Here is a 56839-nt window from a genome sequence, read left to right on the forward strand (position 1 = left end):
AAATTTACACTTAGATCATTTACCATTGTGCGTGGCGAAAACGCCAATGTCGATCAGTGCTGATCCGGCATTAAAAAATGTACCGACTAATTTTGAAATTGATATTAGTCATTTGGCCATTTCTGCTGGAGCCGGTTTTATTCGGGTTTATGCTGGTAATATCATGACGATGCCTGGATTAGGAACCAATCCAGCTTACCGCCAAATTGATATTGATGAAAATGGTAATATAGTTGGTTTAAGTTAATGACAACCGTTTTAACCGCTTACATTGATGAACACAATTGTATTGGTTGTGGTAAATGCGTACGTGTTTGCCCAACTGACGCAATTGTTGGCGCTAGACACTTGCTACATACCGTTATTCCGCAATATTGTACGTCGTGTGAGGAATGTATTAATGCTTGCCCCACTAATTGCATAAACTTACAGACACCTCAGATAGCAATGTCGAAGTATGCTGAAAATCAGTTAAAAATGAAGAAACAACGCCGATTAATGACTAAATCGTCAATCTTAGCAAGTTCTGCAACTTCTTCGGTAAGTAGTATACCCGTCGCACGTAAGCAATTGGTTGCAGATGCCATTGCGCGTGTTAAAGCGCGGCGAAGTCAGTCCTAATTCAAGTAGTTTATAAAAAAAGACCTGCCTAATGGCAGGTCTTTTCGTATACAGAATTAAAATAACTTATTATTTAATCCTATTATTTAACTGCGTCTTTAAGACCTTTACCTGCTACGAATGCTGGAACAGTGGTAGCAGCAATTTTGATTTCTTTACCGGTTTTAGGGTTACGACCAGTGCGTGCTTTACGGCTGTTTACTTTAAAAGTACCGAAACCAACTAATTGAACCGAATCACCTTTTTCAAGGCTTTCTGTGATCGCAGTTAAAGTCGCTTCAAGCGCATTTTTAGCTGCAACTTTTGTAATGTTTGCTTTAGCTGCAATAGCGTCGACAAGTTCTGTTTTGTTCATGGACATATCCTTACACAATAATTTATAGTTGAAAAGAGAAGTTAAACACAACATAATGCATAACTTCAAGTAAAGCACATATTGATAATCCTATTCAATTTAGACTATATTTAAATAAGATTAAAGTAGAATTTATCAAAATCGTTGAAAATGATTGCATCTTTACAGTTAATCGCCTAAAAAAACACCGATATTACTTATTTGTTCTTCGCGTAAATCTTCTTTCAATCCTTTTATTAACGTTATATTTTTATTAATTTCGCTTTTTTTTATGATTCGAAAGATTTCCCATTGGATATCTAATTCATCTAGGATGGCCGGCAATGTTTTTATTTCATCCATAGATAATTGTTTATCGATTTTAATCATTTCTAATTCTGCAATCGTTTTAAGTGATAATTGGCTAACTGATACCGCACATTCTGCAAAATCACTACTTAAATAAGCATGAATTAATTCGCTTAATGCTTGGCATGCATCAATAGCTGGATAAATACTATAAATATTTTCATCTTCAATCGTTGGAATAATATGTTCTAATTTTTCTAATTGATTATCGAAATTAATTTTAGCATTTTTAACTATTAGTGATTCCCAAACTAAATCGAGTATATTTTTGTAGATTTTATGATCGCCACTGCCCGTTTGTTGACAATAAAAAGCAAAATTAGGATACATTCTTTCGCACAGACATACCATAAATAAGGAAAGTTGTGGTTGTGATAATTTTTCTAAACGTAAGTGAATAGGATTTTCAATCATGTTATAAACCTTTAAATCAATAGTTATTTGGCAGATTTTTGATGAACGGCATTAATGAGTATTTCAACGCTTTCCGTTGGGGTATCTTGATTAATGCCATGACCAAGATTGAAGATATGACCGTTATACGGCCCATATTCTTTAAGTACCAAATCGACATTTTTCTCAATGGTATGACGATTACCATATAACACGGTTGGATCCAGATTACCTTGTATTGCAATTTTTTCTTTTGGTAGGGTACTTAAATCTACCGTCCAATCCACACCTATCGCATCACAACCGGATTGGCTTATAAGGTCAAACCATAGCCCTCCTCCTTTTGTAAATAACGTGACAGGGACATAATCAGTCGAGAAGGTATGCTGACGTTGACCACGTTGCAATTGAGAAATGATTTTACTCATATAATGCAGTGAAAATTCACGATAGCTGGAATGACTTAATACTCCACCCCAAGAATCAAAAATCATAATGGACTGGGCTCCGGCCTTAATCTGAGCATTTAGATAAAGGGCTATACTGTCACTGAGTTTATCAAGCAACTGATGTAATGACGATGGATCGCTATATAACATTTTTTTGATTTTGGTAAACGTCTTACTACTCCCTCCTTCAACCATGTAAGTTGCTAAAGTCCAAGGGCTACCAGCAAAGCCAATCAACGGAATTTTACGTTTTAATTCATACTTAGCTTGCCGAATCGCTGCCATAACATAACCTAATTCTATCTCAGGATCTGGAATGGCTAACTGTTTGATGTCATTAGATGTATTAATCGTTGTTTTGAATTTTGGTCCTTCGCCATGTTGAAAATATAATCCCAATCCCATAGCATCAGGAATGGTTAAAATATCAGAAAAGATAATCGCAGCGTCAAGATCATAACGACGTATTGGTTGTAAGGTTGCTTCGCAAGCTAGTTCTGGTGTTTTACATAGGGTCATAAAATCGCCGGCTTGGGCTCGTAATTGTCGATATTCTGGTAGATAACGTCCAGCCTGACGCATCATCCAAAGCGGTGTGTAATCGACAGGTTGACACTGCAAAGCACGAAGGTAGCGATCATTTTGTAATGGCATGATATTTCCTAAAATACCGATAATTAACAATTGAGATTTATTATAGCATTAATCATCGCGGTTGTAGTTGGGATCGTAATTTATCACGATTTATCTTTTAAACGCATAATCAAATGCAAAGGTAAACTTATTTCACAATAAAAATTAAATTTTAACATGCCGATTAAGATTGTTAACGACAATATCTTTTATTATAGTAATCACAATTTTTTTAGCTTGGTTATCATTATGTCTCATTTAAGTTCTGTTATTTTAGCAGCGGGTAAAGGAACCCGTATGTATTCTAACCTACCTAAAGTTTTACATAGAATTGGTCATAAAACCATGTTACAGCATGTTATTGATACGGTGCTCCAGTTAGGTTCAGATCGTCTCTATGTGGTTTATGGTCATGGTAAAACACAATTAGAGCAAGCCCTACAGCATCAACCAGTACAATTAGTTTTACAAGAACAGCAATTAGGCACCGGCCATGCTGTACAGCAAACGATACCTTATATTAACGATGATGAAGACATTCTAATCTTATATGCTGATACACCGTTAATATCGAAACAAACTTTAGAAGCTTTAATTGCTAATAAACCTCAAGATGGTATTTCGTTACTGACCGTTGTATTAGATGACCCAACTGGTTATGGTCGAATCGTTCGCGAAAAGGGCGAGGTTGTTGCCATTGTTGAGCAAAAAGATGCAACAAAACAGCAGCAGTCCATTAAGGAAGTGAATACCGGTATTATGTTAGTGCCTGGAAAGCTATTAAAACACTGGCTAGCTAAAATCAATAATCATAATGCACAACAAGAATTTTATCTTACCGATATTATTGGGATGGCTCATCAAGAAGGGCGACCAATTGTTGCAACGCATCCACAATACATATATGAAGTAGCGGGTGTAAATAACCGATTACAACTAGCGGAATTAGAACGAACTCATCAACAGCATAGGGCTAATCAACTGCTGTTAGCCGGTGTAACATTGCTTGATCCTAGTCGTTTTGATTTACGCGGCGAGCTCATTCATGGAAAGGATGTAACGATTGATTGCAATGTAATCATTGAAGGGAAAGTGGAACTGGGTAATCAAGTTTATATTGGCGCTGGATGTATATTAAAAGATTGTGTGATTGGCGATAACAGCATTATTAGTCCGTATACAGTGATTGAGGGCAGTTCACTAGCCAGCCATTGTACTGTTGGTCCTTTTGCAAGATTGCGACCAGGTAGCCAATTAGAGAATCAAGCCCACGTCGGTAATTTTGTTGAATTAAAAAAAGCACATTTGGGACAAAATAGTAAGGTCGGTCATTTATCATATTTAGGAGATAGTGAAATAGGTTCAACAGTAAATATTGGTGCCGGAACCATTACCTGTAATTATGATGGTGCTAATAAATTCCAAACCATTATTGGTAATGATGTGTTTGTTGGCTCTGATACTCAACTTATTGCACCCGTTACGGTAGGCAATGGAGCAACGATTGCTGCTGGTACAACGGTGACCAGTAATGTTGGTGAAAATGAATTGGTCGTCAGTCGAGTTAAACAAAAACATATTACTAATTGGAAACGACCAACAAAAAATGCCAAATAGATAAATTTTGAGGAACGGTTATGTGTGGTATTGTCGGTGCGATTGCACAACAAGATGTAGTTAATATTCTATTAGCAGGATTAAAACGGCTAGAGTATCGTGGCTATGATTCAGCAGGTTTAGCGATTATCACCTCTCATGGGTCACAACCATTGTCACTACAAAGATTAAGGCGCGTTGGTAAAGTCAAGGCTTTAGAAGATGCGATAGAACATAATCCGATTGAGGGAAGTATTGGTATTGCCCACACACGTTGGGCTACTCATGGTCAACCAAGTGAATATAACGCCCATCCACATGTTTCAGGTTTTATTAGCATTGTTCATAATGGTATAATTGAAAACTATCAATCTTTGCGAACTCAATTGATTGAAAAGGGATATCAATTTTGTTCAGAAACCGATTCTGAAGTTATCGCTCATCTTATTCATGATATTATTCTGCAAACAAATTGTTCGTTATTTGAGGCAGTAAAAAAAGCATTACCGCAATTGCGTGGTGCCTATGGCATTGTGATTATGGATAGTCGTGCTCCTAATCGGTTAGTGGCAGCACGTTGCGGCAGTCCATTAGTCATTGGTTTAGGTCATGGTGAAAATTTTATCGCGTCTGATCAATTAGCATTATTGCCTCTTACTCAACAATTTATCTTTCTTGAAGACGGTGATATTGCTGAAATTGGTTGTGATACGATTGATATTGTCGATAAAGCAGGCCAACGGGTGCAGCGTACGGTATTAGAATCGAATATGCAGTATGATGCGGGTGATAAAGGCGGTTATCAACATTATATGGAAAAAGAGATTTTTGAACAGCCAATCGCCATTAAAAATACCTTAACAGGCCGTATTCAAAATGGCTCAATTCATTTTGATGAACTTGGTGAATATGCTGATACGATTTTTAATCAGTTAGAACATATTCAAATTGTTGCTTGTGGTACGGCTTATCATGCAGGACTTGTAGCACGTTACTGGTTTGAATCGTTGGCAAAGATACCTTGTGATGTTGAAATTGCATCGGAATATCGTTATCGAAATCCAGCAAAACGATCTAATAGCCTCTTCATTACGTTATCACAATCGGGTGAAACTGCGGATACTTTAGCGGCACTGCGCTTAGCAAAGCAGATTGGTTATATTAATACATTGGCTATCTGTAACGTTGCAGCATCGACATTAGTAAGAGAGGCTGATTTAGTCTTATTAACTAAAGCCGGAACAGAAATTGGTGTAGCGTCTACAAAAGCATTTACCACCCAATTGACTGTATTATTAATGCTAGTTGCCAAAGTTTGCCAAGTAAAAAAGAGATTAGCGACAATTGAACAATCAATTGTGCAAGCATTACAAATCCTCCCAAATCGAATTGAACAAGTATTAATGTTCGCTCATCAGATAAAGAAATTAGCTGAACAATTTGCTGATAAACATCATGCGTTATTTTTAGGGCGTGGTGATGAATATCCGATTGCGTTAGAAGGAGCCTTAAAGTTAAAAGAAACTTCCTATATTCATGCTGAAGCGTATGCAGCAGGTGAATTAAAACATGGTCCTCTGGCATTGATCGATAACCAAATGCCGATTATTGTTGTGGCTCCATTTAACGATTTATTAGCAAAACTCAAGTCAAATATCGAAGAAGTTAAAGCCAGAAACGGACAGTTATATATATTTACGACAGATGCTGCTGATTTTGTTAGCGAAGCAAACTTTGAGGTTATGGTATTACCACCGGTTGAAACACTGACGGCGGCAATTTATTATACTGTTCCGATGCAGTTACTGGCTTATTACGTAGCTGTAAATAAAGGTACTGATGTTGATCGGCCACGTAATTTGGCTAAATCAGTCACTGTTGAGTAACTTTATTTGCTTAATTTAGGATTTTAAAATCCATGAACTACCTATGAATAAAATGCAAGATGTTATCGTTTTAGATATTATTTGATTAATCGCTTAAAGTACTTGCGAATTTTATCAAAATAAATAAAAATACAAAATTATTGCATAATTATTCATATTGGTGGCTGAAATGAAAGAACGAACAACTGAACTTGTCCAGGGTTTGCGGCACTCTGTTCCTTATATTAATGCGCATCAGGGCAAAACGTTCGTGATTTTGCTAACTGGCGCAACATTAAAAAGTCATACTTATGCTAGTATCATTAATGATATTGGATTATTGCATAGTTTGGGCATTAAATTAGTGATTGTTAATGGTGCACGTAATCAAATTGATGAAGCCTTAAAAATTCAAAATATTGTCCCTAGGTATCACAAATATACACGTATTACTGATGCTAAAACCCTTGATATAATTAAACAAGTTACCGGTTTATTGCAGCTGAATATAATTGGTAGTTTATCAATGTGTTTGAATAATACCCCTTTACAAGGGGCACATATTAACGTTATAAGTGGTAATTTTGTAATTGCTCAACCATTAGGGGTTGATGATGGTATTGATTATTGTCATACCGGTCGTATTCGGCGAATTAACAGTGACGGTATCAATAACCAATTAAATGCTGGATCCATTGTTTTATTAGGACCTGTTGGGGTTTCGGTCACTGGCGAGAGTTTTAATTTAGCGTCAGAAGATGTTGCTGCAGAAGTGGCTATTAAGCTTAAAGCCGATAAGCTGATCAGTTTTTGTAGTGAGCAAGGTGTGCTTAATGAATCCGGACAAGTGATTACGGATCTCTACCCTGCGGATGCTGAACGCTATGTAAATGATAAAGAGCAACAAGGCAAACATCTTTCCAGTGATGCTCGCTTCTTACAGGCAGCAGCAAGGGCATGTCGCAATGGTGTGCATCGTAGTCATTTAGTGAGTTATTTGGTTGACGGTTCCATTTTGCAAGAACTTTTTTCACGCGACGGCATTGGTACCCAAGTGGCAATGGAACGTTCTGAAAAGGCCCGCAATGCTAATATTAATGATATCGGTGGGATTTTGGAACTGATTCGTCCTTTAGAAGAGCAAGGGATTTTAGTTCGTCGTTCCCGCGAACAACTTGAAATTGAGATTGACAAGTTTACTATTATTGAACGCGACAATATGACAATCGGTTGTGCTGCGCTGTATCCTTATTTTGATGAAGGTATGGCAGAAATGGCTTGTGTAGCGATTCATCCTGAGTATCGTAATTCTGCGCGTGGCGATATGTTATTAGCTATGTTGGTTGAAAAAGCCCAAAAAATGGGATTAAAAAAATTATTTGTATTAACTACGCGTAGTATTCACTGGTTTAGAGAGAAAGGCTTTGTTCCGGCAGAAGTTGATGATTTACCGATAAAAAAGAAACAGTTGTACAATTTTCAACGTAACTCAAAAATCCTTATTTTAGATTTGGATGGGGATGAGTAGCCATCCACCTTTAAGGTGATGGCTAACGGGGGTTATTTGGTTGGACGCATCGCTGGGAATAAAATGACATCACGAATAGTATGACTATTCGTAAATAACATTACGGTTCGGTCAATACCAATACCTAATCCGGCAGTTGGTGGCAAGCCATGTTCTAATGCGGTCACGTAATCTTCATCGAAGAACATCGCTTCATCATCGCCAGCATCTTTTTGGCGAACTTGTTCAGCAAAACGTTCGGCTTGATCTTCGGCATCGTTGAGTTCTGAAAAACCGTTACCGATTTCACGACCACCGATAAAGAATTCAAATCGATCTGTGACTTCAGAATTTATGTCATTACGACGAGCAAGTGGCGAAACTTCGGCTGGATATTCAGTGATAAATGTTGGCTGAATTAAGTTAGCCTCTGCCACTTCTTCAAAAATTTCTGTTACAACTCGGCCTAATCCCCAACCTTTTTCGACTTCAATACCTACAGCTTTAGCAATCGTACATGCTTTATCAAAATCATCTAAATCAGCGTTATTGGTTTCTGGACGATAATGACAAATAGCTTCACGCATCGTCATTTTGATAAATGGTTGCCCAAAGTCAAAGGTGTATTCACCATATTGCACAACAGCAGAACCGGTTACAGCAATGGCTAAACGACGAAATAGTGATTCAGTGATAGTAATTAAATCTTTATAATCGGCATAAGCCATATAAAGTTCCATCATAGTGAATTCAGGATTATGGCGTGGTGATACTCCTTCATTACGGAAATTACGGTTAATTTCATAAACCCGTTCAAATCCACCAACGACTAAACGCTTTAGGTAAAGCTCTGGTGCGATCCGTAGATACATATCTAAATCCAGGGCATTGTGGTGAGTAATGAATGGTTTTGCTGATGCGCCACCAGGAATCACTTGCATCATCGGTGTTTCTACTTCCATAAACTGCATTTCATTCATAAATTGACGAATTTCAGAAACAATTTGTGACCGAGCCCTAAAGGTTTTACGTGATTCTTCATTGGTGATTAAATCTAAATAACGTTGACGATAACGGGTTTCTTGATCGGCTAGCCCGTGGAATTTATCGGGTAGTGGGCGCAATGCTTTAGTTAATAAACGGATTTCTTCACAGTGAATAGATAATTCACCTGTCTTGGTTTTAAACAGGTATCCTTTAGCTGCGATAATATCGCCTAAATCCCATTTTTTAAATTGTTCATTATAAAGCCCTTCTGGTAAATCATCGCGAGTTACATATAACTGGATTTGACCTCCAACATCTTGTAATGAGACAAATGATGCTTTACCCATGATTCGGCGCATCATCATACGCCCGGCAACGGCAACTTGAATTTTATTTTCAATTAGTGCTTCGTTAGTCTTTTCGTCATATTTTTGATGTAGTTCATTTGAAATCGCATCTCGACGAAAATCATTTGGGAATGCGATACCATTTTCACGAATTTGCACTAATTTTTCACGACGAGCGACTAATTCGTTATTGAGATCTTCCATACTAGTATTAACTTGATCTTGTTGCTGTGTTGACATGCTTGTTACCTTATAAACTGTTTATAGTCCCGCTTTTAAGCTTTTTTCAATAAATTGATCTAAATCGCCATCGAGAACGGCCTGAGTGTTACGTGTTTCAACGCCCGTACGCAAATCTTTAATTCGTGAATCATCAAGTACATACGAACGAATTTGGCTACCCCAGCCAATATCAGATTTGTTTTCTTCCATTTGCTGCCTTTCAGCATTTTTCTTTTGCATTTCCAGTTCATACAATTTTGCTTTTAACTGCTTCATTGCTTGATCTTTATTGCTGTGTTGCGAACGGTTATTTTGGCATTGCGTCACAATTCCTGTTGGAATATGCGTAATACGTACCGCAGATTCGGTACGGTTAATATGCTGACCACCTGCTCCCGATGCTCGGTAAACATCGATACGTAAATCGGCAGGATTGATTTCAATATCAATATTATCATCCACTTCTGGGTAAACAAATACCGATGCAAATGAAGTATGCCGACGATTGCCAGAATCAAATGGACTTTTACGTACTAAACGATGGACCCCTGTTTCGGTTCGTAACCAGCCAAATGCATAATCCCCGGCTACGCGGATCGTGGCAGATTTTATCCCGGCAACATCGCCATCTGAAACTTCCATTACTTCAGTAGTAAAGCCTTTTGCCTCAGCCCAACGTAAATACATCCGTAATAGCATTTCAGCCCAATCTTGCGCTTCGGTGCCACCTGAGCCCGATTGAATATCTAAATAACAATCGGCACTGTCATAATCACCAGAGAACATCCGATGAAATTCCAATTTATCTAGTTTGCTTTCTAGTTGTTGCAACTCAGATTGCGTTTCATTGAAGGTATCAAGATCATCGGCTTCAACGGCTAATTCTAATAACCCTTCAACATCATCTAGACCTTGCATTAAGGTATCGATGGTATTAATAATGGTTTCTAATGCGACCCGTTCTTTGCCAAGCGATTGAGCTTTTTCTGGATTAGTCCAAACGTCCGCCTGTTCGAGTTCGCCATTAACTTCTTCAAGACGCTCTTTCTTCGTTTCATAGTCAAAGATACCCCCGTATAGCGGCGGTTCTCTCAATAAGTTCTGCGATTTTATTCCTGACTGGGTTTATTTCAAACATGATTTTTAAGTTAAAATCTGATAATTAAATAATAGCGAAACATTTTAGCGGAATAATGCCTAAATTAGCAATAAAATTAAAACGGTTAAATGAAATTTAATGATATGGATTATAAAACGCTATCTAGATCCAACAAAAGATAAAGATAATAGTCTTCTTACAATGAAAATGGTGGCAAAATGCCACCATTTTTAACCGATTACAAAAAATTAATGGTTATTTCTTATAGGCATCATTATGTACACCTACAGCCGCACGACCCGATGGGTCGTTTAGATTTTTAAATGACTCATCCCATTCAATAGCTTTAGCGGTCGAACAAGCAACAGTTGGACCACCTGGTACACAGTGTGCGGCACTTTCAACTGGGAATAATTCATCGAAAATCTCCCGATACATATACGCTTCTTTGCTAGCTGGCGTATTATATGGGAAACGGAATTTAGCATTTTCTAATTGCTGATCAGTAATCTTAGTTTCGGCAATCTCTTTTAACGTATCAATCCAACTGTAACCAACACCATCCGAGAATTGCTCCTTCTGACGCCAAATAACAGAAGCCGGTAAGTAAGATTCAAATGCTTCACGTACGATATGCTTTTCCATTTTACCATTGCTACCGCACATTTTATCCTGTGGATTGATGCGCATTGCTACATCGAGGAATTTTTTATCTAAGAATGGTACACGTGCTTCCACGCCCCAAGCCGCCATAGCTTTATTTGCCCGAGCACAATCATACATATGTAGCGCAGCTAATTTACGTACGGTTTCTTCATGAAATTCTTTTGCATTTGGCGCTTTATGAAAATACAAATAACCGCCAAATACTTCGTCAGCACCTTCACCAGACAACACCATTTTGATGCCCATTGCTTTGATTTTTCTTGCCATTAAATACATCGGCGTAGAAGCTCGGATCGTTGTGACGTCATAGGTTTCAATGAAATAAATTACGTCGCGTATCGCATCAATACCTTCTTGAATAGTGAAGTTAATTTCATGATGAACCGTACCTAAATGATCAGCAACGGCTTGTGCCGCTTTAAGATCTGGCGCACCTTTCAAACCAACAGCAAAAGAATGTAGTTGCGGCCACCATGCTTCTGTTTTTTCATGATCTTCAACACGACGCGCAGAGAATTTTTTGGTAATCGCCGAAATTACCGAAGAATCTAATCCGCCTGATAATAACACACCATAAGGTACATCAGACATAAGGTGGCTTTTGACAGACTCTTCTAAAGCAATACGTAGTGCATTAATATCCGTTTTATTATCTTTTACATTTTCGTAATCCATCCAATCGCGCTGATAATACGTTTTGATTTCCCCTTCAGTACTTGATAGATAACATCCTGGTGGGAAGGCTTCGATTGTTTTACAAACAGGCACTAACGCTTTCATTTCTGAAGCAACATAAAAAGTACCATTTTCATCATAGCCCATATACATTGGGATAATACCGATATGATCACGACCAATAAAATAACTGTTGTTATTAATATCGTAAAGGATAAAGGCGAACATACCTTGTAATTCATCAAGACCATGGATCCCTTTTTCTTGGTAAAGGGCTAAAATTACTTCACAGTCAGAACCAGTTTGAAACTCGTAACGATCTTTGTACTGATTTCGGAGTTCTTGATGATTATAAATTTCGCCATTAACCGCTAATACTAAGGTTTTGTCTTTATTATAAAGGGGTTGCGCACCTGTATTCACATCGACAATTGATAGACGTTCATGAGCAAGGATAGCTTTATCTGAGGCAAAAATACCAGACCAATCTGGACCACGATGACGCATTAAGCTTGAAAGTTCGAGTGCTTTCGTTCGTAGTGCTTGTGGATCTGATTTTATATCAAGGATACCAAGAATCGAACACATTGAGTTTCTCCATTTAAAATCGCATAAGCGATACTATTTTTATATAAAAAACGATATGAAAAATTAATCTTATTTTAATTAGTCTTACCACTTATCATTTTAATGAGTAAATACCAAAATAAACAGCATACACATTATTTATAAACAATTAAAGTATAAAGTCATGATACTTTTACTTTTGTTACAAAAATTACATACTTACTTATTACAATATTACTTTTTTTCCCATTGACCTTGTTGTTTTATATATTGTCCTACTGGGGTTTTTTCTTGCGCTTTACTACCCGCTCTATTTTCAACTTCATTTAGGGGAACATTCGTTTCGGCAGAAACTTTTTGGTATTCTTGTTTACGAGCTTGATTGATTAACTGCACAATTTCACTGGCGTTAGCTTCATCTCTCACTACGCCTAAGTAGCCATCAGCTTGTTCACCAACTAATCCATTTACTTTAGCTTGACCAAGTACGTTAATCGCTTGCTCTAAATTTAATGCAAACACCGGAAAAGATAAAGCAGCTGTTAAAAATACGATAGTAAATTTTTTATAGATAGTCATAATAACCTCTTTAATAAATACTTTATATTGAATTAACATTAAAGTGAGCTAAAAATTTTATTTAATTGTTAATGTTCATTACATCTAGGTTTATCAATTTATTTTTTAATCAGTCAATTGATGTTAGTTAGATTATTTTATTCATTAATATAAACCTGATTTATTAATTATATTATCCAATGCTTTATCTACTTTTATGTTAATTTCATGATCGATTTTGACATTTAAATTAATATTAATCGGTTCACTCGGTGCCTGAACTTTTACTGTTGGTGAGCAGCCGATTAATATGCTACTCATTACTATGACAGCAATCACATTCCGTATCATAAAAGAGCCTCTGGTTATTTTAAACGTGACTCAATTCGTTTTCGAATTGGTTCACTAATTTGGTCTGATAATAATAAACTGGTCATTAGTTTAGCAATATTCTCTTCTAGCGTAATATTAAAATTGACTGCTTTACCATTTTCTACGTCAGAATTACTGCCTTGAATGTTAAGACCTAATTTGGCAATATCATTTGCATAATCCACTTTACTGGTTAACTTAGTATAATGAAAATTTTTAAGAATATCAGTGAGTATTTTCATCTTTGGATTATTTTTTACATAATCTTTTAAAGCTGGATTTTCGAACTGTAAATAACCTTGATTAGTGGAAGTTAATTGGCCATTTTTGATTAAAAGATGAAAAGTGGTTTTCCCTTTGTTTTTAACTTCACTTAATGTGATGGGTAATGTGCCATCTATTGCACCATTACCTACCAGACCTTCAACAGGATATTTAGCTAAAATATCTTTTAATTGTATCTGGGTTAGATTTAGATTAACTTGTTGAGGTAATTTAGCTAAATCCAATTTGCCTTTATCAAGAAATATCTTGCCAGAAAAAATGGTTGCTTGTGCGTTTTTCCATACAACTATGCCTTTTTCAGGCGCCGTTAAAATTGAAGAATAAGCGCCTGCAAATTTTATTTTTTCAAAAATAACTCCAACATTCATTTCTTGAATATTGATACTCGGGGTCGAAATAGATAATTGATTGTTCTTGACCGACAGATTCATGTTACCTGTAACTGATTTAATTTCACTGTTTTTATATATCGCATTTAGTTTATTTATTGCTAGTTGTGCCGTCGCTGACAGTTGATTATTTTTAAATGGAATTGATGATTCAATCTGAAAGCTTAACTTACTGATTAAATTACTAAGAATAACGTCGTCAGAAATATTGACTTTTGCTAGATTAATTGCTGCAGTATCTAAGTTGGTTAAGATGATTCGATTGCCCGTAATTGAACCGGTAAACGGTAAATTTAAATGACCATTTTGTATGCCAAATTGATTGATCGTGGTTGTTAAAATACCATTATGAATCTCTAAGCGTGAATCCATCTCATTAAAAGCGATTATCGCTGATAGGTTAGCCGAATATTGCGTATTAGTTGATACATTGAGTAGTATTGATTCTAGTTGTTTTTCTAGAGTAACTTTTATATCCAATAATGGTTTATCTTGTTGATAAAATCGTAAAGAATGAATATTTATGGTGTTAGGTAACCAGTGAAGTATTGATGAAACAAGTTGGGTATCAAATGTAAATTGATTAGGATTTTTATCTTCACGTCTAAGTTCTTTTTCTGCCGTATTGGCTATTTTATGCGTTTCATCAGATAGCCAGTGGATATCAATATTTTCTGCTGATAAATTCGACCAAGAAATGTGTAACTCTTTGACGGTTAACGATAACATTGAAGACTGAGATACGGTCAGATCTGTAAAGGATAAACCGTTAAAACCTACACTGATGCCCTGCCAATTAATCGTTAGTTGATATTTTTGCTTAAAAGACAACCAGTACTGCCAGCCAAATAAGCTCAACAATATGATGATAAGTAAAAGACTCAGTGAAATCCAATAACGTTTTTTTAAACGAGTCATATCAGCTTTCAAAATTGTAAAGTTTATTGCCGAAAATGACCCGGCAATAAAATTATATTACGCTTGTGCCTGCTCTCGCGCTGCAATGTAAGCCAATGCTTTATCAATTCTTGCTAATGTGCGTTTTTTACCTATGGCAAAAACTGTGGCATCAACAGATGGCGATTGACCCAGTCCCGTTACGGCAACACGTAATGGCATGCCAACTTTCCCCATGCCGACACCCAGTTCATCAGCAGTTGTTTGAATAACTTGGTGAATTTTTTGAATTTCCCAATCGAAATCAGCAATTGCTGTGACTTTAGCTTTAATAACTTCTAACGGTTCTTTTGCCACTGGGCGAAGATGCTTTTTCGCTGCATCGGCATCAAAATCCCTAAAATCTTGATAACAATAGTGACATGATTCGGCCATCTCTTTCAGGGTTTTACAGCGTTCACCAAATAATTTAATAATCGTAATGAGATCAGGTCCTTGATTTAAATCATAGCCGTGTTTGTCCATATGCCATACTAAATGTTGTGCAACATAATCAGCATCTAAGTGGTTAATATAATGATGATTTAACCATAATAATTTTTCAGTATTAAAGGCACTTGCTGAACGGCTAACCGCATCAAGCGTGAAATATTCGATCATTTCAGGAATGTTAAAGATTTCTTGATCGCCATGTGACCACCCCAAGCGTACTAAATAATTAAGTAGTGCTTCGGGTAAGTAACCATCATCACGATATTGCATTACGCTCACTGCACCATGACGTTTAGATAATTTTTGCCCATCATCACCTAAAATCATTGAGACGTGCCCATATTGTGGTAATGGGGCACCAAGAGCTTTAAGAATGTTAATTTGACGTGGGGTATTGTTGATATGATCTTCACCCCGAATGACATGAGTGATTTCCATATCCCAATCATCTACGACAACACAAAAATTGTAGGTTGGTGAACCATCAGTGCGACGAATAATTAAATCATCTAATTCTTTATTGGCGATTTCGATTGGACCACGAATGAGATCGTTAAATATTACTACGCCATCAATTGGATTGGCAAAACGTACTACATGTGGTTCATTGCTGGAATGATTTTTTTGGACGCTATCACAACGGCAACGACCATCATAGCGAGCTTTTTCGCCATGAGCCATTTGTTCTTCGCGTAATTTTTCTAAGCGTTCTTTTGAACAATAGCAACGGTATGCACTGCCGTCGACTAACATTTGGTCAATGACTTGATTGTAGCGATCGAAACGTTTTGTTTGATAATAAGGACCTTCATCCCAAGACAGTTGTAACCAATTCATACCTTCCATAATGGCTTCAATAGCTTCAGGCGTAGAGCGTTCCAAATCTGTGTCTTCAATGCGTAATACGAAAGTACCGTTAGCATGACGGGAATAGAGCCAAGAATAAAGTGCCGTGCGCGCACCGCCAACATGTAAATAGCCAGTTGGGCTTGGGGCAAAGCGAGTTTTTACTTTCATGAAATAGTTCCTGCTACTTAATAAAGCGATAATGGGCTATTTTAGCATGCTCAAGTAATTGAGCAATAAAAGACGGTAAAGAAAAATTAGCCGTCTTAAGGAAATGATTTAAGACCTAAATTAGGCTTTGATTGTTTGGAGCTGCGCGTCGCGCTCAAACTTTTTCACTGCATAAGAACAAACGGGTACAACTTTACGTTTTTGTTTACGCATCTCTTCAATCACTAAGTCGAACAGTCGATCCGCAATACCTTGCCCACGATAGTTGACATTAACAAAAGTATGATCGATTGATGCTTTATCATGGCCGATTAATGTATATGTAATTTCGGCAATATCTTCACCACCATCAGGATTAGGGACATAGAAACGATTTTCGCCAGCTAAGAATTGCATAATGCTTTCTCCTTGTTTGATCATAATGGATAACATTATTTAAAAGTGGATTAAAAACCCACTTTTTAAAATAAGGTGAAGAGTCAAGTAGCCATTTATTTACAATGAATACTTAGAATAAACGTTTCGCTGTATTGAATAGATCCATATCAAATGGGCGTTTCATATTGTTAATGGCATCGATAATATCATGATGAACTAATTTACCATGTTGAATACCGATACAACGTCCACCGTGTCCTTGTTGTAATAATTCTACTGCATAAGCCCCCATTCTGGAGCCTAAAATACGGTCATAAGGTACTGGTGAACCGCCACGTTGAACGTGACCTAGTACAGTTGCTCGAGTTTCATGACCGACTGCTGCTTCAATATCTTTAGCTAATTGGTTAACATCCAGCATCAATTCAGTGACTGCTACGATGGCATGTTTTTTACCTTTAGCAAAACCAAGTTTAATCTCTTCAATTAAATCGTCTTTAGTACACGTTACTTCAGGGATAATCATGAACTCACAACCACCCGCAACAGCCGCATTTAAGGTCAAGTCACCACAATCGCGTCCCATAATTTCAATTACAGAAATACGATGATGCGATGAACACGTATCACGCAGGCGATCGATAGCTTCTACTGCAGTCTGTAGAGCAGTGAAATAACCGATAGTATAGTCAGTACCACGAATATCGTTGTCAATGGTGCCTGGTAGTCCGATACAAGGGAAGCCTTCTTCTGTCAAACGCATCGCTCCCATATATGAACCATCACCGCCGATTACAACTAAGGCGTCAATCCCATTTTTCTTAAGATTTTCGATGGCGACTTGACGAGTTTCTTTTTCTTTAAAAGCAGGGAATCGGGCTGATCCTAAGAATGTTCCACCACGATTAATGACATCTGATACGCTATAGCGTTCAAGCCGTTTAATTCTGTTTTCGTATAAACCTAGATAACCGTCCTCAATGCCATACACTTCTAATCCTTCGGATAATGCTGTTCGTACAACCCCACGAATCGCTGCATTCATACCTGGAGCATCACCACCACTTGTTAGTACACCTATTTTTTTTATCATACTTAAGTACCTTTAATGTTTCGATTAGTAAATATTATAGAAGTATAAACACTCACTCACAATAGAAAAAAATGTCAGTTAATTAAATTTTCGAATGTCGCTTTCTCTTTTGATATGACTGAAAGTGGATCTTGATGAACAATGACCTCAGCTGGTGCAAATTTATTTGCAATCATTTTTTCGAGTTTATCGGCAATTGCATGTGCTTTGACTAATGGCATTAAATCATCTAATTCAATATGTAATTGAACAAATGTTATTGGACCTGAGCGACGAGTTTTAATTTCATGTACGCCGTGAATCTCTTTTAAGGACAAGGCTAATTCAACGATGGCTTGATTATCGGCTTGCGGTAGTGCTTTATCAAGTAGATCTTGCAGTGCATGGATGGTAATTTTTATAGCGTGCAAGAAAATATAACAGCCAATGATTAATGCTAAAACGCCATCAGCATAATCAATACCCAACCAAGTTAAGCATAAAGCAAAAATGACAGCAATATTAATGAGTAAATCGGCAGAATAATGGAGCATATCGGCTTTAATCGCATTACTGTTAGTTAGTTTAATGACATAACGTTGATAAATTACCAGCATTAAGGTTAATATGGCAGAAACCGCTGAAATAATAATACCTACCATAGGGGAGTTAACAGTAGCGGGATGGATTAATAATTTAACACTATTTATCAAAAGAAAAATTACTGAGCCTATAATAAAAGCACTTTGTGCCAATGCAGCTAGTGATTCTGCTTTACCATGACCAAAGCAATGATCATGATCAGGTGGTTTCAAAGCGTAACGAATTAAGATAAAATTTAATCCAGATGCCAAAAAATCCATTGTAGAATCAAATAATGAAACTAATAAGCTAAATGAGCCCGTTATCCACCAAGTAGCAGATTTAATTGCAATTAAAAATAGCGCGAAGAATAATGAAAAGGTTGTGGATCGTTTAACAAGTTTATCATAGGTAGAATTCATTAATTTCTCTTTGAATTTTATTTGGCATTTTGAACGCTTTCATATTAGCATAAAACTATGGTTTATTTATAAAAAATCGATCATTTGATTTCTAATCAAGGATTAAATCTATATAATACCGCACATTGTTAATACACTATTAAATATAACTAGCATATTCAATATAAAGGATATTTTTGCAGGAGATAATAATGAATAAAAAATTACTGCTAGTCGATGATGATATTGAAATTGTAACTTTATTAAAGGAATTATTGGAATTAGAAGGATTTATAATTGAAATTGCCCATTCAGGAAAAGAAGCACTAGAAAAATTTAATAATTCGATCGAACTTATTTTACTGGATGTCATGATGCCTGATATCAATGGTTTTAGTGTGTTGACTGAATTAAGAAGAAAACATACTGTTCCCATTATCCTGCTAACGGCAAAAGATAATGAGTTGGATAAAATTATTGGTCTGGAATTAGGGGCTGATGATTACATTATTAAACCATTTAATGATCGGGAATTGATAGCGCGTATTCGTGCTACCTTAAGACGAAAATTATGGGATAGTTCGCTTGCCGAGCTGAGTGATTATAGTCAACTAAATTATGATATTGATGGGCTGGAAATCAATATTCGCCGGCAACTTGTATTTTATCGTAAAAAACAAATTGAATTAACCAGCACTGAATTTCAAATATTACTTAAATTGCTAGAGCAACAAGGTAATATTATTTCACGGGAAGTGCTTAGTAAATCAGTTTTAGGGAAAGAATTTTTACCTTTTGCTCGATCAATTGATGTTCATGTATCGAATTTAAGAAAAAAATTACCTGAACGCAAAGGCGGATTACCTTGGATTAAAACATTACGCTCTAGAGGATATCAGTTTGTGATTAATCCTGAACAAAATGCAAAATACTAATTATTCCCCCATAGGGAAAAGTGGATTATGTTGATATTTGATAGGCTTACCATAAGAATCTTTGCGATTTTCTTGTTAACTATCGTTTTTTTTCTGGTCCTAATCATTACGATTCCTAGCCTAGATTCACGAAATTTGACTTATTTATCAAGTAAAGAAAAAGCTATGGGAACGGCTTTGGCTGATTCAATTAAAAATGAATTACCCAATGTTCCCAATAATAGTTTTCGCTGGTGGATGCGATTTATTATTATAATGGATAAGTTACATTATCCAGGACAATTTCTTTATATTGTAACGCCGAATGATCAAATTATTACCTCAAATACTAGCAATATTGATATTGTTCGAAATTTTAGTGGACATACTAAACAATTAGAGCGTCCAGCTAAAAAAATATATGATTTACAAGAGATAATCGGTCCTTTTCCATTAAAATATGGTGATAAAATTTATCAGCTATATATAATCCAAACTGCTGTTAATGTTCAGTCACCATGGGTAAATTTTATTTTTGATCATCCCTTTTTATTATTGACTTTAACGATGTTAATTAGTGCACCTTTCTTATTATGGTTATCATGGAGTTTGGCTCGGCCTGCTAGGCAATTAAAAATTGCGGCTGATCAAGTTGCTTGTGGCAATATTCATGAATGGCCAGAGCTTGAAACAATCGGTTCATCTGAATTTAAATCTACCGGTGCAAGTTTTAATCATATGCTGCGTGAGTTAAAGCGAATGCAGGATTTACAACAACGTTTACTATCCGATATATCGCATGAACTGAGAACACCTTTAACTCGTCTAAAACTCGCAGCTTCGTTATCGCGACGTAAATATGGTGAAACGACCGAGATGCAACGCATTGAATTAGAAGCCAATAAACTTGATTTCATGATTGGTGATTTACTTTCTTTGGCTAGACAGCAATATTCTGATAATCAGACCCAAGCTCCGTGCCAGATTAATAAATTATGGCAAACCGTTATAAATAATGCACGTTTTGAATCAGAGCAATTGCATAAGACATTGACGATTTCTCCGCTACCTGTTGATTGGATTTTATGTTATCCCAAATCGTTATGTAGTGCTCTGGAAAACGTCATCCGTAACGCATTTCGTTACTCAAACCAAAATATTGCCGTAAATTTTATTGTTGATAAGCATCAACTACAGATAACAATCGATGATGATGGTTCTGGTGTTGCTGAGCATGAGTTAAAACAGATATTTCGACCTTTTTATCGTACCAGTGAAGCTAGAGATCGTGAGTCGGGTGGTGCCGGTTTAGGGCTAGCGATTGTGGCTAATGCTATTACGCAAAATAAAGGAGAGGTATATGCTGAGAAAAGTCATCTTGGGGGATTACGAATTGTGATAAAATTACCGTTATATAAAAGAAATTGATAGAAGAGAATAATTTTGTTAAATATTGTACTTTTTGAACCAGAAATTCCAGCTAATACTGGGAATATTATTCGGCTTTGTGCTAATACCGGATATCATTTACATATCATTGAACCAATGGGTTTTTTCTGGGATAACAAAAAACTTCGTCGAGCTGGTCTCGATTATCACGAATTTGTTGAAGTAAAACGGTATAAAAATTTTGCGCAATTTCTTTACGACAATCAGTTAGTATTGACGGAAACGTGTCGAATTTTTGCAATGACTACCAAAGGATCCAAGCCTCATAGTGAAGTTAATTATCAGGTGGGAGATTTTTTACTCTTTGGTCCAGAAACGCGTGGTTTACCCGCAACGATTTTAGAACAGTTATCCAGTAATCAACGCATACGAATACCGATGTTAGCTGAAAGCCGCAGTATGAATTTATCGAATTCAGTGGCGGTTGCTATTTATGAATCTTGGCGACAACTTGGTTATCAGGGTGCAAATCTTTAATTGAATAATCATCTATAATGGTATGGTTTGGCCTTGCTGACAAAAACCGCAGTTACATGCGGTTTTTTGCGAAGTTATTAGACATAGCGAATTATTTTACTCGCGAAACGTACTCACCGCTACGGGTATCAACTTTTAATATTTCACCAATTTGTACGAATAATGGTACGCGCACCACAGCACCAGTTGATAATGTTGCAGGTTTACCTCCGGTACCGGCGGTATCGCCTTTTAGACCTGGATCAGTTTCTACCACTTCTAATTCAACAAAATTGGGTGGGGTAACCGCGATAGGTTGACCATTCCATAAAGTCAAAATACACTCAGCTTGTTCGACTAACCATTTTGCATTGTCACCAACGGCTTTTGCATCGGCAGAGAGCTGTTCAAAAGTTTCGTTGTTCATGAAGTGCCAAAATTCACCGTCAGTATAAAGATAAGTTAAATTCATATCCATTACATCAGCGGCTTCAACGGATTCACCAGATTTAAAAGTTTTATCTACGGTTTTGCCGGATAATAATTTTTTTATTTTAACACGATTAAGTGCTTGACCTTTACCGGGTTTATAAAACTCGTTTTCAACGATGACACAGGGTTCACCATCTTGCATTATTTTAAGACCCGCTTTAAACTCACTGGTACTATAAGATGCCATAAAAAGCTCCAAAAAATTCTGAATACTGAACAAAATGAGCCATATTATACAGCAAAATGCAAAGCAAACAATCAGAGATACTTGGATTTCCGATCTCAACAATGTAGTGACGGATTTACCTATTCTTTTTAAATTATTGGATCTGGATGATGCAAAGATCTCTGATGCCATGTTGCAGGCGAAAAAGCAATTTGCTTTACGCGTACCATTAAATTTTATTAGTCGTATCAAAAAAGGCGATCCAAATGATCCGTTATTGCGACAAATATTATGTCATGATAATGAGATGATTATTACTGATGGCTACAGTACTGATCCTTTGGCTGAACAGAATAATGCGATTCCTGGTTTATTGCATAAATATCATAATCGTGCTCTACTCATGTTAAAGACGAATTGTGCGATTAATTGTCGTTACTGTTTTCGACGACATTTTCCTTATCAGCAAAATCAAGGCAGTAAAACTAATCTCACCCATGCATTAACCTATATTGCCGCACATCCTGAGCTCAATGAGATTATTTTGTCGGGGGGGGATCCGCTTATGGCTAAAGATCACGAATTAGACTGGTTAATTGAGCAATTAGAAAGGATCCCTCATATTGAACGATTGCGCATTCATAGCCGTTTAGCGGTGGTGATCCCTAATCGAATAACTGCAAAGCTATGTCAACGATTAGCAAATAGTCGTTTAGGTATGATCTTGGTGACTCATATTAATCATCCGAATGAAATTGATCAATCGGTTGAAGATGCAATGAAGAAACTGAAGCTACACGGTGTAACACTCCTCAATCAAAGTGTATTGTTAAAGGATATTAATGATAATGATCAGGTATTAGTCGCTTTAAGTCATCGTCTATTTCAAGCTGGTATACTACCTTATTACCTTCATGTATTAGATAAGGTACAAGGCGCGGCCCATTTTTATGTTGATGATTCAACCGCTCAACAGTTAATGCGTCAACTTGCGGCACAAGTTTCGGGCTATTTAGTACCAAAGTTGGCGCGTGAGATAGGCGGCGAACGTAATAAACGTGTATTGCCTTATTAAAAACAGATCATTTTATTATGCTGTTCGATATAATCCTATTATAAGCTAAATCCTGATATGCACCATTAATCAATGGTTAAATCACGTGTATTAAGATCATATGGCGTTAATTGATAAACATAATAATTAAGCCAATTACTGAATAATAGATAAGCATGACTACGCCATTTAGCTTTAGGTTCAAATTCAGGATTATTCTCAGGGAAATAATTTTCTGGCAGGGTCGGATTGATACCAGCATGTATATCGCGGAAATATTCGTTTGCTAATGTATACGAGTCATATTCTGGATGACCGGTTACAAATGCCATACGTTTATCTTTGGTTGCCATTAAATAAGCACCGGTAATTTTAGATTCAGCTAAAATCATTAGATCGGTTTTCTCACGGATTACATCACTAGGAAAGTCAGCATAACGCGAATGGGGTGCTAAAAATGTATCGTCAAAGCCGCGAGTTAAGGGGGCCTGCGGATTAGTAATATTATGTGCATAGACTCCAGATAGCTTCTGTTGGCGAGTCATTTTGGGTAAACCATATAATACATTTAATGCTGCTTGTACTGCCCAGCAAACAAATAAGGTTGATGTGACATGCTCTTTGGCCCAAGAAATAATTTCGACTAGTTGTGGCCAATATACGACTTCGTCAAAAGCAACTTTGCCTAACGGTGCGCCAGTAATAATTAAACCATCAAAATTTTGAGCTTTAATATTTTCAAAATCACAATAAAAACTATTGAGATGTTCTGTAGGGGTATTTTTTGATGTCCGTTGATCGATACGTAAAAATTGAATATCAATTTGCAGAGCGGAATTCGATAATAAACGTAGAAATTGGTTTTCAGTCTCAATTTTCTTGGGCATTAGATTCAGAAATAAAACTTTTAAAGGACGAATTTCTTGGCTTTTAGCGCGGCTGGATGACATGATAAAAATATTTTCGTTACGTAATACGTCAACAGCGGGTAGTGTATCAGGAATACAAATAGGCATACTTAACTCCTCCATCCTTTAATATTATTTCTTTTAGACGTCTAGATTTCTAAATATAGCGGTTTTTGTTTATATTGTCGAGCAGTAAAACTCATTAATATGGCTTAATAGTAACTAAAATGTGTGTTAGTTATAGGTTATTGATATACCAAAATAATTTATCTTGTTAAGATCATAATTACTATTATAAGATGTTATTTTTTATATAAAAAATTAATAGAACAGTGATTAATTTTAAACTGGCGATAATTTTACAATCCAATATCTATAAACTAAAACATTACTTACCCTAGTTTTTGTTTATATCGTTTGGTAAAGAATATTCTTAGTGGATTTAAATCAACCAAGCATTGCACATTGGTCGTGATGTAATAAGAAGTATTAAATGATGGCAATTTTCATATCGTTTTAATTTTTATCCGAGAGTTTGTATTATATAATTAAATGATACATTTTCATGATTATTAGTCGTTATTTAGCTATTTTCCAATAGCAGATCTTTAATTTGGTTAGTAATGTTGATTTTTAGGCGTAAGTAATATTACTGGAAACGCTAATTAGAGTTTGGTATTTCATTAATGATTGAAATGAGTAACATAAAAGTTAGATAGCAATAACGATGGCACGAGATGACTAAATCAAGCAACGATTTAGTCATTCATTGGCTATTTATGGATAAGTTATTAATTAACAATCGTTTAACCGGAGCAAAACTTTTACGGTAAATCTCATTAACGCCATGTTGACTAATTGCATCTAAATGGGCTTTAGTTGGATAGCCTTTATGTTTGTGTAAACCATATTGGGGATAAAGTTTGTCAAGCTCAATCATTTCTCTGTCACGCGTCACTTTGGCAAGAATTGATGCTGCACCAATTTCTTGAACTAAACTATCTCCTTTTATGACCGGTTGGGCTTTAACACCAAAATCAGGGGCGCGGTTACCATCTACTAATATTAAATTAGGTTTAATTGAAAGACCAGTAACAGCACGTTGCATTGCTAACATTGTGGCATGGAGAATGTTAAGTTGATCAATTTCGGCAACTGAGGCTCGGGCAATATGCCATGCTAGCGCTTTTTCTTTGATAATTTCGAATAAATATTCACGTTTTTTTTCCGACAATTTTTTAGAGTCAGCTAATCCTTCAATAGGATTATTAGGATCTAATATAACCGCAGCGGTAACGACATCCCCACATAACGGACCTCTGCCAACTTCGTCGACACCAGCAATTAAAGTTATATCAGGATAGATAAACATTATTGATTCACTCCTATAACATCTAAAACAGCATTAGCAGCTTGTTCATCGGCATGGCAACGAATTTGTTGATGTAGAGCCAAAAAGGTTTGCTTTAATGTTGTATTATTATTGTTTAATAATGGTAAAATTTGTTGAGCAATATTTTCTGGCGTACATTCATCTTGTAATAGTTCAGGTACAATTGCTTTTCCTGCTAATATATTTGGTAATGAAACATATTGAGTTTTAACTAATTTTTTTGCCAACCAGAAAGTTAATGGTTTCATTTTATAACCTACAACCATTGGACATTTGGCTAGCATACATTCTAATGCTACAGTACCCGATGCTAAGATTGCCGCATCGCTGGCAATCATCGCTTCACGGGCATGACCATCGAGTAAATGTAACGTTAAATCAGGCGCAACTTTCGATTGAATTTGCTCAAATTCCTGACGACGTTTCGCATTAACTAAGGGGACAAGAATGTGTAAATCAGGTATAGACTGACGAACCAACTGTGCAGCTTTTAAAAATGGTTCAGATAATAAGGTTACCTCAGCATGACGACTTCCCGGTAATATCGACAACACTTTAACATCACGTGGAATATTAAGTTTAGTTTGCATCGCCAGTTTATCGGGCTCAAGCGCAATATCATCGGCCATTTTATGACCTATGAAGCGACATGGTACCGCAAATTTATCATAAAAGGTTTTTTCAAATGGTAAGAATGTTAAAATTAAATGGGTATTACGTTTAATTTTAAATACACGTTTTTGTTTCCAAGCCCAAACAGATGGACTCACGTAATGAATAGTTTTTATGCCATTTCGTTTAAGTTTACCTTCTAAACTCAGATTAAAATCTGGAGCATCAATACCAATAAATACATCGGGTTTTAGCGCTTTGATCCTTTTGGTAATATCTTGGCGAATGGTAAGAATTCTTTTTAGTTTGCCAAGCACTTCCACAATTCCCATCACAGATAATTCTTCCATTTGATACCATGCTTCACAACCTTCTGCTTGCATATTTGGACCGGCAATACCCACAAACTTTATATTAGGATAACGAGCTTTTAACGACCGAATTAATCCTGCTCCCAAAATATCACCAGAGGTTTCTCCGGCAACTATTGCAATGGTTAAGGGCGGTTTTGTGTGTTTAATTGTCATGATATTCTTAGAATAGGTTATTGATGTTTAGAAGCAAAGGCAAGTTGTGTCTTGCCTTTTAAGGCTTTATCGTATGATGCCTCGCGTTGAACGAGCAAAAAAATTAAGAAATTGATTTGCTTCAGGGTGCGATTGAGCAATTTCGCTAATGCTATTTTTAGCTTCTTCTAGCGACAATCCGTTACGATAGAGTAATTTATAACTATTATTAATGGCTTGTAATGCATCTTTACTAAAACCACGCCGTTTTAAACCAACCAAATTGACACCAAACGGTGTTGCGTGATTACCTTGTGCAATTAAATAAGGTGGCACATCTTGTGCGACACCGGAACAACCGCCTATCATTGCGTGTGAACCAATAACACAAAATTGATGTACAGCAGTCATACCACCAATAATAACATAATTATCTAATTGTACATGACCCCCTAAGGTTGCGTTATTTGCTAAAATGCAGTGGTCACCGACTTGGCAATCGTGTGCAATATGAGCATTAATCATTAATAAATTATCGCTTCCGATGCGGGTAACATTACTACCTTGGATAGTTCCACGGTGAATGGTGACACTTTCTCGAATTCGATTACGGTCACCAATTATCGTTTGCGTTGGCTCACCTTGATATTTTAGATCTTGGTTGTCCTCACCAATCGATGCAAATTGATAGATTTTATTATCTTGACCTAGTTTAGTATGGCCATTAATGACGATATGTGATTTTAATTCGGTACCAGAACCAATTTCAACATTAGCGCCAATATAGCAAAATGGACCAATTTTTACATTGGCATGAATAATTGCACCATCTTCGATGATAGAACTTGGATGGATTACAGCTGATTTGTCAATTGCCATAAACTTTCCTTAAATCGGTATTGTCAGCACTTTATTAAATTATTTACGCGCACACATCATTTCGGCTTCACACACAAGTTGTCCATCAACAGTAGCAACTCCATGAAATAATGCAATACCACGACGTTCTTTCACATATGTGACATCTAGAATCATTTGATCACCTGGTACAACAGGTCGTTTAAAACGCGCTTTATCAATTGAGGCAAAATAATAGAGCTGCCCTGGTGTAAGTTCCTGAATGCTTTTGAAAGCCAAAATACCGGTTGCTTGTGCCATAGCTTCTAAAATTAATACGCCAGGAAAAACGGGTTTATTCGGGAAATGACCTTGGAAAAAAGGTTCATTTACTGATACATTTTTAATTGCTCGCAGCGTTTTACCTTTTTCATAGCTTACAACGCGATCAACCATTAGAAATGGGAAACGATGCGGTAATAAACGAATAATTTCTTCAATATCAAGAGAATTTAGTTCGGTGCTCAAAATATTCATCCTTTTTAAATACTAACTTATATTGTGTGACATTATAACTGATGTTGTTGATTGGGGGAATCGTTTCAATTTTTTATTTAATATATTTACTTCAAATAAAGAAATATGAAATGAGGCCATGATTTATAATCAATAAGATGAAATCATTTAATTAGATACAATCAAGATTAATAGACAATAACCTTAACTATTTTGTAAAATAGATACTAACAATTAAATATTTCTATATAATGTTGCAAACTTAACTTTTTTGTTATGGAAAGAAAAAATAAATAGTTTAATATTTGGAGAGATTTAGATGAAATCATTATTAAAAATGACATTACTTGGTAGCGCAATTATTTTTGCATTAACAGGTTGTGATGAAAAAAAAGCAGAAACCAATCCAGTACAACCAACTAGTACGGAAGTTAGTACTACAGTAAATACAGATAAACAGTATGATCAAAAAGATGAAGCTTATGCTGTTGGTGTATCAATGGGAAGTTATCTAAAGGAAAATCTTGAGCGTAGTGATGTCGTACTCGATGCCGATTATATAGGTAATGGTTTCAGAGACGCTTTAAGTGACAAAGCGAAATATAATCGAGAAGAAATTGAAACGATTCTTAAAGGATTAGATCGTCGTCTTGAAAAAGAAGCTGAAGCGCGTATAAGTGCTAATCGTGAAGCGGGTGAAAAATATCGAGAAAAATTTGCTACACAGTCAGGTGTTAAAAAAACGGATTCAGGTTTACTATATCAAATTATTGATGAAGGTAAAGGAGAACATCCAACCGCCGATGATACGGTGATTGTTCATTATGTTGGAACATTAATTGACGGTAAAAAATTCGATAGTTCATATGATCGTGGTGAAACGGCTCAGTTTCCATTATCTAAAGTAATTAAAGGTTGGAAAGAAGGTATTCAATTAATTGGTGTGGGTGGAAAAATTAAATTAGTGGTGCCACCTGAATTGGCTTATGGTGATCAAGCAAATCCAAATATTCCTGCTGCTTCTACTTTAGTATTTGAAGTTGAATTATTGGGTATTAATGATCAAAACGATCAAGATAATACTACAAATGAAAACGAAACAGAGTAATAATTTACTTAAAATGGATGGTTTGAATTATACCATTCTGGTGATGGGTCCAGCCTATGGGACCCAGTCATCGTCTTGTGCTTATCAATTTTGTCATTCCTTAATCGATAACACATTGCATCATATCAAGTCAATTTTCTTTTATGCCGATGGTACACTTAATGCAAATGATTTTGTCAATCCAGCAAATGATGAATTTGCTATCGTTACTGCTTGGCAACAGTTTTCAGAAACTTATCACATTCCTTTGTTTGTCTGTATTGCCGCTGCGCAACGCCGTGGTGTAGTGAATCAATCGCCTCATAATAATGTTGGCTCATTATTTCAGTGTGTAGGGTTAGGTGAATTGAGTGATTCAATTGCCAATAGTGATAGAGTTATACAGTTTTAATTTATGACGAGCCGCCATTACCGTGAAACAAGTTGCTATTATCTTTAGTCATCCTCCATATGGAACTAGTAACGGGCGTGAGGCACTAGATTTAGCTCTATCCTTATCTGACATTAACACGATTTCGGTGTTTTTTATCCATTATGGAATTTTTCATTTATTAACTGACCAACAACCTGATAAGATCTTAATGCGCGATTATATATCTACACTAGCAATGTTGGAACTCTATGATGTCACCAATATTTATGCAAGTACTGATTCGATGACCGAATTAAATCTTACAATAACACAATCGGTGATCAATTTTCAGGCTATTACCAACACTGAGATAGCTAATCTACTCGCTAAGCATGATGTTATTATCAATATGTAAATATTGGTATGAAATAACATTACCACTTTCTAATTCATTAAAATTAGTTTTTGTACCTCGCTTTTTATTGTGATGATTTTATCGATTCACTAGGTAATCGAGGCTGCCAGTCAATAGGTGTTTTGCCTTGCTGTAGTAATATTTCATTGGTTTTCGAAAAATGTCGACAGCCAAAAAATCCACGATGAGCAGATAATGGTGAAGGATGTACAGAAGTTAAAACATGATGTTTTTGCCGATCAATAAATTGTCCCTTTTTCTGAGCGGGTGATCCCCATAATAAAAAGACTACACCGCTAAGATGTTCATTAATCGCATCAATAACATGGTCAGTAAAGGTTTCCCAACCAATTTTAGCATGTGAATGAGCATGACCCGCCTGAACGGTTAATACATTATTGAGTAACAACACACCTTGTTCAGCCCAGTATCCTAAATAACCATGATTAGGCATTTGAAAACCAATAATATCATTAGTCAGCTCTTTATACATATTTTGTAAGGATGGTGGTGGTTTAATACCCGGTAAAACTGAAAAAGATAACCCATGAGCTTGATTGGGACCATGATATGGATCTTGTCCTAAAATAACGGCTTTAATATCAGAAAAAGGGGTAAATCGAAATGCGTTAAATACATCTTTTTGGGGGGGATAGATGATCTTGCTACTATTTCGTTCGTTTGTGACAAATTGCATAATCTGTTGAAAATATGTCTTTTCTTTTTCGTCACCAATAACGTCGTGCCAGGTAAGTTGTTTTGTCATATATAATCTTTATTCTCAGTAGTAATCATTGAAGTGGTACATAGTACTATTAATTATACCGAAAAATGGCAATACACCTAACATTAAACATGGTTTGCGTATCAGTTAGCCAAGTATTTTACAATATGTTTAAAGGTATAAAAATAATAGTAAAGGAAATAATTATTAGATTAATAGTTTATTTTGATTTAAATCAAAAATTATAAGTGCTATAGTAGTGACGTTATAAAAATTTAGAGAAATAAATTAAGCTCGGAAGGAGGGTTTAAAATGATTACAGGTATCCAAATTACAAAAGCAGATAATGCGGCTCTTCAAAATTCTTTCTGGTTATTAGACGATACAACTAACGAAGCTCGTTGTGTAGCAGCTAAAGCGATTTATAAAGAAGATCAAGTTGTGCCGAAAGCAGAGCTCGGAAACTTCGAATATCGTGAAATTCCATTAGATATCGCGCCAACCATTAAGGTTGAGGGTGGTCAGCACTTAAATGTTAACGTTTTACGCCGTGAAACTTTAGAAGATGCAGTTAAACATCCAGAAAATTATCCTCAATTAACTATTCGTGTTTCAGGTTATGCTGTTCGGTTTAATTCATTAACTCCTGAACAACAACGTGATGTTATTTCCCGTACTTTTACGACTAACATGTAATAACGTTGTTTTATTTTAAATAACCCAGTGTAATAACTGGGTTATTTTTTATCGAATTGACAATTTGTCTTAAAATAGTCACTCTTAGTGACTTGAACTTTTCGCAGCACCAATGGGTAATATTGTACGACCGTATTGTTCATTTAGCACTTCTGCCATTGCCAAATAAATCGCACTTGCCCCACAAATAATGCCTTCAAAACCTGCAATATTAATAATAGTGTGATTACCACATATATTACCAATCGCTAATAAAGCAAATAAAATTGCTAAACTACCAAATACAAATTGTAAAACTTTATTCGCTTTCAAAGTGCCAATAAACATAAAGGCAGTGAAAATTCCCCATAACGCTAAGAAGATACCTAAGAATGTTTTATCGGTAGCTGCAGTAGCTGGCGATGTTGGTAAATACCAGATACCGACAAGCGCTATCCAGAAAAAGCCATAAGAAGTAAATGCGGTCGTACCAAACGTATTACCTTTGCGGAATTCTAAAATTCCGGCGATGACTTGCGCTAGGCCACCATAAAAAATACCCATAGCAACGATTGCAGTCGCAACCGGAAAGAATCCCGCATTATGAATATTTAATAATACAGTGGTCATACCAAAGCCCATAAGACCTAATGGTCCTGGATTAGCAAGTTTAATATTTTCCATAAAAATCCTATATATATGTGTAACTAAAGTTTAAAGCGTGGTAATAATACGGTGAGACAATCTTGCGATCAAGAGCGATGAAAAAATTTTTTTATTTTCACCCCTTGATATTGAAGCTAATGCTCCCATTTATATGGAAACAAATAATTCCTTGTGAATTTTAAGGTCTTGAAAAAATATATTTCGATCTTATATACAAGAAATAGTATAGGATTTTAGGAGAAGATTATTATGGGTAAAATTATTGGTATCGATTTAGGTACAACAAATTCATGTGTTGCAGTGATGGATAATGGGCAAGCTCGCGTATTAGAAAATGCGGAAGGCGATCGTACTACACCATCGATTATTGCTTATACACAAGATAACGAAATCTTAGTAGGTCAACCTGCTAAACGTCAAGCAGTTACTAATCCACAAAATACATTATTTGCTATTAAACGTTTAATCGGTCGTCGTTATGAAGACGCTGAAGTACAACGTGATGTTGGCATCATGCCATATAAAATTGTTAAAGCAGATAATGGCGATGCATGGGTTGATGTTAAAGGTCAAAAAATTGCTCCACCACAAATTTCTGCTGAAGTATTGAAGAAAATGAAAAAAACAGCCGAAGATTATCTTGGTGAGCCAGTAACTGAAGCAGTTATTACTGTTCCTGCTTATTTTAATGATGCACAACGTCAAGCAACTAAAGATGCTGGTCGTATTGCTGGTTTAGATGTTAAACGTATTATCAACGAACCAACAGCGGCAGCTCTTGCTTATGGTTTAGACAAAGATGTGGGTAACCGAACTATCGCTGTATATGACCTTGGTGGTGGTACATTTGATATTTCTATCATCGAGATTGATGAAGTAGACGGTGAAAAAACATTTGAAGTATTAGCGACTAATGGTGATACTCACCTAGGTGGAGAAGATTTTGACTCACGCTTAATCAACTATTTAGTTGAAGAATTTAAACGTGAGCAAGGTGTTGATTTGAAAAATGATCCACTTGCTATGCAACGTTTAAAAGAAGCAGCAGAAAAGGCGAAAATTGAATTATCATCAGCTCAACAAACAGATATTAACTTACCATATATCACAGCTGATGCATCGGGTCCTAAACATTTAAATATCAAAGTGACACGAGCTAAATTAGAATCTTTAGTTGAAGATTTAGTTAAACGTTCAATGGATCCTGTGAAGACTGCTTTAAAAGACGCTGGTTTATCTGTCTCAGATATTCAAGACGTGATCTTAGTTGGTGGTCAAACCCGTATGCCGATGGTACAAAAAGCAGTGGCAGACTTCTTTGGTAAAGAACCGCGTAAGGACGTTAATCCAGATGAAGCCGTGGCAGTGGGTGCCGCAGTACAAGGTGGTGTATTAGGTGGCGATGTTAAAGATGTGTTATTACTTGACGTCACCCCATTATCATTGGGTATTGAAACTATGGGTGGTGTGATGACTCCGTTAATTGAAAAGAATACCACTATCCCGACTAAACATAGTCAAGTATTCTCAACTGCGGAAGATAACCAATCAGCGGTAACAATTCATGTGTTACAAGGTGAACGTAAACGTGCTGGTGACAACAAATCATTAGGTCAATTCAATCTTGATGGTATTCAAGCCGCACCTCGTGGTATGCCACAAATCGAAGTAACCTTTGATATTGATGCTGATGGTATCCTACATGTATCAGCGAAAGATAAAAATACTGGTCGCGAACAAAATATTACCATTAAAGCGTCTTCAGGTTTAAGTGAAGAAGAAATCCAAAAAATGGTACATGACGCAGAAGTGAATGCGGAAGCAGACCGTAAATTTGCAGAATTAGCTCAGATTCGTAATCAGGCTGATCATCTGGTACATAGTACTCGTAAACAAGTGAGTGATGCGGGTGATCAATTAACTGCTGATGATAAGAAAGCGATTGAAGATGCGGTAAGTGCTTTAGAAGTGGCTGCACGTGGTGAAGATAAAGCAGAAATTGAAGCGAAGATTAAAGCACTAGAGGAAGCTTCGCAAAAATTGCTAGAAATTGCACAAAATCAAGCTCAGGCTCAGGCACAACAAGGTGCAGAACAAGCTACAAGTGGCAAGCCAGAAGATGATGTTGTTGATGCCGACTTCAAAGAAGTTGATGACAATAAGTAATAATGAATTATTTAAGGATTCAACAGTTACTTCAGATCGCTTGAAGTAGGGAAATCAAAACGGGCAAGAGGTAACTCAAGCCCGTTTAGTTGTTTTTAATGAATGTGTATATTTTGTTTAATAGATTATGGGTAGGTAAGTAATCTATTAGATAATGTTTGTTTATTATGAATAAAGTGCTTAGAGAACAGAAGTTTTGCTTGTTTTAACCAATTTTAGTTAGGCACTTAAATAAAATAATTTGAATTAAAGTAAGGGTTAATATGGCAAAAAAAGATTATTATGAAATTTTAGGGGTAAATAAAAGTGCTGATGAGCGTGAAATAAAAAAAGCTTATAAGCGTCTTGCCATGAAATATCATCCAGATAAGAATCAGGATAATAAGACTGAAGCCGAAGCAAAATTTAAAGAAGTTAAGGAAGCGTATGAAGTTTTGACGGATCCGCAAAAGAAAGCTGCTTATGATCAATATGGTCATGCTGCCTTTGAACAAGGTGCTGGTGCTGGTGGTTTCGGTGGGTTCCAAAGTGGTGCTGATTTTGGTGATGCTTTTGGTGATATTTTTAGTGAATTTTTCGGTGGCGGTCGTGGGCGTAGTCGTGCACAGGCGGAAGCGCGCGGTAATGATTTACAATACAATATTACATTAACACTAGAAGAAGCGGCTGCCGGTGTTTCAAAAGAGATAAAAGTACCAACTGCAGTAGTTTGTGATGTGTGTCACGGTAAAGGTGCAGAAAATGCATCAGATGTTAAAACTTGTGATACTTGTCATGGTAGTGGTGTTGTGCAAATGCGACAAGGCTTTTTTGCTGTGCAACAAGAGTGCCCAACTTGTCATGGTACGGGTAAAATTATTAAGAATCCGTGTAAAAAATGCCATGGTGATGGGCGTATTCAAAAAACTAAGACATTATCGGTTACCATTCCTGCAGGTGTTGATACTGGTAATCGTATTCGATTGTCTGGTGAAGGAGAAGCTGGTCGAAATGGAGCTTCTGCAGGTGATTTGTTTGTTCAAGTCCAGGTTAGAAAACATGATATTTTTGAACGTGATGGCATTAATCTGCATTGTGAAATTCCAATCAATATTGCATTGGCCTCATTAGGTGGAAATGTGGAAGTGCCAACCTTAAATGGTAAAGTAAGTTTAACTATTCCTGCTGAAACACAAACAGGTAAAGTTTTCCGACTTAAAGGGAAAGGAGTGATATCTCTACGTGGTGGTACAATGGGTGATTTATATTGTCATGTTATTGTTGAAACCCCGGTTAACCTGACTTCAAAACAGAAAGAATTGCTAAAAGAGTTTGGTGAAAGTCTCAAGGGTGACAAAGGTTCAAAACATAGTCCAAAAGAGAAAAGTTTTTTTGATAAAGTGAAAAAATTCTTTGGGTAACGAATGAGATATTATTTCAATAACGATTAATAGATAAAAAACCGACAAGTGATATGTCGGTTTTTTTATGGATGACAAAAATCAATAAATTTGATGCCAGCGAAAGAGTTAAAAAATACTGATTTAACATTGAATGTGAAATTATTTTTTTATTTAAAATTTTTTGTTGTCTTAATGACCTAAAAGAATAAATTATTAACCCTATAAAAAAATGTAATTATCATAGGGGGCACATAATATATATATTATGCTCTAATTGTTCAAAAAAGATTATGAATTTTTATATTTTATAGTTAGTCTCAAATTTTTATATAGATAGTTTATTTTTATTGAAATTGAGTGAAACACATATCAACTTGAATAAAAAACGCCTCAATAGTTCAATAAGCGAACAAATAAAAAAAACTAATAATATTGATAAAATTGACATTATATAAATTAGGTTACTATTAAAATATTGAGTAACCTTTAAAAGATCGTTCCAAATAAATGATCTAATAAGATAATTATCATGTATCAAATAAATACCAAATGTTGTTGATGCCAATAAATTTATAAATTCAGATTTTGTAATCTTCATTTGTTTAAACAAAATAAATAAGGAAATTGATATAATTATTATAAAGATCGATCTTTCTTTAATGAAATATAGCGGATGATTAAATGATATATTTTTTAAAGAAAGATAATCTAGTAACAGAATTGATATAAATACAGCAGAAACAGACAATATAATTATTAAATTTAGCAATAGGTTATTGAATTTAAAATCTGCTAAATATTTTTTTATGTAAGCTGATATAAAATAAAGATAAACAAAAAAACCAAAATTTCCTATTTCAATATTCAGGATAGGAATATTTAGAATAATTGTGGATATGGTTATTATAATTAAATGAGTTTTTTGTTGAATATTTTCAACGATGATATTTATAAAGGGACTAAAAATAACCATTAATAAAAATGCATTAACAAACCAATATCCAACAGGAATTAATGATTTAATTATTTCTTTTATTGAAATATCTTTGAAAAAGAAAAGTATACAAGCTATTGTTAATGAATAAAAGTATACTGGTGTGATAATCTTAATGACTGAATCTTTTATATTAAGATTATTTTGTTTACTAAGAAAAAAAGCGGATATCAATACAAAAAGATTAACCCCAACCTTACCCCCGATAGATAATGATTGAATATAAAGTTTATTAAATGAAACACCTGATTCAAAATACCAATCACCATGAACTGAATAATGATGGGTTACAATTAATAACATAGCAAGAATTCTGAGTAATTCAAAATTTGAGTATCTTATTTTTGACATTTTCACTCTTTAAATATTATTTTTTTTATTAAACCAAAGGTTTTTTCTTTTATTATGATTGCCATTGACCTTTAAATTAGGTAAAGATTAACCATTTTTTGTGAGAGAAGCCTATCTATATTAGATGTTAAAGTCAACATATATAAAGATTTACGTGAGAACATAAAGTAAAGGATAAAAAAATCAACAGGTTAAATTAACATATCAAATAAGAAAGGTTTAAAATTAAATTTATTGGAAAACAAACAGATGAAAATATACTAACTCAATGCTTTCAAAACAAAATCAAGCTGATAATATATTTGCCAGATAAATTTATCATTACAGATATTGATGTATTGTTGAAAGCTAACAATATAAATAAAAAAGTCATATAGTGAGCTTGCTTAGTGGCAATTTTGGATAATTTTTTGATTGTCATGAATTTGAAAATACGTGGTGCTTTTTCAATACTAAATATACTAAACATAGTGTATATTATCAAACTGATTGCTGGTTAATGTCATTCATGATTCACTGTATCAATATGATATGAAAAAAATAAAATTTAAAGACATTGCTCAGATGGCAGGGGTTTCGACAACGACTGTTAGTCATATTTTTAATGGCAATGTAACGCGACATAGAATTTCCGAATGCACCCGAACCAAGGTAATTAATATTGCTAAGCAATATCAACAACAACCGCATATTCAACGCGCAATTATTAAAGCCACCCGCACCAAGACCATTGGAGTGATTGTACCGGATATTTCAAATATCAGTTTTTCATTGTTTTTGCATAAGTTAGAGACCATAGCGAGTCAACAAGGTATTCAATTATTGATTGCCAGTAGCCATTATGATGCACATCAAGAAGTAGTATCAGTCCAAAATTTACTAGAACGTAAAGTGGATGGTATCATCACGATTACTTCTTTAACTGATGATGCTTTTTATCAACAGATTAAAGACAATACCCCAATCCTATTTTATGATCGTTATATTTCGGGTAGTTCTATTCCCTGTGTAACCAGTGAATCTATTCAATCAGTCGCAACGTTAATTGCACAGAAAGCCAAAGAATTAGGGGAGTTTTATTTTCTGGCCGGAGATAGTCAATTATCAACAATTAATGAACGCTTAATCGGGTTTAAACACGGTATTGAATTAGCCGGATTAACTGTTAAATCTAACTGGATTATATGTGAGCAATACCGAGAAAATTTAGGTTATTATCTTACACAAACTTTGGTAAATCAAATCGGTCGGATACCGAGAGCTATTTTCACCCCTTCCGGCAATCTTTTAGAAGGGGTGTTATTATATTTGAAAGCACAACATGTTCAGCGTCAGGATATCTATTTGTGTTCTTATGATTATAACTTGTATCACAATTTGCTATGCTATGACGTTGATATTATTGCACAAAACTATGATGCTATGGCAGAAAACTGTTTTAAGAACATCCAATTACTCATTGAGCGAAAGGTGCTCAAGCGATCGTTAACTTATATTCAACCAAGTACCATTTTTTATCATCAGTAATAATTTTAAATAGATTATATCGATTTAAAAGGTATTGCTTAGCATAGCAAATGTTAATGAGGTGTTAATGTTTTTGCTCTAAAGTTTTTTCTAATTCACTGAATACTCCATCTAGTTTATCTTGATCTGTCACGATATGATATTTACCTTCAGTTTCCGATATATTTGCTACAGATTCTAATTCTGCGATTTTATCTTTATGCACAAGTTTGCTATCTTTAATATCAATTCTCAAGCGCGTAGCGCAATGGGTAACAAAATTAATATTTTCGGCACCTCCGAGTAATGAAACAAGTTCCATTACCATTTTTAAATAACTTTTTGTCATTTTATCGTTTCTCTTATTTATCTAAATCGGATTAGCAGTAAGTGATATTTAGCTTACTAAAGTTAAAGTTTTACAACTTACAAGTCTGAATTGACGTTGCAGTTTTTCATTGTTGCTATTAAGCACAACCTAGGGAATTTTTAAATACGCTAGGTTGTGGAAAATTGTTATCCTAACGCGGCAAACGTTGTTGTTGATTTGGGAAAACTGGATTATGATTTTGCGTTGGGTTTTGATACCAATATGCCACAGTAGCAATATCATCTTGCCGTTCATATAAACGAATATCATCATTACCAATTTGTTGGAAAGTTACTTTAAGATCTTCATGAAAAGCAATTGGATCAGGTAAGTGCCAGCGATATAGCCCATGCATTGGTAAAGCATCATCGCCAAAACCATGCACTGGATTGGCATCACCAGTTTGAAAATAATCTCGTGTATGATCGCGATTCGTTTGCCATGGATAACCCACAAATAGAGTTTGGAAGCATTGCGCCGAAGCACGCCCTTTATCATCACGATGATGAAATGCCCAAGCACCACCAAAATAATCTTCGGATCCGGTAGAATTTTGTGTTGGATAGTCGGAGTCACCATCTAAATAAAATTTAAATTCGCCTTCACCCCACCAGTAACGTTCTAGAGCGGTAAGAGCAAGATAAGTTCCCACATAATAGCCGTGACCTTTAACATTATCGATAATGACATAATCAACCCCAGGGTTAGTCACACGTTGACGGCGCCATTGTGCGTGAAAATATAGCGGTTCAACAAAGGGTTGTGGCATCAAGGCATAATTGACAGTAAAGAAGAAATGTTCAAGATCAGCTTCATGTTCATTAGTGATAACAATTTTAGCTGATTTATTAAATGGCATTCTAAAGTAGCTATTAAATCCACCAGTAGGGTTCACTACAATAGGTAACGAGTTGATATCACAACGGGCACCAAAACCGTTACAGAAAAAGTCCCCAATAGGCGATTCAACCGATGGCACTTGTTCATCATCCCAATAAATTCGAATAACAACATCACGTAAAACAAAGCTACCACGAACCGTTTTATCTGTCAGTGTGAACCAAATATGGCGGATTTCAGCAGGCCCTTTAATATCAGCAATGGTTACGCTTTCACCGCTTTTAATACGAATATAACCACTGCCTTTTCGACTTGGTCCGAGATGGCTGGCTGCCATGCATGATTTACCTTTTTCACCGGTCATATTTTCGGGCGATATTGTACGTGTTTGTTCGTGTTGAAATGTAGTTACAGAGCTAAGTAAATTCATTATGATACCTCGTAGTTAATTATGCGATAATTTATATTAAAATATTATGTAACTCGATTAGTTAACGTCATTAATCGAATTATGATTTTGCACCAAACTTTTCTTTTCACTATTTAAAAACGCAATGGCAAAAATCATAAATAAGACAACGATAAATCCCAGACCTTTAAAGGTAGCGGCAGGGCCATTGGCATCATAAAAATTACCGGCAATAGTCGAAAATAGAATGACACCGACGGAACCAGCGACTTGATAACCAACTAAAAAAACGGTGGCGGATAAACGTTTATCAAAATTAAGGGCAATATATTTAAACACTGCAACCAAAACAGTTGTAATTTCGAGACAGTGCATTAATTTGATAATTGAGATAAAGAAAATTGATTCGGCATAGCCAGTCATTAAGATTCTAGCTGCTGACACACATGCTGCAAAGATAAGTGCATTTTTAGCCCCAACTTTATTGACAATAAATGGCACAGTAAACATAACAGCTGCTTCAAGAAATACTTGTAACGAATTTAACATACCATATATTTCATATCCTGCGCCTTCATTACCAAATAGATTAGTAAAATAAACAGGGAAGAGTTGTTGATCATAGATATTGTATAAACTGTAAGTTCCTAATACGTATATGACGAAAACCCAGAAATCTTTTAATTTGAAAACAGCAATAATCTCATTTAATTTCAATGGTTCATTGACTTTGACCATTGATAAATTAGCTCTACTTAAATCAGGTTTAAATAAGATATTTAACGTAATAAATAAAAGACCAATTACGGAAGCTGCCCAAAAATTAAGATGTGGATTTTTTGAAATAAGTATTCCTGCAATGAAGGTACCGATAGCATAGGCAATGCATCCCCATGTACGAGCTTGTCCGAATTCAAAACCAAAAGCCCGGCTTATTTTTTCACAATAAGAATCAATTAATCCCATTCCAGCTATCCAGCCAAAACCTAAATAAATACTGCCGGAAATAACACCAATATAAAAATGGGAGCGTAGTAATGGTTCATAAACATAAATTAAAAACGGCGCACCACCGGTGATGATCAAACTTTGAAACCAAACTAAATGTTTACGCAAAACCAATTTATCTTGAGTGATGCCATAAAAGAACATGATGATTAAGGCAATAAAATAATTGCAAGAGTAAAGAATGCCAGTTTGTTCAGCGGTTAAACCAATTTTCTTACTTAGCCAGATTGCGTAAAAGGAAAAGACTAAACTTCCTGCCGCATAATAGACCATACTGTAACAAGATGAAAACCAATAGTTGGTATTTTTATAGAATGCAGTACTCATTTTTTTATGCTCCATCTAAGGAAAGTAGATTTAGACTAATTAGCTAAATTTTTAGCCAGAAATCTAAACTTTCATAAATGAGAGCAAGATCACGTAATTTGTTTATTTTTAATAAAACAATAGTTTATTTTTCACCCTATAAAAACGAAAATTAACTCGTATAGCTCATTTGGTGTAAAACGTTGTAACTGTTGCATTTTATTTTAAGTAATATGAGTTATTAACTACAGGTATGGCTTATTTTAGATTAACTTTTTGTCAAGGTACAATTTGGGTGATCGATTTTGTGTGCCCATTTTTTTTATATAAGCGTTCCAATCTTTTTTCACGCTAAATTAGTTTGAATAATAATTAATTCGATAATATCTGTTATCATAATTTCATTGCTGATTGAGTCTTGTATGTGAATGGCTAACTAATAAATGGCGGAAGAATATTTAGCTAAAGTTGAATGATAACTCATTGAAATTAAGATAATAAAAAAGCCTACTCGAATAGGTAGGCTTTTTTATATTAAATTGGTCGGCGAGAGAGGATTCGAACCTCCGACCCACTGGTCCCAAACCAGTTGCGCTACCAAGCTGCGCTACTCGCCGTCAGAATAAGTGGGGTGGCTAATGGGACTCGAACCCACGACAACTGGAATCACAATCCAGGGCTCTACCAACTGAGCTATAGCCACCATACGAATCAGGACGCAATATTACGCATTTAGCGGAGATTTGTCCAGTAAATTTTTTATCAAGCAGTGTCTAACTGCTTATATTATAATCGGCTTGATAAAATGTTGTGTTTTATATTAAGAGAACTGTCAAGACATCGGATTAATTAAACAGAAAATTTGAATTTATTTAATAAATTATAGCGTTATAAAAAATTAAAATATTGATAAGCGGATATTTTATAAATTTTACTATTTTTAAGGAATGAATGCGATCTTATGTCAGATAAATCTTATAAATAACAATGGGTTAACATTTATACTTGTTTCAATCCAATTTCCTCGCCATAATAGCAGCCATAGTTAGTTCGTAATAGATGATAAATCAACTGGTATTTATCATGAATTTTATTTATATTGAACAAAATATATTATACTTAGGGGTACATAAACATGCATAGGCAAGATGTCACTATCACTGCACCAAATGGTCTGCATACTCGGCCGGCCGCTCAATTTGTCAAAGAAGCAAAAGCGTTTAATTCTGAGATAACGGTGACTTCAAATGGCAAAACTGCGAGTGCAAAAAGTTTATTTAAATTACAAACCTTAGGGTTAACTCAGGGAACAGTAATTACCATTTCCGCTGATGGTGAAGACGAAAAAGAAGCTGTCGACCATCTGGTCAAGCTAATACCAGAGCTTGAATAATTCCTCCTTCCGAATTTAAAAATGTTAAATTTCTATAATATCATCATATAAGGATAAAATATTATGGTTACAGGTATACTTGTGTCGCCAGGCATAGCCTTTGCTAAGGCTCTACTATTAAAAGAAGATGAAATTGTTATTAACACAAGACCCATTGCTGATAACAAGGTGAATGATGAAATTGAGCGCTTTAAAAGTGCCCGCGAAAAATCGAGCCAACAATTAAACTCTATTATGGAGCGCGCTAAAAAAACTTTAGGTGAAGATAAGGCCGCAATTTTTGAAGGTCACATCATGCTGTTGGAAGATGAAGATCTGGAATCTGAAGTAATTAATCGTATAAAAACAAAACATGTATCTGCGGATTCTGCAGTTAATGCTGTTTTTGAAGCGCAAGCGAAAGAACTTGAAGGTTTAGATGATGAATATTTAAAAGAACGTGCGGCTGATATTCGTGATATTGGTAAACGTTTACTTAAAAATATTCTTGGTTTGGAAATAGTTGATTTAAGTGCGATTAATGAACCATGTATTTTAGTTGCTAACGATTTAACGCCGTCTGAAACCGCACAGTTAAATTTAGAAATGGTACTTGGCTTTATCACCGATATTGGTGGACGTACTTCGCATACTTCGATTATGGCGCGTTCTCTTGAAATTCCTGCCATTGTTGGAACATCGAATGCAACAAAAGAAATTAAACATGGTGATTTTCTGGTTCTCGATGCCATCAATAATAAAATTTACATTAATCCGAATGATAAGACCATTGAGCAATTAAAATCCGTTCAAAAGCAATTTATCGCCGATAAAGAAGAGTTAGCTAAATTAAAAGATTTACCGGCTATTACCTTAGACGGTCATCAAGTGGAAGTATGTGCTAACATCGGTACAGTGCGTGATATTGCTGGTGCTGAACGTAATGGCTATGAAGGTGTTGGGCTTTATCGTACTGAATTTTTATTTATGGATCGTGACGCTTATCCGAACGAAGAAGAGCAATTTAAAGCTTATAAAGAAGTTGCGGAATCAACTAATGGTTTAGCGGTTATTGTTCGTACAATGGATATTGGTGGTGATAAAGATGTACCATATATGCATTTACCGAAGGAAGAAAATCCATTCTTAGGTTGGCGAGCTATTCGTATCTGTATGGATAAAAAAGAGATTCTTCACGCACAATTACGTGCCATTTTACGAGCTTCCGCTTTTGGTAAATTACGTATTATGTTCCCGATGATTATTTCGGTTGAAGAAGTACAGATTTTAAAATCAGAATTAAATACGCTTAAACAACAGCTAAAATCTGAAGGCAAAAAATTTGACGAAAATATTGAAGTTGGTGTAATGGTTGAAACACCATCTGCAGCAGTTATTGCGCGTCATTTAGCTAAAGAAGTGGATTTCTTAAGTATTGGCACTAATGATTTAACACAATATACTTTAGCAGTTGATCGTGGTAATGAATTAATTTCTCATCTTTATAATCCGCTTTCACCATCGGTATTGAATCTTATCAAAAATGTGATTGATGCATCACATCAAGAAGGTAAATGGACTGGGATGTGCGGTGAATTGGGTGGTGATGAGCGTGCTACGGTCTTATTGCTTGGTATGGGATTAGATGAGTTTAGTATGGGATCAATTTCGATTCCAAAAATTAAAAAAATTATTCGTAATACCCATTTTAGTGAAGCGAAAAAACTAGCTGATGAGGTATTACAAAAAGCGACAGCCAAAGAAATTAGTGATTTACTTGAAAAATTTGCTGCTGAAAAGCAAGTTTATTAGGAGAATGCCATGGGTTTTTTCGATAAGTTAAAACAGTTTGTTTCTGATGATGATCAGAATTTTATTGAGATTTTAGCACCACTTTCTGGTGAGATTGTTAAAATTGAAGATGTACCTGATGTCGTATTTGCAGAAAAGATTGTTGGTGATGGTGTAGCAATCAAACCTAATGGGAATAAAATTGTTGCACCAGTATCTGGTAAGATTGTTAAGATTTTCGAAACGAACCATGCTTTTGCAATCGAATCTAATGATGGTATTGCACTTTTTGTTCACTTTGGTATTGACACGGTCGAGTTAAAAGGTGAAGGTTTTACACGTATTGCTTATGAAGGACAACAAGTCAGAGTTGGTGATACAGTCATTGAGTTTGACTTGCCGTTTTTAGCCAATAAAGCTAAGTCTGTGTTAACACCGGTTGTTATTTCTAATATGGATAGTATCCATAATTTAGTGAAGTTAGTCGGAACCGTTGAAGAAGGTAAAACGCCGATCATGAAGGTAAAAAAATAAACGGTTATCATCTTAATAAAAAAACCGCCAAACGGCGGTTTTTCTTTTACTTATTAGAATAACATCCAATTAACGCCAAGATTTATAACGATTGATTAGGTTATTTGTAGAACTGTCATGAGTGGTAATTGGGTTATCATTCTCAAGTTCAGGTAAAATACGTCCAGCTAATTGTTTACCTAATTCTACCCCCCATTGGTCAAAACTAAAGATGTTCCAAATAACGCCCTGTGTGAAAATTTTATGTTCGTAAATGGCAATTAATGCACCTAAAGCATAAGGTGTAATTTCTTTTAGAAGAATAGAATTAGTTGGTCGATTACCTTCAAAGACTTTAAATGGGATAATGGTTTGAACATCATCCAAATTTTTGCCGGCAGCAGTAAACTCTTGTTCAACTACTGCCTCGCTTTTACCAAATGCTAATGCTTCAGTTTGGGCAAAAAAGTTGGATAATAATTTTTGATGATGATCGCCTAGTGGATTATGGCTAATTGCTGGGGCAATAAAATCACAAGGAATCAATTTAGTGCCTTGATGAATTAATTGATAAAACGCATGTTGGCCATTGGTACCTGGTTCACCCCAAATAATTGGCCCGGTAGTATAGCTAACTTTCTGACCGTTACGATCGACATATTTGCCATTTGATTCCATATTACCTTGTTGGAAATAAGCAGCAAAACGATGCATATATTGATCATAAGGTAAAATAGCTTCAGTTTCAGCACCGAAGAAGTTGTTATACCATAAATTGATTAAAGCCAACGTTACAGGAATATTTTTCTCAAATGATGTTTCACAGAAGTGTTTATCAATATCATGCGCGCCCGCTAATAATTGCTTAAAGTTATCAAAACCAATTGATAATACGATTGATAATCCAATTGCTGACCACAATGAATAACGACCACCGACCCAATCCCAGAATTCAAACATGTTAGCCGTATCAATACCAAATTTTTCCACTTCTTTGGTATTCGTTGATAACGCAACAAAATGTTTAGCAACGGCAGTTTCATCTTTAGCAATATCTAATAACCATTCACGGGCACTTTGTGCATTGGTCATAGTTTCTTGTGTCGTAAAGGTTTTTGAAGCGATTAAAAATAATGTCGTTTCTGGATTGACTTTTTTCAATGTTTCGACGATTTGGGTACCATCAATGTTTGATACAAAGTGCATATTTAGATGATTTTTATAAGGTCGTAGTGCTTCAGTCACCATAAATGGACCGAGATCAGAACCACCAATACCAATATTTACGATGTCAGTTATCGCTTTACCAGTAAAGCCTTTCCATTCGCCACTGATAATTCTATGACTAAAGGTTTCCATTTTCGCTAGTACAGCATTGACATCATCCATTACATTTTTGCCATCGACAGAGATCGGTGTATTAGATAAGTTACGTAAAGCGATATGTAAAACAGCGCGATCTTCAGTACGGTTAATTTTTTCTCCACTGAACATTGCTTGAATTGCTTCACGTAATCCGCTTTGTGTCGCTAGTGCCCGCAATTTTTCAAGCGTTGTTTCAGTGATTCGGTTTTTGGAATAATCAATAAAAATTTGATCATTAAATGTTAACGTAAATTTATTTGCGCGATCGCTATCTTTAGCAAACAAAGATTGTATAGTGCAATCTTGCATTTGCTCAAAATGTGACTGTAATTCTTGCCAAGCAGCCGTTTTGGTTGGATCTACATTTTTTAGCATAAGACATATACTCCATTATTATTAAGATTCATCCATGATATAACGCTTTACTAAAGAATCAACCAGCGCTTAACAATTTTTTACAGCCTCATTTTGCGTGTAAGATTTTTGAGCATGAAAATATACTGCCATGACAATTGCTGCGATGACGGTTAAATAGATAATATATGCTCCGTAAGTAGCAAACATATCAACTAATGTACGTCCGCGCATCGCAAAATCACGGAAAAATCGGAATAACCAAACTAATGGGAATGCATAACTTGTATAATATGCCCAAAGTGGTAAAAGGCCGACTGCCATGGTAGATCCCCCCATAATAAAACCAGGAGGAACTAAGAATATCATGCGACTAGCACCTTCACCGGGATTTTTGGTATTCCAGGACAACAAAAATCCTAACCATCCAAATGCTAAACCAGTCATAAATATGCTTGGTACATAAGCAAAGTAGTTGCCTTCAAAACGTAGTTGTCCAAATATCACTAATATTGCTCCGATCAAAGTTAAACCCGTGGTATAAAATAGCGCATAAGGTATCGTTCTGGCCATTAATGCTAACGGACCTCTTTCCATTACGCTATTCCATAAGCCAGTCACTTTTAGACGACCAACAATCATTAACGAAGTTAACCCGTACGTTAATGAAGAAAAGAAATACACAAAATAGATAATGGTAGAAATGGTTGATGCACTAGCTGGATTGAACATATAGCGTGATTTTAGTTGCATTGGTACCAGTGTTGCTTCGGTACTTTCTTTACCCAAGCCTAAAGCTGATACGCGATTTACGCTAATTTCAGCCCCTAACTCAGGAATATATTCATTTAAACTAGGTAAGATTTTGGCATTTTGCGCATCATTTGTATCATCTACAAAGTAACCTAAATTGACTGATTGATCACCTCTTTTCAAACTTTTTTCTAATCCTTTCGGAATATATAAGACGCCAAGATTACGATCGTGCGAGACTAAAGTTATGGGATTAACAGGGGCGCGAATGACTTCACTTACTTGTATATAAGGTGAAGTATTTATTTTGCTGATCAATTCAGTCGAGTATTTAGAGCCATCAAGATCGATGACGGCAATCTTGCCTTCAAAAACTGATCCATGACTCAATACTAATGAAAATATTAATGCGATGATAGCAGCCAGACCTATCGCTACCTTATAGTAAGGTATGAAATGCCCAGACAACATCGCATCAACTTCTTCTAATATAGATTTAATGATGTTTTGCATCATTGACCTCAATTGTCATTCCAGTTAAAAGATGAGGAATATTGTCCATATAGATTCTAACTTGAAAAGACGTTAAATCCGCTTGGCCTCTTTCCCGTGTCATACGTAAATCCGCAAAAGATGGTGCAACGGTTGCAAAACGGACTTTTCCTTTAATTTGTTTATCTAATGCGACAACATTTGCAGTAACTGTTGTTCCCGGTTGGTAATCATTTACCATGCTTTCGTTGACATAAATATCAACATATTTGCGATCCGTTTCAAGTAATACTGCTGGTGCGCCAGTCGGGACTAATTCACCATCTTCATACATTAGCTTTAATACTTTTCCATCTTCCGGTGCTACTAATGTAAGGCGTTGATAATTAATTTGTAATTGTTCTAATTCAGCTTGCGACTGACTTAACTGAGCATGCAACTGGGTCAATTGATTATGACGGTTTTGAATAGTCTGGCGAGCATTAATAATCGATTGTAATGTCATACCGGTTGCATTTTTAGTCTTAGCGAACTGGGCTAATTGTTCAGATGTTGCACCAACCATTAATGTTGATAATTGGCTTTGTAATTGCACGACACTCATCTTTGCTGAGATGTAGGTATTACGTGTGCTATCTAATTGCGATTGCGAGACACCGCCCGCTTTACGTAACTGAATGTGCCGTTCATATTCGGTCTGTGTAAAATCGCGAGCTGATATAGCGGCATCAAGATTGGCTTGTACCGCTTCAATATTGCGCCAAGTAGCCTCTTCAGCAAGATTAGTTTCATTTTCAGCGATTTTAATCGCTAATTCTTCCTGACGGATTGATGCTTCTTGTCCAGCAATGACAGCTTTTAAACGTTCAATGGCTAAACGCGTATCAGTATCTTCTAATACCATCAAAACATCACCTTTTTTAACATACTGAGATTCTTGAACAGCACGTGTTAATACCTTTCCACCTACATTTTGGAACGCTACATTGATTTCATCAGCTGTTAATACGCCTGATTTAATACTTTTGGCTACGGTGACGGCATCGTTTCTCGAACCAAAATAGATCAAGGTAGAACCAATGGTAAGTAATACTAAAAAAATAATTGGGATTTTAACGTTTTTGTTCATAATATATACTATTTTCCGTTTATTTAGTCGACTAACTATCTAATTAAAAAAGACTAACGATAGTGTTCTATCATTAGTTTATTTTCTTAACAATTTACGTAACATTAAGATTAACGACTCCTGTTCCTGTGGTTCGAGGACTTTAGCAAATGCTCGAATTGCTTTGAGATGATTTGGTAAGGCTTTTTGTATAAGCTTTACGCCGTCCGGGCTCAATGAGATGAGACGTGAACGACCATCATCCCCATTTTTAGCAATGCAAATTAAGGGCGATTTAGCCGCCAACATTCTTTTAACCATTACTGAAATTGTGGCCGGGGTTACCCCTACTCGCAGAGCCAGTTCACTGGTACAGGTCTCACCTTCAGAATATAATGACATTAGTAATGCAAATTTTCCTTCTGAAACATCGTAATCTTTGGCTAATTGAGCGTAAATGCTCGAACGGATCAAATCCGCAGTTGTAATTAAACTCAAGACTAAATCGACACCAGAAACGTCTACTGTATGTTCACTTAGATTTTGTGCTCGCGCTAGGGTTTCTCGAGAAGGTAAAGTCCGTGAATTGTAATACATAAATGATAACTCATATTATTTAGTCGGCTAATTATATCAGTGAAATAAAAAATTGCAACGGTTTGAATTATGAAAGGGATGGCTTATAAAATTAAATAAAACAACAACTTATGTTAATGCGTGGAATTTATTGATGTCTCAATGTTGTTTTAAATGGATTAATATTTAATCTGTTGTCGGTCGAAATTATGCCGATATAAATGATATGTAGATAGTCTAATTAATCGTTACCGCCGCACAAATTATTTCGCTATACCTCTAAAGTAGTAATGCTTGTGGGTAATTATATTCTGTGTGAGGTTTCATACAATGTGCACCATAACTAATTTAAAGATATAAAACTAAAATAATTGGGGAGCTTTGTATGAATAAAACGAATCTCGTTATCATTGGTAATGGGATGGTTGGGCATCGTTTTGTTGAAGAACTAATCGATAAACAGGTGTCTAATCAGTTTAATATAACGATTTTTTGTGAAGAACCGCGAGTAGCTTATGATCGGGTTCATCTTTCTTCCTATTTTAATGATCATAATGCGCAAGCACTTTCTTTAGTTAGTGACGGATTATATCAAACGAATCAAATTAATCTGTTATTGAATGAGCGGGCTATTGGAATTAATCGTCAAGCTAAAGAGGTTTATGCGCAATCTGGTCAAGTAATACCTTACGATAAATTAGTTATCGCTACCGGATCTTACCCTTGGGTGCCACCAATTAAAGGTGCGGATGGGAAAAACTGCTTTGTTTATCGCACTATTGAAGATCTTGACGCGATAAGCGCATGCGCTAAATATAGTCGACGTGGTGCAGTTGTGGGTGGTGGGTTATTAGGATTAGAAGCAGCTGGGGCAGTGAAAAATTTAGGTATGGAAACCCATGTTGTAGAATTTGCTCCAGTCCTCATGGCAGAACAGCTTGATGCATTAGGTGGCGAACAGTTACGTCGCAAAATTGAAGCCATGGGTGTAGGTGTTCATACCAATAAAAATACATTAGAAATTACCGATGCAGCTAATGGAAAGGTTATGCAATTTGCTGATGGTAGCTCACTGGAAATCGATTTCATTGTTTTTTCAACAGGTATAAGGCCACAAGATAAATTAGCACGCGAATGCCAACTTGAGATAGCACCACGTGGTGGTATAGTCATTAATGATTATTGCCAAACATCCGATGCTAATATTTATGCTATTGGTGAGTGTGCTGCTTGGCAAGGGCGGGTTTTTGGGTTAGTTGCACCAGGTTATAAAATGGCGCAAGTTGCTATTGCTCATTTACTTGGTGAAGCGTTAACCTTCGATGGTGCCGATATGAGTGCTAAATTAAAGTTGATGGGGGTGGATGTAGGTAGTATTGGCGATGCTAAGGGAAAGACGGCTAATTGTCGTAGTTATATTTATCTGGATGAAAATATTCCCGTGTATAAAAAATTAGTTGTCTCACCCGATCATCAACGACTGCTTGGCGCCGTATTAGTTGGTGATACAGCTGACTATAGCAATTTGTTACAGATGATGCTAAATCAGATGCCATTACCTGAACATCCTGACACATTGATTTTACCTGCTCATGCTGGGGTTAAGCCCGCACTCGGGGTAGATGCCTTACCTGATTCTGCGCAGATTTGTTCTTGTTTCGATGTGACCAAAGCACGCATTGTGCAAGCGATTCAGGCGGGTTGCCATACCGTAGCGGCTATTAAAGCTGAAACCAAAGCTGGTACTGGGTGTGGTGGCTGTCTGCCGTTAGTGACACAAATTCTTAATATGGAATTAACCAAGCAAGGCATCGAAGTGAGCCATGCGTTATGTGAACATTTTAAGTATTCCCGTCAGGAACTTTATCATCTTATTCGAGTGGAAGGGTTAACTTCATTTAATGAAATTATTCATAAACATGGACAAGGATATGGTTGTGAAATATGTAAACCGACAATTGGTTCATTACTTGCTTCTTGTTGGAATAATTACATTCTTGAGCCTGCGCTTACCCCTTTGCAAGACAGTAACGATATTTTCTTAGGTAATATTCAGAAAAATGGTACCTATTCAGTGATTCCGCGTAGCGCCGGGGGTGAAATTACTCCGGATGGATTAATTGCAATAGGTCAAATCGCCAAAAAGTATCAGCTCTATTCTAAAATTACCGGTTCACAGCGTATTGGTTTATTTGGTGCACAAAAGGATGATTTGCCAGCAATTTGGCAAGCATTAATCGATGCTGGTTTTGAAAGTGGTTATGCTTATGCTAAAGCGCTACGTATGGCAAAAACCTGTGTTGGTAGTACATGGTGTCGTTTTGGGGTTGGCGATAGTGTTGGCTTTGGGGTAGAGCTTGAACACCGCTATAAAGGTATTCGAGCGCCGCATAAATTTAAATTAGGCGTATCTGGTTGTACGCGTGAATGCGCCGAAGCTCAAGGTAAAGATATTGGTGTTATTGCTACTGAGAACGGTTGGAATCTTTATGTGTGTGGTAATGGTGGTATGAAGCCACGTCATGCGGACTTACTGGCTGCTGACTTGGATAAAGAGACCTTAATCCGCTACCTCGATCGTTTTATCATGTTTTATATTCGTACTGCTGATAAATTACAACGTACATCGGTTTGGCTTGAAAGCTTAGATGGTGGCATTAATTATTTACGTAGTGTTATTATTGACGATAAATTGGGTATTAATGATGAGCTGGAAAAGGAAATGGCTCGCATTCGTAAGTTAGTCGTTTGTGAATGGAAAGAGGCGGTCGAACACTCTGAAAATCAACAACGGTTTGCCCATTTTATTAATAGCCCACAGCGTGATGATAATGTTAAATTTGTGCCTGAACGCCAGCAACATCGTCCAGCAACCGCAAAAGAACGTAAAATTATATTAGGAGAATAGCTATGGAGCAATGGATTACCATTTGTCGACTTGATGATATTTTACCACAAACCGGCGTTTGTGCTTTAGTGAATCAAGATCATGTCGCGATATTTCGCCCATATAATAGCAATGAACTTTATGCAATCAGTAATATCGATCCATTTGCGCAAGCAAGCGTGTTATCGCGTGGGATTATTGCTGAACATGACAATGAGTTATGGGTTGCCAGCCCACTAAAAAAACAACGTTTCCGATTGCGAGATGGCTATTGTTTGGAAGATGCGCATTACTCGGTCGCACATTATGACGTGAAGGTTAATGAGGCGGGATTGGTTCAGGTAAAATTGCCTTAATTTTTATAAAATGGAAGGATAAAACGATGTATACGGAGACAATTACTAAATGTGCGACTAACGCAGCACGTATTGTACGTTTAGCCAAAACTAATCCGATTGGTTTTTGGTTAAGTTCGGCAATGGCTGGCGCTTATGTTGGATTAGGCATTATTCTTATTTTTACTTTAGGTAATTTGCTAGAACCTTCGTTTCGGCCATTGGTGATGGGGGCAACCTTTGGTATTGCCTTAACATTAGTAGTGATTGCTGGTTCAGAATTATTTACTGGTCATACTATGTTTTTAACGTTTGGTGTTCAAACCAAAAAAATTACCCATAAACAAATGTGGCTAGTCTTACCACAAACTTGGTTGGGTAATTTATTGGGGTCAATCTTGGTTGCGTTACTATTTTTCTTAACGGCAAGTCCGTTGTTAAATAGTGATACCAGTTTAGTGCACACAGCTGCTTTAGCAAAAACTTCGGCACCAGCAAGCGCGCTATTTTTCCGTGGTGTATTGTGTAATTGGTTAGTTTGTTTAGCGATTTGGATGGCAAATCGTGTAGAGGGCTCGGCTAAGTTTATTGCCATATGGTGGTGCCTACTTGCCTTTATTGCTTGTGGTTATGAACATTCGGTTGCGAATATGACACTTTTTTCCTTGTCATGGTTTGGTCACCATAGTGAAGCTTATAACCTTATGGGAATTGGTCATAATTTATTATGGGTTTCTTTAGGTAATTTGTTATCTGGTGTCATATTTATGGGGTTAGGCTATTGGTATGCCACACCAAAAATAGAACGACCAAACTAATTTTACATAACCGCTTTATCAGATTATAAGTTATCTCACTTGAGATAGCTTATGAGTAATGTTGCCAATTAATGATTAAATCTTTACTAGTTAGTTTATTTTGAGATGTTATGGATTATTTTCCCTTATTTTGCAAATTAGAAAATCGTGATTGTCTTTTAGTGGGTGGAGGAGAGGTCGCTGAACGTAAAGCCCGTTTATTACTTGATGCCGGAGCACGTGTTACAGTTAATGCGAAAGCATTCAATCAACAGTTCATCTGCTGGCAAGAACAGCAACAATTAACCTTAGTTTCCGGTGATTTTTCGGTAGCGTTATTAGATAATAAATGGTTGGTGATTGCGGCCACTAATGATGCCTCAATCAATCAACGGGTGAGTACCGAAGCTGAAAAACGGCGTATTTTCTGCAATGTAGTCGACTCACCAAAAGAGGCCAGTTTTATTATGCCGTCAATTGTTGATCGTTCGCCGATTATGGTTGCGGTATCTTCAGAAGGTCATGCACCAGTATTAGCACGCTTATTACGTGAAAAACTGGAAGCAATTTTACCGCAACATTTAGGTAAATTAGCCGATTATGCAGGCTATTTACGCCAAAAAGTAAAGCAAAAGTACCAAACAATGATCGAACGTCGACGTTTCTGGGAAAAACTATTTACCCATGATCGGTTAGCTCAGGCTTTAGCCAATCATGATTCAGATCAAGTAGAAAGATTGACTCATGAGTTATTTGATACTGAATTGGAGCATCGTGGTGAAGTGGTTTTAGTGGGCGCAGGACCTGGCGATCCGGGTTTATTGACCTTAAAGGGACTACAACAAATTCAGCAGGCGGATATTATTGTATATGATCGGCTGGTTTCGGATGAAATTATGGCGTTGACCAGACGTGATGCGCAACGGGTATTTGTTGGTAAGCGAGCTGGATTTCATTGTGTCCCACAGGAACAAATTAATCAAATGTTGCTTGAACAAGCACAAAAAGGACGGCGTGTGGTACGTTTGAAAGGTGGTGACCCGTTTATTTTTGGACGTGGGGGGGAAGAGTTAGAAACCTTATTTCAAGCTAATATTCCCTTTTCTGTTGTTCCTGGGATTACTGCTGCTTCTGGTTGTTCAGCGTATAGCGGTATTCCATTAACGCATCGTGATTATGCGCATAGTGTTCGTTTAGTCACTGGTCATTTAAAAGATGGTAGTCATCTGGATTGGCAAAGCTTAGCGGCTGAGAAGCAAACACTCGTTTTTTATATGGGACTTTCCCAAGCGGAAGCGATTAGTCAACAATTAATTAAACACGGCATGGATATCAATATGCCAGTCGCAATTATTGAAGCAGGTACCACTATCAAGCAGAAAGTTTTAACCGGCTTGCTTAAAGATTTAACGCAATTAGCGCTACAGGTACATAGTCCTAGTTTAATAATTGTCGGAACAGTTGTGGCTTTAAGAAAGCAATTGAATTGGTTCTCTGAACATTGATATAAATGGTATTCAAAAGGCTAATTATAATGGGGAACTTAGTGTTTTTTATTGATAAAACGGCAACATACATATGTAACGGTATACTTTTCTTGTCGACATTCTCAGCGGTATGATAAACCATCAACTAAGGCGATTATTCTGCCACAAGACAACTAAGTAGTGAATTTAAGCGAGAATATGCGGAGTTGGTGCTGAATTATGGTTATGCACACAAAGATGCCACTAAATAATTAATGTCAGTATTTTATCAATCCAACATTGGTTAACTCAATATATAACAGAGCGACAAGGTATTCACCCTAAAAGTAGTGTCTTGACACTTGAACGAAAACGAATACAAGCATTAGAGAAACAAGTTAAGCAATTACAAAGCGATAATCAGTTATTAAAAAAGCTCCAACCTTCTTCGCAATAAAAATGACAAGAGGCAACAATTAGCGTTAATGTTGAAGAAGGCCGAAAATGAAACAACTCAAATCTGTCGATGTTTATTATTATCACCGAGTACTTTTTATTATTGAATCAAGCATCGAACTATTATATTAATGAATGCTAGGCTTGAAATTGCCATGAAATCAATTCATAACCAAATGGATGGTATATACGGAAAGAGAAAAGTGTTAGTTGAACTGATAAAAAGAGACTTTAAGGTCGTTAATATTGCTTGATATTCATCAGAACTGTACAGACCATTTCTATCATTGTGAACGATTACTACAAGTGTCTAACCACGATGTAACATCGCCATTATTAAAGCTTTGCAGACTATGTAATGCTTGATAATCTGGTTTTATATTCATTTTTATGGCTTATTTTCATTTGATATAGCCAATTACAAATGGTTTTGTAATTTATAGCTAAATCATCAGCCACTTGTCGATAAGTTTGTTCACTCTTTAAGGCTAAATTAATCGCTTCTTGTTTAAAATAGGGATGATATTTTTGACTCATCATAGACTCCTTTTTAATATTAAAAAGTCGCCGCTAAAACGCGGGCAGATCAGGTAAAAACGCCCCTAAAAGTGCATAATTGGTTATTTAATAATCCAACGCGAATCATTGCTGATATTGTTTAGCCAAATCGCTTTTTAAAGCTTATTAGCAATATTAACTACAGGCTACTATCACAAGTAGTACAAAAAATAATTGATCTAAATTAAAAAATAACCTATCTTTAGGAATGAATCTGCTTATCGTTATTGTGCATAAAAAACTTAATAAGTGAACAATAATAAACATTGATTGCAAATAATAAGGAATTCCTATGGCGATCTCACAGCGAGAAGCAAGATATTTTGATTCTATCGTTTCTCATCCTTCGAACAACCATTATACCTTAAACCTTAATGGAGTTTCATCATTGTCGATTGTCTCCATTGTCGGTCATGAGTCACTCAATACCCCATGGCGATATGTCATCACCTTCACTAGCCCCGAGAAACAGCTAAAAATCAGTGATTTATTGAGCCAGCCGGCGTCGTTAATCTTTGAAGCGCCCCAGCTTGCCGAGCAATTAGCACATATTAGCTCGCTTGATATGCCAGCGAGGTCACGCACCTTATATGGTATCATTACTGAATTTAGCATGGTCTCAGTTAGTAAAGACGAAGCGCGTTATCAGGTGGTATTAGTACCGCGGC

The 56839-nt window shown here is 36.0% G+C and carries 54 protein-coding genes and 2 tRNA genes (1 of these 56 only partly in view); 24 read left to right on the forward strand and 32 right to left on the reverse strand.

Features of this window, described 5'->3' with window-relative positions:
* On the forward strand, positions 1–247 hold the end of the coding sequence (locus tag JMI89_RS03160) for a formate--tetrahydrofolate ligase (RefSeq protein WP_220679318.1). The gene continues 1466 nt to the left of window position 1, outside the view; the window shows 247 of its 1713 coding nt (coding positions 1467–1713); the start codon falls outside the window, past its left edge; it ends in the stop codon at positions 245–247.
* Positions 247–621: an RnfABCDGE type electron transport complex subunit B gene (locus tag JMI89_RS03165; protein ID WP_187756282.1), complete on the forward strand. Its 375-nt coding sequence runs from the start codon at positions 247–249 to the stop codon at positions 619–621. Before JMI89_RS03160 ends, JMI89_RS03165 begins: the two co-directional genes overlap by 1 nt.
* Before the next feature lie 82 nt (positions 622–703).
* Here the strand turns inward: JMI89_RS03165 and JMI89_RS03170 are convergent, their stop codons facing one another.
* The 3 genes from JMI89_RS03170 to hemE all read right to left on the reverse strand — a co-directional run bounded on the left by JMI89_RS03170 (position 704) and on the right by hemE (position 2823).
* Positions 704–976, reverse strand: coding sequence for an HU family DNA-binding protein (locus tag JMI89_RS03170; RefSeq protein ID WP_187756281.1), 273 nt, complete (start codon positions 974–976; stop codon positions 704–706).
* 168 nt (positions 977–1144) lie between these two features.
* Positions 1145–1738, reverse strand: coding sequence for a YjaG family protein (locus JMI89_RS03175; protein ID WP_187756280.1), 594 nt, complete (start codon positions 1736–1738; stop codon positions 1145–1147).
* A 23-nt stretch (positions 1739–1761) separates the two neighbouring features.
* The gene (gene hemE, locus JMI89_RS03180; protein WP_187756424.1) at positions 1762–2823 is read right to left on the reverse strand and encodes a uroporphyrinogen decarboxylase; all 1062 of its coding nucleotides are present in this window, start codon (positions 2821–2823) and stop codon (positions 1762–1764) included.
* A gap of 225 nt (positions 2824–3048) precedes the next feature.
* On the opposite strand from hemE, the gene glmU reads away from it, so the two are divergent.
* From glmU to argA, 3 genes are all read left to right on the forward strand, one after another.
* Entirely contained in the window at positions 3049–4416 is a 1368-nt protein-coding gene (glmU, locus tag JMI89_RS03185) for a bifunctional UDP-N-acetylglucosamine diphosphorylase/glucosamine-1-phosphate N-acetyltransferase GlmU (RefSeq protein WP_220679320.1), read from the forward strand.
* 20 nt (positions 4417–4436) lie between these two features.
* The gene (glmS, locus tag JMI89_RS03190) at positions 4437–6281 is read left to right on the forward strand and encodes a glutamine--fructose-6-phosphate transaminase (isomerizing) (RefSeq protein WP_220679321.1); all 1845 of its coding nucleotides are present in this window, start codon (positions 4437–4439) and stop codon (positions 6279–6281) included.
* Positions 6282–6450: 169 nt separating this feature from the next.
* Positions 6451–7788: an amino-acid N-acetyltransferase gene (argA, locus tag JMI89_RS03195; protein ID WP_187756277.1), complete on the forward strand. Its 1338-nt coding sequence runs from the start codon at positions 6451–6453 to the stop codon at positions 7786–7788.
* Positions 7789–7820: 32 nt separating this feature from the next.
* Here the strand turns inward: argA and lysS are convergent, their stop codons facing one another.
* The 10 genes from lysS to JMI89_RS03245 all read right to left on the reverse strand — a co-directional run bounded on the left by lysS (position 7821) and on the right by JMI89_RS03245 (position 18794).
* Entirely contained in the window at positions 7821–9341 is a 1521-nt protein-coding gene (gene lysS / locus JMI89_RS03200) for a lysine--tRNA ligase (RefSeq protein ID WP_370633700.1), read from the reverse strand.
* 21 nt (positions 9342–9362) lie between these two features.
* A protein-coding gene (prfB, locus tag JMI89_RS03205) for a peptide chain release factor 2 (protein ID WP_187756275.1) occupies positions 9363–10461 on the reverse strand; the annotation gives its coding sequence in 2 pieces (ribosomal slippage) (positions 9363–10385 and positions 10387–10461; 1098 coding nt in all).
* Between the two features lie 216 nt (positions 10462–10677).
* A complete protein-coding gene (gene asnB, locus JMI89_RS03210; RefSeq protein WP_187756274.1) occupies positions 10678–12351 on the reverse strand; it encodes an asparagine synthase B in 1674 nt (557 codons plus the stop codon).
* A 213-nt stretch (positions 12352–12564) separates the two neighbouring features.
* Positions 12565–12909, reverse strand: a complete 345-nt coding sequence (locus JMI89_RS03215) for a YdbL family protein (RefSeq protein WP_220679323.1) — start codon at positions 12907–12909, stop codon at positions 12565–12567.
* Positions 12910–13053: 144 nt separating this feature from the next.
* Positions 13054–13239, reverse strand: coding sequence for a YnbE family lipoprotein (locus tag JMI89_RS03220; RefSeq protein ID WP_220679324.1), 186 nt, complete (start codon positions 13237–13239; stop codon positions 13054–13056).
* A 14-nt stretch (positions 13240–13253) separates the two neighbouring features.
* A complete protein-coding gene (locus tag JMI89_RS03225) occupies positions 13254–14852 on the reverse strand; it encodes a YdbH domain-containing protein (RefSeq protein ID WP_220679325.1) in 1599 nt (532 codons plus the stop codon).
* Positions 14853–14909: 57 nt separating this feature from the next.
* The gene (gene gltX, locus JMI89_RS03230) at positions 14910–16340 is read right to left on the reverse strand and encodes a glutamate--tRNA ligase (RefSeq protein WP_220679326.1); all 1431 of its coding nucleotides are present in this window, start codon (positions 16338–16340) and stop codon (positions 14910–14912) included.
* 120 nt (positions 16341–16460) lie between these two features.
* On the reverse strand, positions 16461–16736 hold the full coding sequence (locus tag JMI89_RS03235; RefSeq protein ID WP_187756269.1) for a GNAT family N-acetyltransferase: 276 nt from the start codon (positions 16734–16736) through the stop codon (positions 16461–16463).
* A gap of 112 nt (positions 16737–16848) precedes the next feature.
* Positions 16849–17811, reverse strand: a complete 963-nt coding sequence (pfkA, locus tag JMI89_RS03240) for a 6-phosphofructokinase (protein WP_187756268.1) — start codon at positions 17809–17811, stop codon at positions 16849–16851.
* Positions 17812–17885: 74 nt separating this feature from the next.
* Entirely contained in the window at positions 17886–18794 is a 909-nt protein-coding gene (locus tag JMI89_RS03245; RefSeq protein ID WP_220679327.1) for a cation diffusion facilitator family transporter, read from the reverse strand.
* Between the two features lie 191 nt (positions 18795–18985).
* Here JMI89_RS03245 and JMI89_RS03250 point away from each other — a divergent pair, with 191 nt between their 5' ends.
* The 3 genes from JMI89_RS03250 to trmL are packed head-to-tail and all read left to right on the forward strand — an operon-like array spanning position 18986 to position 21613.
* Entirely contained in the window at positions 18986–19708 is a 723-nt protein-coding gene (locus JMI89_RS03250; RefSeq protein ID WP_187756266.1) for a response regulator, read from the forward strand.
* Between the two features lie 33 nt (positions 19709–19741).
* The gene (cpxA, locus tag JMI89_RS03255; protein ID WP_187756423.1) at positions 19742–21115 is read left to right on the forward strand and encodes an envelope stress sensor histidine kinase CpxA; all 1374 of its coding nucleotides are present in this window, start codon (positions 19742–19744) and stop codon (positions 21113–21115) included.
* Positions 21116–21130: 15 nt separating this feature from the next.
* A complete protein-coding gene (gene trmL, locus JMI89_RS03260; protein WP_187756265.1) occupies positions 21131–21613 on the forward strand; it encodes a tRNA (uridine(34)/cytosine(34)/5-carboxymethylaminomethyluridine(34)-2'-O)-methyltransferase TrmL in 483 nt (160 codons plus the stop codon).
* 91 nt (positions 21614–21704) lie between these two features.
* On the opposite strand, the gene efp is transcribed toward trmL, so the two are convergent.
* On the reverse strand, positions 21705–22271 hold the full coding sequence (efp, locus tag JMI89_RS03265; RefSeq protein WP_187756264.1) for an elongation factor P: 567 nt from the start codon (positions 22269–22271) through the stop codon (positions 21705–21707).
* A 34-nt stretch (positions 22272–22305) separates the two neighbouring features.
* Between efp and epmB the strand changes: the two genes are divergently transcribed.
* Entirely contained in the window at positions 22306–23325 is a 1020-nt protein-coding gene (epmB, locus tag JMI89_RS03270) for an EF-P beta-lysylation protein EpmB (RefSeq protein ID WP_187756263.1), read from the forward strand.
* 65 nt (positions 23326–23390) lie between these two features.
* On the opposite strand, the gene metA is transcribed toward epmB, so the two are convergent.
* The 5 genes from metA to fabZ form a co-directional block, all read right to left on the reverse strand.
* Positions 23391–24320 (reverse strand): homoserine O-succinyltransferase, encoded by a 930-nt coding sequence (gene metA, locus JMI89_RS03275; RefSeq protein ID WP_187756262.1) that lies wholly within the window; start codon positions 24318–24320, stop codon positions 23391–23393.
* 658 nt (positions 24321–24978) lie between these two features.
* Positions 24979–25584: a ribonuclease HII gene (gene rnhB, locus JMI89_RS03280; protein ID WP_187756261.1), complete on the reverse strand. Its 606-nt coding sequence runs from the start codon at positions 25582–25584 to the stop codon at positions 24979–24981.
* Positions 25584–26744 (reverse strand): lipid-A-disaccharide synthase, encoded by a 1161-nt coding sequence (gene lpxB / locus JMI89_RS03285; RefSeq protein ID WP_220679329.1) that lies wholly within the window; start codon positions 26742–26744, stop codon positions 25584–25586. Before lpxB ends, rnhB begins: the two co-directional genes overlap by 1 nt.
* A 66-nt stretch (positions 26745–26810) precedes the next feature.
* Positions 26811–27602, reverse strand: a complete 792-nt coding sequence (gene lpxA, locus JMI89_RS03290; protein ID WP_187756259.1) for an acyl-ACP--UDP-N-acetylglucosamine O-acyltransferase — start codon at positions 27600–27602, stop codon at positions 26811–26813.
* 39 nt (positions 27603–27641) lie between these two features.
* Positions 27642–28088 (reverse strand): 3-hydroxyacyl-ACP dehydratase FabZ, encoded by a 447-nt coding sequence (gene fabZ, locus JMI89_RS03295; RefSeq protein WP_187756258.1) that lies wholly within the window; start codon positions 28086–28088, stop codon positions 27642–27644.
* 307 nt (positions 28089–28395) lie between these two features.
* Between fabZ and fkpA the strand changes: the two genes are divergently transcribed.
* From fkpA to tusC, 3 genes are read left to right on the forward strand one after another with little or no spacing between them, the layout of a single operon-like run.
* Positions 28396–29184 carry an FKBP-type peptidyl-prolyl cis-trans isomerase gene (gene fkpA, locus JMI89_RS03300; protein ID WP_187756257.1) on the forward strand — a complete coding sequence of 263 codons (789 nt, stop codon included), beginning with the start codon at positions 28396–28398 and terminating at the stop codon, positions 29182–29184.
* Between the two features lie 13 nt (positions 29185–29197).
* Positions 29198–29575 (forward strand): sulfurtransferase complex subunit TusD, encoded by a 378-nt coding sequence (gene tusD / locus JMI89_RS03305; protein WP_370633708.1) that lies wholly within the window; start codon positions 29198–29200, stop codon positions 29573–29575.
* A 22-nt stretch (positions 29576–29597) separates the two neighbouring features.
* Entirely contained in the window at positions 29598–29951 is a 354-nt protein-coding gene (gene tusC, locus JMI89_RS03310; protein WP_187756256.1) for a sulfurtransferase complex subunit TusC, read from the forward strand.
* Between the two features lie 64 nt (positions 29952–30015).
* Here tusC and ung read toward each other — a convergent pair whose 3' ends face one another.
* The gene (gene ung / locus JMI89_RS03315) at positions 30016–30717 is read right to left on the reverse strand and encodes a uracil-DNA glycosylase (RefSeq protein ID WP_187756255.1); all 702 of its coding nucleotides are present in this window, start codon (positions 30715–30717) and stop codon (positions 30016–30018) included.
* A gap of 270 nt (positions 30718–30987) precedes the next feature.
* Between ung and grcA the strand changes: the two genes are divergently transcribed.
* Positions 30988–31371, forward strand: coding sequence for an autonomous glycyl radical cofactor GrcA (gene grcA, locus JMI89_RS03320; RefSeq protein WP_187756254.1), 384 nt, complete (start codon positions 30988–30990; stop codon positions 31369–31371).
* Between the two features lie 84 nt (positions 31372–31455).
* On the opposite strand, the gene satP is transcribed toward grcA, so the two are convergent.
* Entirely contained in the window at positions 31456–32034 is a 579-nt protein-coding gene (gene satP / locus JMI89_RS03325) for an acetate uptake transporter (RefSeq protein ID WP_220679332.1), read from the reverse strand.
* A 231-nt stretch (positions 32035–32265) separates the two neighbouring features.
* Here satP and dnaK point away from each other — a divergent pair, with 231 nt between their 5' ends.
* Both dnaK and dnaJ read left to right on the forward strand, forming a co-directional pair.
* Positions 32266–34182 (forward strand): molecular chaperone DnaK, encoded by a 1917-nt coding sequence (gene dnaK, locus JMI89_RS03330; protein ID WP_187756252.1) that lies wholly within the window; start codon positions 32266–32268, stop codon positions 34180–34182.
* Between the two features lie 263 nt (positions 34183–34445).
* Complete coding sequence (gene dnaJ / locus JMI89_RS03335) at positions 34446–35582, forward strand: molecular chaperone DnaJ (protein WP_220679333.1); 1137 nt, start codon at positions 34446–34448, stop codon at positions 35580–35582.
* 307 nt (positions 35583–35889) lie between these two features.
* Here dnaJ and JMI89_RS03340 read toward each other — a convergent pair whose 3' ends face one another.
* On the reverse strand, positions 35890–36909 hold the full coding sequence (locus tag JMI89_RS03340) for an acyltransferase family protein (RefSeq protein ID WP_220679334.1): 1020 nt from the start codon (positions 36907–36909) through the stop codon (positions 35890–35892).
* Between the two features lie 531 nt (positions 36910–37440).
* On the opposite strand from JMI89_RS03340, the gene JMI89_RS03345 reads away from it, so the two are divergent.
* A complete protein-coding gene (locus JMI89_RS03345; protein ID WP_187756249.1) occupies positions 37441–38436 on the forward strand; it encodes a substrate-binding domain-containing protein in 996 nt (331 codons plus the stop codon).
* A gap of 64 nt (positions 38437–38500) precedes the next feature.
* Here the strand turns inward: JMI89_RS03345 and JMI89_RS03350 are convergent, their stop codons facing one another.
* The 5 genes from JMI89_RS03350 to JMI89_RS03370 form a co-directional block, all read right to left on the reverse strand.
* The gene (locus tag JMI89_RS03350; RefSeq protein ID WP_187756248.1) at positions 38501–38764 is read right to left on the reverse strand and encodes a PTS transporter subunit EIIB; all 264 of its coding nucleotides are present in this window, start codon (positions 38762–38764) and stop codon (positions 38501–38503) included.
* Between the two features lie 172 nt (positions 38765–38936).
* Positions 38937–40055: a glycoside hydrolase family 172 protein gene (locus JMI89_RS03355; protein ID WP_187756247.1), complete on the reverse strand. Its 1119-nt coding sequence runs from the start codon at positions 40053–40055 to the stop codon at positions 38937–38939.
* Between the two features lie 57 nt (positions 40056–40112).
* Entirely contained in the window at positions 40113–41369 is a 1257-nt protein-coding gene (locus JMI89_RS03360) for an oligosaccharide MFS transporter (protein WP_187756246.1), read from the reverse strand.
* A 519-nt stretch (positions 41370–41888) separates the two neighbouring features.
* Positions 41889–41965: transfer RNA gene (locus JMI89_RS03365), tRNA-Pro, on the reverse strand.
* A 10-nt stretch (positions 41966–41975) separates the two neighbouring features.
* Positions 41976–42051, reverse strand: a tRNA-His gene (locus JMI89_RS03370).
* 432 nt (positions 42052–42483) lie between these two features.
* Here JMI89_RS03370 and ptsH point away from each other — a divergent pair.
* The 3 genes from ptsH (at position 42484) to crr (ending at position 45045) form a co-directional block, all read left to right on the forward strand.
* A complete protein-coding gene (ptsH, locus tag JMI89_RS03375) occupies positions 42484–42741 on the forward strand; it encodes a phosphocarrier protein Hpr (protein ID WP_187756245.1) in 258 nt (85 codons plus the stop codon).
* Between the two features lie 63 nt (positions 42742–42804).
* Positions 42805–44532 (forward strand): phosphoenolpyruvate-protein phosphotransferase PtsI, encoded by a 1728-nt coding sequence (ptsI, locus tag JMI89_RS03380; protein ID WP_187756244.1) that lies wholly within the window; start codon positions 42805–42807, stop codon positions 44530–44532.
* Between the two features lie 9 nt (positions 44533–44541).
* Positions 44542–45045, forward strand: a complete 504-nt coding sequence (gene crr / locus JMI89_RS03385) for a PTS glucose transporter subunit IIA (RefSeq protein WP_187756243.1) — start codon at positions 44542–44544, stop codon at positions 45043–45045.
* Positions 45046–45114: 69 nt separating this feature from the next.
* Here crr and pgi read toward each other — a convergent pair whose 3' ends face one another.
* From pgi to JMI89_RS03405, 4 genes are all read right to left on the reverse strand, one after another.
* On the reverse strand, positions 45115–46764 hold the full coding sequence (gene pgi, locus JMI89_RS03390; RefSeq protein WP_220679335.1) for a glucose-6-phosphate isomerase: 1650 nt from the start codon (positions 46762–46764) through the stop codon (positions 45115–45117).
* A 69-nt stretch (positions 46765–46833) separates the two neighbouring features.
* Positions 46834–48012, reverse strand: coding sequence for an ABC transporter permease (locus JMI89_RS03395; protein WP_220679336.1), 1179 nt, complete (start codon positions 48010–48012; stop codon positions 46834–46836).
* Complete coding sequence (locus JMI89_RS03400) at positions 47993–49117, reverse strand: HlyD family secretion protein (RefSeq protein ID WP_187756241.1); 1125 nt, start codon at positions 49115–49117, stop codon at positions 47993–47995. Before JMI89_RS03400 ends, JMI89_RS03395 begins: the two co-directional genes overlap by 20 nt.
* Positions 49118–49195: 78 nt before the next feature.
* Positions 49196–49693 (reverse strand): MarR family winged helix-turn-helix transcriptional regulator, encoded by a 498-nt coding sequence (locus tag JMI89_RS03405; protein ID WP_187756240.1) that lies wholly within the window; start codon positions 49691–49693, stop codon positions 49196–49198.
* Between the two features lie 364 nt (positions 49694–50057).
* Here JMI89_RS03405 and nirB point away from each other — a divergent pair, with 364 nt between their 5' ends.
* From nirB to cysG, 4 genes are all read left to right on the forward strand, one after another.
* Positions 50058–52580 (forward strand): nitrite reductase large subunit NirB, encoded by a 2523-nt coding sequence (gene nirB, locus JMI89_RS03410; protein ID WP_187756239.1) that lies wholly within the window; start codon positions 50058–50060, stop codon positions 52578–52580.
* A gap of 2 nt (positions 52581–52582) precedes the next feature.
* Positions 52583–52915: a nitrite reductase small subunit NirD gene (gene nirD / locus JMI89_RS03415; RefSeq protein ID WP_187756238.1), complete on the forward strand. Its 333-nt coding sequence runs from the start codon at positions 52583–52585 to the stop codon at positions 52913–52915.
* Positions 52916–52941: 26 nt separating this feature from the next.
* Positions 52942–53712 (forward strand): nitrite transporter NirC, encoded by a 771-nt coding sequence (gene nirC, locus JMI89_RS03420; protein WP_187756237.1) that lies wholly within the window; start codon positions 52942–52944, stop codon positions 53710–53712.
* A gap of 110 nt (positions 53713–53822) precedes the next feature.
* Positions 53823–55196, forward strand: coding sequence for a siroheme synthase CysG (cysG, locus tag JMI89_RS03425; protein WP_187756236.1), 1374 nt, complete (start codon positions 53823–53825; stop codon positions 55194–55196).
* 768 nt (positions 55197–55964) lie between these two features.
* Here the strand turns inward: cysG and JMI89_RS03430 are convergent.
* Entirely contained in the window at positions 55965–56150 is a 186-nt protein-coding gene (locus JMI89_RS03430; protein ID WP_187756235.1) for a transposase, read from the reverse strand.
* 313 nt (positions 56151–56463) lie between these two features.
* Here JMI89_RS03430 and JMI89_RS03435 point away from each other — a divergent pair.
* Positions 56464–56839 (forward strand): contractile injection system protein, VgrG/Pvc8 family (locus tag JMI89_RS03435; RefSeq protein WP_220679337.1); only part of this gene is annotated, 376 nt, incomplete at its 3' end.

It is taken from the genome of Frischella sp. Ac48, from assembly GCF_019641635.1.
GTDB lineage: Bacteria > Pseudomonadota > Gammaproteobacteria > Enterobacterales > Orbaceae > Frischella > Frischella japonica.

Coding starts and splice junctions, on each gene's coding strand:
- dnaJ (WP_220679333.1), top strand. CDS start 34,446: ATGGCAAAAAAAGATTATTATGAAATTTTAGGGGTAAATAAAAGTGCT.
- grcA (WP_187756254.1), top strand. CDS start 30,988: ATGATTACAGGTATCCAAATTACAAAAGCAGATAATGCGGCTCTTCAA.
- ung (WP_187756255.1), bottom strand. CDS start 30,717: ATGACAAAACAACTTACCTGGCACGACGTTATTGGTGACGAAAAAGAA.
- JMI89_RS03345 (WP_187756249.1), top strand. CDS start 37,441: ATGAAAAAAATAAAATTTAAAGACATTGCTCAGATGGCAGGGGTTTCG.
- lpxB (WP_220679329.1), bottom strand. CDS start 26,744: ATGACAATTAAACACACAAAACCGCCCTTAACCATTGCAATAGTTGCC.
- JMI89_RS03350 (WP_187756248.1), bottom strand. CDS start 38,764: ATGACAAAAAGTTATTTAAAAATGGTAATGGAACTTGTTTCATTACTC.
- JMI89_RS03430 (WP_187756235.1), bottom strand. CDS start 56,150: ATGAGTCAAAAATATCATCCCTATTTTAAACAAGAAGCGATTAATTTA.
- JMI89_RS03225 (WP_220679325.1), bottom strand. CDS start 14,852: ATGACTCGTTTAAAAAAACGTTATTGGATTTCACTGAGTCTTTTACTT.
- JMI89_RS03165 (WP_187756282.1), top strand. CDS start 247: ATGACAACCGTTTTAACCGCTTACATTGATGAACACAATTGTATTGGT.
- gltX (WP_220679326.1), bottom strand. CDS start 16,340: ATGAAAGTAAAAACTCGCTTTGCCCCAAGCCCAACTGGCTATTTACAT.
- dnaK (WP_187756252.1), top strand. CDS start 32,266: ATGGGTAAAATTATTGGTATCGATTTAGGTACAACAAATTCATGTGTT.
- satP (WP_220679332.1), bottom strand. CDS start 32,034: ATGGAAAATATTAAACTTGCTAATCCAGGACCATTAGGTCTTATGGGC.
- JMI89_RS03215 (WP_220679323.1), bottom strand. CDS start 12,909: ATGACTATCTATAAAAAATTTACTATCGTATTTTTAACAGCTGCTTTA.
- JMI89_RS03235 (WP_187756269.1), bottom strand. CDS start 16,736: ATGCAATTCTTAGCTGGCGAAAATCGTTTCTATGTCCCTAATCCTGAT.
- JMI89_RS03405 (WP_187756240.1), bottom strand. CDS start 49,693: ATGTATTACAATTCACGGACTTTACCTTCTCGAGAAACCCTAGCGCGA.
- nirB (WP_187756239.1), top strand. CDS start 50,058: ATGAATAAAACGAATCTCGTTATCATTGGTAATGGGATGGTTGGGCAT.
- rnhB (WP_187756261.1), bottom strand. CDS start 25,584: ATGTTTATCTATCCTGATATAACTTTAATTGCTGGTGTCGACGAAGTT.
- pfkA (WP_187756268.1), bottom strand. CDS start 17,811: ATGATAAAAAAAATAGGTGTACTAACAAGTGGTGGTGATGCTCCAGGT.
- ptsI (WP_187756244.1), top strand. CDS start 42,805: ATGGTTACAGGTATACTTGTGTCGCCAGGCATAGCCTTTGCTAAGGCT.
- JMI89_RS03250 (WP_187756266.1), top strand. CDS start 18,986: ATGAATAAAAAATTACTGCTAGTCGATGATGATATTGAAATTGTAACT.
- argA (WP_187756277.1), top strand. CDS start 6,451: ATGAAAGAACGAACAACTGAACTTGTCCAGGGTTTGCGGCACTCTGTT.
- epmB (WP_187756263.1), top strand. CDS start 22,306: ATGAGCCATATTATACAGCAAAATGCAAAGCAAACAATCAGAGATACT.
- cysG (WP_187756236.1), top strand. CDS start 53,823: ATGGATTATTTTCCCTTATTTTGCAAATTAGAAAATCGTGATTGTCTT.
- ptsH (WP_187756245.1), top strand. CDS start 42,484: ATGCATAGGCAAGATGTCACTATCACTGCACCAAATGGTCTGCATACT.
- JMI89_RS03360 (WP_187756246.1), bottom strand. CDS start 41,369: ATGAGTACTGCATTCTATAAAAATACCAACTATTGGTTTTCATCTTGT.
- pgi (WP_220679335.1), bottom strand. CDS start 46,764: ATGCTAAAAAATGTAGATCCAACCAAAACGGCTGCTTGGCAAGAATTA.
- fkpA (WP_187756257.1), top strand. CDS start 28,396: ATGAAATCATTATTAAAAATGACATTACTTGGTAGCGCAATTATTTTT.
- glmS (WP_220679321.1), top strand. CDS start 4,437: ATGTGTGGTATTGTCGGTGCGATTGCACAACAAGATGTAGTTAATATT.
- glmU (WP_220679320.1), top strand. CDS start 3,049: ATGTCTCATTTAAGTTCTGTTATTTTAGCAGCGGGTAAAGGAACCCGT.
- JMI89_RS03245 (WP_220679327.1), bottom strand. CDS start 18,794: ATGAATTCTACCTATGATAAACTTGTTAAACGATCCACAACCTTTTCA.
- efp (WP_187756264.1), bottom strand. CDS start 22,271: ATGGCATCTTATAGTACCAGTGAGTTTAAAGCGGGTCTTAAAATAATG.
- tusD (WP_370633708.1), top strand. CDS start 29,198: ATGGATGGTTTGAATTATACCATTCTGGTGATGGGTCCAGCCTATGGG.
- nirD (WP_187756238.1), top strand. CDS start 52,583: ATGGAGCAATGGATTACCATTTGTCGACTTGATGATATTTTACCACAA.
- lpxA (WP_187756259.1), bottom strand. CDS start 27,602: ATGGCAATTGACAAATCAGCTGTAATCCATCCAAGTTCTATCATCGAA.
- asnB (WP_187756274.1), bottom strand. CDS start 12,351: ATGTGTTCGATTCTTGGTATCCTTGATATAAAATCAGATCCACAAGCA.
- JMI89_RS03340 (WP_220679334.1), bottom strand. CDS start 36,909: ATGTCAAAAATAAGATACTCAAATTTTGAATTACTCAGAATTCTTGCT.
- crr (WP_187756243.1), top strand. CDS start 44,542: ATGGGTTTTTTCGATAAGTTAAAACAGTTTGTTTCTGATGATGATCAG.
- JMI89_RS03220 (WP_220679324.1), bottom strand. CDS start 13,239: ATGATACGGAATGTGATTGCTGTCATAGTAATGAGTAGCATATTAATC.
- lysS (WP_370633700.1), bottom strand. CDS start 9,341: ATGTCAACACAGCAACAAGATCAAGTTAATACTAGTATGGAAGATCTC.
- nirC (WP_187756237.1), top strand. CDS start 52,942: ATGTATACGGAGACAATTACTAAATGTGCGACTAACGCAGCACGTATT.
- metA (WP_187756262.1), bottom strand. CDS start 24,320: ATGCCTATTTGTATTCCTGATACACTACCCGCTGTTGACGTATTACGT.
- JMI89_RS03170 (WP_187756281.1), bottom strand. CDS start 976: ATGAACAAAACAGAACTTGTCGACGCTATTGCAGCTAAAGCAAACATT.
- JMI89_RS03400 (WP_187756241.1), bottom strand. CDS start 49,117: ATGAACAAAAACGTTAAAATCCCAATTATTTTTTTAGTATTACTTACC.
- JMI89_RS03175 (WP_187756280.1), bottom strand. CDS start 1,738: ATGATTGAAAATCCTATTCACTTACGTTTAGAAAAATTATCACAACCA.
- JMI89_RS03395 (WP_220679336.1), bottom strand. CDS start 48,012: ATGATGCAAAACATCATTAAATCTATATTAGAAGAAGTTGATGCGATG.
- JMI89_RS03355 (WP_187756247.1), bottom strand. CDS start 40,055: ATGAATTTACTTAGCTCTGTAACTACATTTCAACACGAACAAACACGT.